This is a genomic window from Marinobacter excellens LAMA 842 (assembly GCF_001574445.1).
GTDB lineage: Bacteria > Pseudomonadota > Gammaproteobacteria > Pseudomonadales > Oleiphilaceae > Marinobacter > Marinobacter shengliensis.
Map to the genome: position 1 here is coordinate 57,672 of NZ_LOCO01000009.1, position 57,671 is coordinate 115,342.

General features: G+C 56.7%; 47 protein-coding genes and 2 tRNA genes (2 of these 49 cut by a window edge). 32 read left to right on the top strand and 17 right to left on the bottom strand.

Going from position 1 to position 57,671, the window contains the following annotated elements:
- The 3 genes in view from pta to J122_RS09895 are tightly spaced (at most 27 nt apart) and all read right to left on the bottom strand, a layout consistent with a single transcriptional unit that may run on beyond the window.
- A protein-coding gene (pta, locus tag J122_RS09885) for a phosphate acetyltransferase (protein WP_061332163.1) crosses the window boundary here: on the bottom strand, nt 1–538 show its 5' portion. The gene continues 1,616 nt to the left of window position 1, outside the view; 538 of the gene's 2,154 nt are visible here — the first part of the coding sequence; it begins with the start codon at nt 536–538; its stop codon lies off the left edge, out of view.
- A gap of 27 nt (nt 539–565) precedes the next feature.
- Complete coding sequence (locus J122_RS09890; protein WP_061332164.1) at nt 566–1,753, bottom strand: acetate/propionate family kinase; 1,188 nt, start codon at nt 1,751–1,753, stop codon at nt 566–568.
- Nucleotides 1,754–1,774: 21 nt separating this feature from the next.
- On the bottom strand, nt 1,775–4,195 hold the full coding sequence (locus J122_RS09895) for an EAL domain-containing protein (protein ID WP_061332227.1): 2,421 nt from the start codon (nt 4,193–4,195) through the stop codon (nt 1,775–1,777).
- A 255-nt stretch (nt 4,196–4,450) separates the two neighbouring features.
- Here J122_RS09895 and ccoM point away from each other — a divergent pair, with 255 nt between their 5' ends.
- Complete coding sequence (gene ccoM / locus J122_RS28045) at nt 4,451–4,603, top strand: cytochrome c oxidase subunit CcoM (protein WP_197463835.1); 153 nt, start codon at nt 4,451–4,453, stop codon at nt 4,601–4,603.
- 33 nt (nt 4,604–4,636) lie between these two features.
- Here ccoM and J122_RS09900 read toward each other — a convergent pair.
- The 3 genes from J122_RS09900 to J122_RS09910 all read right to left on the bottom strand — a co-directional run bounded on the left by J122_RS09900 (nt 4,637) and on the right by J122_RS09910 (nt 6,109).
- Nucleotides 4,637–4,712 (bottom strand) — tRNA-Glu (locus J122_RS09900).
- Between the two features lie 85 nt (nt 4,713–4,797).
- Nucleotides 4,798–5,703: a TIGR01777 family oxidoreductase gene (locus tag J122_RS09905; RefSeq protein WP_061332165.1), complete on the bottom strand. Its 906-nt coding sequence runs from the start codon at nt 5,701–5,703 to the stop codon at nt 4,798–4,800.
- Between the two features lie 28 nt (nt 5,704–5,731).
- Nucleotides 5,732–6,109: a sirohydrochlorin chelatase gene (locus tag J122_RS09910; RefSeq protein ID WP_061332166.1), complete on the bottom strand. Its 378-nt coding sequence runs from the start codon at nt 6,107–6,109 to the stop codon at nt 5,732–5,734.
- A 92-nt stretch (nt 6,110–6,201) separates the two neighbouring features.
- Here J122_RS09910 and J122_RS09915 point away from each other — a divergent pair, with 92 nt between their 5' ends.
- The 5 genes from J122_RS09915 to J122_RS09935 all read left to right on the top strand — a co-directional run bounded on the left by J122_RS09915 (nt 6,202) and on the right by J122_RS09935 (nt 10,526).
- The gene (locus tag J122_RS09915) at nt 6,202–6,804 is read left to right on the top strand and encodes a DUF924 family protein (protein ID WP_061332167.1); all 603 of its coding nucleotides are present in this window, start codon (nt 6,202–6,204) and stop codon (nt 6,802–6,804) included.
- A 107-nt stretch (nt 6,805–6,911) separates the two neighbouring features.
- Nucleotides 6,912–6,987 (top strand) — tRNA-Gly (locus tag J122_RS09920).
- Nucleotides 6,988–7,120: 133 nt separating this feature from the next.
- Nucleotides 7,121–7,918, top strand: a complete 798-nt coding sequence (locus J122_RS09925; protein WP_061332168.1) for an MOSC domain-containing protein — start codon at nt 7,121–7,123, stop codon at nt 7,916–7,918.
- A 5-nt stretch (nt 7,919–7,923) separates the two neighbouring features.
- A complete protein-coding gene (locus tag J122_RS09930; RefSeq protein ID WP_061332228.1) occupies nt 7,924–9,861 on the top strand; it encodes an ATP-binding cassette domain-containing protein in 1,938 nt (645 codons plus the stop codon).
- Entirely contained in the window at nt 9,858–10,526 is a 669-nt protein-coding gene (locus tag J122_RS09935; protein WP_061332169.1) for a DUF6901 family protein, read from the top strand. Before J122_RS09930 ends, J122_RS09935 begins: the two co-directional genes overlap by 4 nt.
- Nucleotides 10,527–10,572: 46 nt before the next feature.
- Here J122_RS09935 and J122_RS09940 read toward each other — a convergent pair whose 3' ends face one another.
- Both J122_RS09940 and J122_RS09945 read right to left on the bottom strand, forming a co-directional pair.
- Nucleotides 10,573–11,004, bottom strand: coding sequence for a universal stress protein (locus J122_RS09940; RefSeq protein WP_058091192.1), 432 nt, complete (start codon nt 11,002–11,004; stop codon nt 10,573–10,575).
- Between the two features lie 130 nt (nt 11,005–11,134).
- Nucleotides 11,135–11,953 carry a hypothetical protein gene (locus J122_RS09945; protein ID WP_061332170.1) on the bottom strand — a complete coding sequence of 273 codons (819 nt, stop codon included), beginning with the start codon at nt 11,951–11,953 and terminating at the stop codon, nt 11,135–11,137.
- Nucleotides 11,954–12,267: 314 nt separating this feature from the next.
- On the opposite strand from J122_RS09945, the gene fadB reads away from it, so the two are divergent.
- The 3 genes from fadB to topA all read left to right on the top strand — a co-directional run bounded on the left by fadB (nt 12,268) and on the right by topA (nt 18,553).
- On the top strand, nt 12,268–14,415 hold the full coding sequence (fadB, locus tag J122_RS09950; protein WP_061332171.1) for a fatty acid oxidation complex subunit alpha FadB: 2,148 nt from the start codon (nt 12,268–12,270) through the stop codon (nt 14,413–14,415).
- A 32-nt stretch (nt 14,416–14,447) separates the two neighbouring features.
- The gene (gene fadA / locus J122_RS09955) at nt 14,448–15,623 is read left to right on the top strand and encodes an acetyl-CoA C-acyltransferase FadA (RefSeq protein ID WP_061332172.1); all 1,176 of its coding nucleotides are present in this window, start codon (nt 14,448–14,450) and stop codon (nt 15,621–15,623) included.
- 290 nt (nt 15,624–15,913) lie between these two features.
- On the top strand, nt 15,914–18,553 hold the full coding sequence (topA, locus tag J122_RS09960; RefSeq protein ID WP_061332173.1) for a type I DNA topoisomerase: 2,640 nt from the start codon (nt 15,914–15,916) through the stop codon (nt 18,551–18,553).
- A gap of 95 nt (nt 18,554–18,648) precedes the next feature.
- On the opposite strand, the gene J122_RS09965 is transcribed toward topA, so the two are convergent.
- Nucleotides 18,649–19,590 (bottom strand): NAD(P)-dependent oxidoreductase, encoded by a 942-nt coding sequence (locus J122_RS09965; RefSeq protein ID WP_413772204.1) that lies wholly within the window; start codon nt 19,588–19,590, stop codon nt 18,649–18,651.
- A 33-nt stretch (nt 19,591–19,623) separates the two neighbouring features.
- Entirely contained in the window at nt 19,624–20,898 is a 1,275-nt protein-coding gene (gene gltA, locus J122_RS09970; RefSeq protein ID WP_061332175.1) for a citrate synthase, read from the bottom strand.
- A 477-nt stretch (nt 20,899–21,375) separates the two neighbouring features.
- Between gltA and sdhC the strand changes: the two genes are divergently transcribed.
- From sdhC to rluB, 13 genes are all read left to right on the top strand, one after another.
- Nucleotides 21,376–21,750: a succinate dehydrogenase, cytochrome b556 subunit gene (gene sdhC / locus J122_RS09975; protein WP_061332229.1), complete on the top strand. Its 375-nt coding sequence runs from the start codon at nt 21,376–21,378 to the stop codon at nt 21,748–21,750.
- Nucleotides 21,744–22,088, top strand: coding sequence for a succinate dehydrogenase, hydrophobic membrane anchor protein (gene sdhD / locus J122_RS09980; RefSeq protein ID WP_061332176.1), 345 nt, complete (start codon nt 21,744–21,746; stop codon nt 22,086–22,088). Before sdhC ends, sdhD begins: the two co-directional genes overlap by 7 nt.
- Nucleotides 22,089–22,091: 3 nt before the next feature.
- Nucleotides 22,092–23,864: a succinate dehydrogenase flavoprotein subunit gene (gene sdhA / locus J122_RS09985; protein WP_058091184.1), complete on the top strand. Its 1,773-nt coding sequence runs from the start codon at nt 22,092–22,094 to the stop codon at nt 23,862–23,864.
- A 15-nt stretch (nt 23,865–23,879) separates the two neighbouring features.
- Nucleotides 23,880–24,584, top strand: a complete 705-nt coding sequence (locus J122_RS09990; RefSeq protein ID WP_058091183.1) for a succinate dehydrogenase iron-sulfur subunit — start codon at nt 23,880–23,882, stop codon at nt 24,582–24,584.
- Between the two features lie 317 nt (nt 24,585–24,901).
- Nucleotides 24,902–27,739 carry a 2-oxoglutarate dehydrogenase E1 component gene (locus tag J122_RS09995; RefSeq protein WP_061332177.1) on the top strand — a complete coding sequence of 946 codons (2,838 nt, stop codon included), beginning with the start codon at nt 24,902–24,904 and terminating at the stop codon, nt 27,737–27,739.
- Between the two features lie 25 nt (nt 27,740–27,764).
- Nucleotides 27,765–28,982 carry a 2-oxoglutarate dehydrogenase complex dihydrolipoyllysine-residue succinyltransferase gene (odhB, locus tag J122_RS10000; RefSeq protein WP_061332178.1) on the top strand — a complete coding sequence of 406 codons (1,218 nt, stop codon included), beginning with the start codon at nt 27,765–27,767 and terminating at the stop codon, nt 28,980–28,982.
- Nucleotides 28,983–29,017: 35 nt separating this feature from the next.
- Entirely contained in the window at nt 29,018–30,460 is a 1,443-nt protein-coding gene (gene lpdA / locus J122_RS10005; protein WP_061332179.1) for a dihydrolipoyl dehydrogenase, read from the top strand.
- 195 nt (nt 30,461–30,655) lie between these two features.
- Nucleotides 30,656–31,822: an ADP-forming succinate--CoA ligase subunit beta gene (gene sucC, locus J122_RS10010; RefSeq protein WP_061332180.1), complete on the top strand. Its 1,167-nt coding sequence runs from the start codon at nt 30,656–30,658 to the stop codon at nt 31,820–31,822.
- A complete protein-coding gene (gene sucD / locus J122_RS10015) occupies nt 31,822–32,694 on the top strand; it encodes a succinate--CoA ligase subunit alpha (protein WP_011784666.1) in 873 nt (290 codons plus the stop codon). Before sucC ends, sucD begins: the two co-directional genes overlap by 1 nt.
- A gap of 195 nt (nt 32,695–32,889) precedes the next feature.
- Nucleotides 32,890–34,104 (top strand): tryptophan--tRNA ligase, encoded by a 1,215-nt coding sequence (locus J122_RS10020; RefSeq protein WP_082780552.1) that lies wholly within the window; start codon nt 32,890–32,892, stop codon nt 34,102–34,104.
- Nucleotides 34,105–34,141: 37 nt separating this feature from the next.
- Nucleotides 34,142–34,969, top strand: coding sequence for a segregation and condensation protein A (locus J122_RS10025; RefSeq protein ID WP_061332182.1), 828 nt, complete (start codon nt 34,142–34,144; stop codon nt 34,967–34,969).
- A 14-nt stretch (nt 34,970–34,983) separates the two neighbouring features.
- The gene (gene scpB / locus J122_RS10030; RefSeq protein WP_061332183.1) at nt 34,984–35,652 is read left to right on the top strand and encodes an SMC-Scp complex subunit ScpB; all 669 of its coding nucleotides are present in this window, start codon (nt 34,984–34,986) and stop codon (nt 35,650–35,652) included.
- A gap of 38 nt (nt 35,653–35,690) precedes the next feature.
- Nucleotides 35,691–36,713: a 23S rRNA pseudouridine(2605) synthase RluB gene (gene rluB, locus J122_RS10035; protein ID WP_061332184.1), complete on the top strand. Its 1,023-nt coding sequence runs from the start codon at nt 35,691–35,693 to the stop codon at nt 36,711–36,713.
- Nucleotides 36,714–36,729: 16 nt separating this feature from the next.
- On the opposite strand, the gene J122_RS10040 is transcribed toward rluB, so the two are convergent.
- Complete coding sequence (locus tag J122_RS10040; protein ID WP_061332185.1) at nt 36,730–37,656, bottom strand: GGDEF domain-containing protein; 927 nt, start codon at nt 37,654–37,656, stop codon at nt 36,730–36,732.
- A 284-nt stretch (nt 37,657–37,940) separates the two neighbouring features.
- On the opposite strand from J122_RS10040, the gene J122_RS10045 reads away from it, so the two are divergent.
- The 5 genes from J122_RS10045 to J122_RS10065 all read left to right on the top strand — a co-directional run bounded on the left by J122_RS10045 (nt 37,941) and on the right by J122_RS10065 (nt 48,203).
- A complete protein-coding gene (locus J122_RS10045) occupies nt 37,941–38,621 on the top strand; it encodes a GntR family transcriptional regulator (RefSeq protein WP_061332186.1) in 681 nt (226 codons plus the stop codon).
- 1 nt (nt 38,622) lies between these two features.
- Nucleotides 38,623–42,114 (top strand): chromosome segregation protein SMC, encoded by a 3,492-nt coding sequence (gene smc / locus J122_RS10050; protein ID WP_061332187.1) that lies wholly within the window; start codon nt 38,623–38,625, stop codon nt 42,112–42,114.
- Nucleotides 42,115–42,235: 121 nt separating this feature from the next.
- Entirely contained in the window at nt 42,236–43,303 is a 1,068-nt protein-coding gene (gene zipA / locus J122_RS10055; RefSeq protein ID WP_061332188.1) for a cell division protein ZipA, read from the top strand.
- Between the two features lie 24 nt (nt 43,304–43,327).
- Entirely contained in the window at nt 43,328–45,364 is a 2,037-nt protein-coding gene (ligA, locus tag J122_RS10060) for an NAD-dependent DNA ligase LigA (RefSeq protein ID WP_061332189.1), read from the top strand.
- A gap of 151 nt (nt 45,365–45,515) precedes the next feature.
- Nucleotides 45,516–48,203: a hypothetical protein gene (locus J122_RS10065; RefSeq protein WP_061332190.1), complete on the top strand. Its 2,688-nt coding sequence runs from the start codon at nt 45,516–45,518 to the stop codon at nt 48,201–48,203.
- 23 nt (nt 48,204–48,226) lie between these two features.
- Here the strand turns inward: J122_RS10065 and J122_RS10070 are convergent, their stop codons facing one another.
- The 3 genes from J122_RS10070 to J122_RS10080 all read right to left on the bottom strand — a co-directional run bounded on the left by J122_RS10070 (nt 48,227) and on the right by J122_RS10080 (nt 51,447).
- Nucleotides 48,227–48,859 (bottom strand): CBS domain-containing protein, encoded by a 633-nt coding sequence (locus J122_RS10070; protein WP_061332191.1) that lies wholly within the window; start codon nt 48,857–48,859, stop codon nt 48,227–48,229.
- A 114-nt stretch (nt 48,860–48,973) separates the two neighbouring features.
- On the bottom strand, nt 48,974–50,845 hold the full coding sequence (mnmC, locus tag J122_RS10075) for a bifunctional tRNA (5-methylaminomethyl-2-thiouridine)(34)-methyltransferase MnmD/FAD-dependent 5-carboxymethylaminomethyl-2-thiouridine(34) oxidoreductase MnmC (protein ID WP_061332192.1): 1,872 nt from the start codon (nt 50,843–50,845) through the stop codon (nt 48,974–48,976).
- A gap of 5 nt (nt 50,846–50,850) precedes the next feature.
- Nucleotides 50,851–51,447, bottom strand: a complete 597-nt coding sequence (locus J122_RS10080) for a peptidylprolyl isomerase (protein ID WP_061332193.1) — start codon at nt 51,445–51,447, stop codon at nt 50,851–50,853.
- Between the two features lie 202 nt (nt 51,448–51,649).
- Between J122_RS10080 and J122_RS10085 the strand changes: the two genes are divergently transcribed.
- Nucleotides 51,650–52,396 carry a hypothetical protein gene (locus tag J122_RS10085; protein ID WP_061332194.1) on the top strand — a complete coding sequence of 249 codons (747 nt, stop codon included), beginning with the start codon at nt 51,650–51,652 and terminating at the stop codon, nt 52,394–52,396.
- A gap of 71 nt (nt 52,397–52,467) precedes the next feature.
- Here the strand turns inward: J122_RS10085 and J122_RS10090 are convergent, their stop codons facing one another.
- The 3 genes from J122_RS10090 to flgA form a co-directional block, all read right to left on the bottom strand.
- Complete coding sequence (locus J122_RS10090; protein WP_061332195.1) at nt 52,468–52,938, bottom strand: flagella synthesis protein FlgN; 471 nt, start codon at nt 52,936–52,938, stop codon at nt 52,468–52,470.
- A 7-nt stretch (nt 52,939–52,945) separates the two neighbouring features.
- Complete coding sequence (flgM, locus tag J122_RS10095) at nt 52,946–53,272, bottom strand: flagellar biosynthesis anti-sigma factor FlgM (protein WP_061332196.1); 327 nt, start codon at nt 53,270–53,272, stop codon at nt 52,946–52,948.
- Between the two features lie 128 nt (nt 53,273–53,400).
- Nucleotides 53,401–54,102, bottom strand: a complete 702-nt coding sequence (gene flgA, locus J122_RS10100; RefSeq protein ID WP_197463836.1) for a flagellar basal body P-ring formation chaperone FlgA — start codon at nt 54,100–54,102, stop codon at nt 53,401–53,403.
- 192 nt (nt 54,103–54,294) lie between these two features.
- On the opposite strand from flgA, the gene J122_RS10105 reads away from it, so the two are divergent.
- The 4 genes in view from J122_RS10105 to J122_RS10120 are tightly spaced (at most 37 nt apart) and all read left to right on the top strand, a layout consistent with a single transcriptional unit that may run on beyond the window.
- A complete protein-coding gene (locus J122_RS10105; RefSeq protein ID WP_061332198.1) occupies nt 54,295–55,224 on the top strand; it encodes a chemotaxis protein CheV in 930 nt (309 codons plus the stop codon).
- Nucleotides 55,225–55,261: 37 nt separating this feature from the next.
- Nucleotides 55,262–56,089 carry a CheR family methyltransferase gene (locus tag J122_RS10110; RefSeq protein ID WP_061332199.1) on the top strand — a complete coding sequence of 276 codons (828 nt, stop codon included), beginning with the start codon at nt 55,262–55,264 and terminating at the stop codon, nt 56,087–56,089.
- Between the two features lie 3 nt (nt 56,090–56,092).
- The gene (locus J122_RS10115) at nt 56,093–57,274 is read left to right on the top strand and encodes an MFS transporter (RefSeq protein WP_061332200.1); all 1,182 of its coding nucleotides are present in this window, start codon (nt 56,093–56,095) and stop codon (nt 57,272–57,274) included.
- A gap of 9 nt (nt 57,275–57,283) precedes the next feature.
- Nucleotides 57,284–57,671, top strand: partial view of a LysR family transcriptional regulator gene (locus tag J122_RS10120; RefSeq protein ID WP_061332201.1) — the start only. Its footprint extends 509 nt past the window's final position; the window shows 388 of its 897 coding nt (coding positions 1–388); it begins with the start codon at nt 57,284–57,286; its stop codon lies off the right edge, out of view.

Below are 57,671 nucleotides of genomic sequence, written 5' to 3' on the forward strand. Positions count from 1 at the left end.
CAACCTTGTTCAGGATAACGCCGATCACGTCAGGGTCCGACGGGGCGGTAAAAATCCGGGCGGAGAAATCCAGTTCGTCGTCCAGTTCGGAAGCCGTGCAGGTTCTCGGGGCGCTGACGAGGATAACTTCGGAATTCAGGTTTCGAGCCACTTCCACATTCAGCCGGGCAATGTAGGCCTCGCTTCGGTCTGGCACTAGTCCCTCGATAATGACAACATCGAAGTCTTTGGCGACCTTCTGGTACTCCCCGACAATGGTTTCCAGCAGCAAGTCTGCCTTGCCGTGGTTCAGTAACTGTTGGGCTTGCTTGAGGGGCAGAGGGTCGGGTGTCTGCACGTGGCTGCGGGAGCGGACGAACTCTACCGAGGAGTCCTTGCCTTCGTTGTGCCGGGCCTCACCGTGATGCACCGATTGACTGAAAGGCTTGTAAAAACCGACGCTTACTCCTTCCCGTTCCAGGGCCCTCAGCAGGCCCAGGCATACGGAAGTGAGGCCCGAATCAAGGGATGTCGGGGCAATAAACAGACTCTTAGCCATAATGGTTCCTGGTTACGTCCTTGAATGTCAGTTTAGTTTAGCGAGCCGGCTGGCTTCTCTGGCAATCACCAGTTCCTCGTTGGTTGGGATGACCAGTACCGGAAAACGGGAATCCGCGTCACCAATATGGCCTTCACTGTACTGGCCGTGATGGTTGTTCAGGTCTGGATCGAGAGTAATGCCCAGTAATTTCAGGTGTTCGATCGTCTGGGCTCTGACTCTCGCACTGTTCTCTCCAATGCCACCGGTGAACACCAGGGCATCCAGATGGCTCAGGGACACCATCATGGCCCCGAAGTACTTCGCCAGGCGGAAGCAGAAGACATCGATGGCCAGTTGTGAAGGTTCGTGGCCATGGTCAGCCAGCTCGCACAGCGAGCGCATATCATTGGTCTGTCCAGACAGCCCGAGTAATCCACTGTCCTGGTTCAAAACCCTATGGGCTTCACTGGCACTGATACCGCGCCCGGCCAGGTAGTCAAACAGCCCCGGGTCGACGTCGCCACTTCGGGTGCCCATCACCAGCCCCTCCAGTGGTGTCAGCCCCATGCTGGTATCTTTGCTGATGCCGTTATCGATGGCAGTCATGCTGCAGCCGTTGCCAAGATGCGCTGAAATGATGGACGTCGTCGCCGGTGTCTTACCCAGGCGGCGCGATGCCTCATGGGCCATAAATTGATGGCTGGTGCCGTGAAACCCATAGCGCCGGATACCCCATTCCCGGTAATAGTGTTCAGGCAGGGCATACAGGAAGGCCCGCTTTGGCAGGCTCTGATGGAAAGCGGTGTCGAAAACCGCCACTTGCGGTACATCCGGAAACAGGCGCTGCATGGCGTTGATGCCAATCAGGTTGACCGGATTGTGAAGTGGCGCCAGTGAGGCACAATCCTCAATGGCCGTTATGGTCTTTTTGTCGATCAGTGCTGCCTCCCGAAAGGCCTCGCCACCATGAACCACCCGATGACCGATGGAGGCAGGCTCTCGGCTCATCAGGTTGCGATCGTAGAAAGCGTTCACCAGGGCCTGCAGGGCGTGGTCGTGTGAAGCGTTTGCGGGTAATGCAACCGGTACGCTGTCGCCGGAAATCTTTGCGATTGAGTCAGGGTTGTTCAACCGTTCAGCCAGTGCAGAAGCTTGTTTCTCGTGGTTGCTGTCGAACAGCGCGAGTTTGATAGAGGAACTGCCGCAGTTCACGACAAGTATTGTTTCGTCCATGCTTGGTGCCGTTTTGATGATTCAGAGATTGGCCCGATGATTGGTTTCCAGCCAGTGGATGAAATCCTGCTCGGGCATCGGGCGACTGTAGAAGTAGCCTTGGGAATAGTCGCAGTTTTCATTCTTGAGGAAGTGGGTTTGCCCCTCTTCTTCGACGCCCTCGGCGATGACTTTCAGTCCTAGACTGTGGGCCATGTTGATGATAGCGCGCACGAGTGAGGCGTCTCCACTTTCGTTCAACACATCCTGAATAAAGGACTTGTCGATCTTGAGTGTGTCGAACGGGTACGACTTCAGATAGCTGAGGGCCGAATAGCCGGTTCCGAAGTCGTCAACTGACAGCCGGATGCCGGTCCTGTCCAGTTGCCGAAGGATGTCGGCGGTTTCAATGGTGTTATCAAGAATGAGTCTTTCGGTAATCTCCAGCTCAAGGCATTCCGGTGGCAGCCCGCTGGCGTTGAGGGAGCGCATGACTGCATCGGTAAAGTCGGGGTCCCGGAACTGACGCGGCGACACATTGACAGCAATCGAAAGGGATTCGAGGCCGGTCATGGCTCGCCAGGCGACAGCGGCTTTGCAGGCCTCCTCGATAACCCATTCACCGATCGGGATGATCAGGCCGGTTTCTTCAGCCAGCGGAATGAAGCGGTCGGGCATGACCATACCCATAGTCGGGTTGTTCCAGCGCAGCAGCGCCTCGGCGCCGATCAATGAGCCGGAAGCGGTGTCCACTATCGGCTGGTAATACAGCTCGAGTTCTCCCAGCTCCAGCGCCTTGCGCATGTGCGACTCCATCTGAAGCCGCTCGTGGGACACTTCGGTCATTTCCGGCGTGAACTGGGCGTAGGAGCTCTTTCCTTTATGCTTGGCTTGATACATGGCGGCATCTGCATGCTGGAGCAATGTGCCACTGTTATCGGAGTCGGTTGGGAAGATGGCGATCCCGATACTGGTTGTCACAAAGACTTCCTGGCCATTGAGCATAAACGCGGGGGCAAAGGTTTTCAGAATCCTCTCCGCGACCTGGCATGAGGCCTCAGTTCCCGTGAGGCCCGGCAGAATAACCAGAAACTCATCCCCACCCAGGCGGGCAACGGTACTGGTGCCCCTGAGGCAGCTGGAGATACGACGGGCGGCCTCCACCAGCAGGGTATCGCCGGCATCGTGGCCCAGGGTGTCGTTTATGTGTTTGAAATTGTCGAGGTCCAGGAACATCACCCCCACCTGGGAATTGTCTCGGCGGGCCTGGGCCAGTGCCAGCTTGAGGCGATCCAGGGCCAACATCCGGTTTGGCAGGCCGGTCAGTATGTCATAATTGGCCTGGCGCAACAGTTGCTGTTCATAGCGCTTACGGATGCTGATGTCTTCACCGAGGATGAGGTAGCCGGTGGTGTCACCGTTATTATCGCGGATAGGGGTGACCACCAGCTGCTCCCAGTAGCGCTCACCATTGCGCCGGACGCTGTTGACTTCGCCTTGCCAAACACCAACCCGTTGTACCTGTAGCCGGATGGATTGCCAAAGATGGCGGGCGTCCTGAATGTCCATACTGTTTTCGATCAGGTGGGACGGATGTTTGCCAATGATGTCGTCTATAGTATGGCCGGTAAGTTGACTGAACTTTCGGTTAGCGTACTCGATTCGCCATTGCCGGTCACAGATCAGAACCGAAGAGGGGCTTTGATCAATGGCCTTGGAAAACTTCAGGATGTCGGCCGCATCGCGCTCGCGCCGGGCGACATCATCAATCAATCGCTCACGCATCTGGTTGATGGCATCCGTCACCATGCCCAGTTCATCCTTGCCATTGGCTGCACTGTCAGGACGGTCCAGCACCAGGGGCCTGGACAGGTTTTTCAGGGATAGATCCTTGGTGTAGTCGGCCATAGCGGTGAGGTGGCGGGTCACAAGGTGCTGGAATATCCACAGGATAAGCACGGAAACAAAAAAGACGATCAGAAACTGTGTGGCCAGAATTACACCGACTTTTCGCTGGAGTTCGCCATACACCCGTTCCAGGTTGGCGGTAATCTCAAGTTCTCCAAGCAGGAATTCATTTCCATCGCGCTGAATGAGTTTGAAACGATGGACAAGGGTATCGGCCTGCCTGGGAATTTCTCCCATGACGAGTTCGGAGTCAGGCTCGATTCGAAGCCGAAGGTGGGTAATATCCGGCAGGCTCAGGATGCCTTCCATCTGGGTTTGCAGCAATTTCTGATCGAGGGCCCAGAGGCTCCGGGCCAGGCTTGAGGCGTAGCCGGATTCAATCACTTCCATCCGTTCTTCGATCAGCGACAGGTCTCTACGGTAATCAGAATAGATCTGCACGCCCGCCGCCAGAAGCGTGAAGGCAGTACTGAACAATAGGATCCATGCCAGGAGCCTGAAAGAAAGCGGAGAGGCTGTGCGAATACGCCTCAATCGGGGCATGAATTCTGGCATGTTGTGAACTTCGCTATCACATTGGATATCAGGCATAAGATGCGCAGAGTAGGTGCTTATCCTGTTATCGACTATAGCAGTAGTTTATGTCGAATGCGCTGCAAATACAGGAAATAACGGAATAATTCGGGCGGTGTTTCGCAGTTTGTGAAATGAAAGAGGTGATAGTTGCCTTTGACACAGATCAATACGGGGTTGGTCGCCCGGGCGTAACCTGAGCTTAATCAAGTTTCAGATAGAGCAGGAGTTAACGCTATGTATATGGATGCAGTGGTTATCGCGGGTATTGCAACCGTGTTGCTGATGGTTGGCTTTTTTGTGGGGGTTGGGATTTTCGTAGTGAAAGACCAGAAAGCCCATGGAGGAAAAGGTCACAAAGGACACCATCGAGGGCAGGGTGGTGGCTAACCGGCAAGAAATCGCCTAACCGATTGAAAAAATTGGCGTCCCCTAGGGGGTTCGAACCCCTGTTGCCGCCGTGAAAGGGCGGAGTCCTAGGCCACTAGACGAAGGGGACGCAACGTTTTCAACAACTTGCCTCGTCGAGGTGGCGCGTATATTAAGTAAGGCCTTTTGCCCTGTCAACGGTTTTTTTGAAAAAATTACCCCGCCACGCTGTCCGCCAATGCTGGTTCCAATTCGGCGTATTTGAACCGGAAGCCCTCATGCTGCAGTTTCGCCGGAACTGCTTTCTGCCCGGTGAGTAACAGCCCTGCCATCTCACCCAGTGCCAGTTTGAGCACCGGCGCGGGGGCCGGGAATACCGTGGGCCGATGAACAACCTTGCCAAGGGTTTTGGTGAACTCCCGGTTAGTGGCCGGATTGGGGCTTACCATGTTGTAGGCTCCCTTCGCGTGGGGGTTCTCAAGCATCCAGATAAGCCCTGAAACCACATCATCCCTATGCACCCAAGGCATGTACTGTTGCCCGTTGCCAAGGCGACCGCCAAGGCCAAGCCGGAAAGGCAGGATCATTCTCTGCAGGAAGCCGCCACCTCTGCCAGTCACAATGCCGGTGCGACACAGGCAAACCCTGGTGCCCAGTTCTTCCATAGACAGTGCTGCCTGTTCCCAGTCACGGCACAATTCATGGGTGAACTCCGGATGTGGGTGGGTCTCCTCTGTTACCAGATGATTGCCCTGATTTCCGTAGTAGCCCACAGCAGAACCAGATACCAAAACTTCAGGCGGGCTTTGCCAGCTTCTGCATACATCAACCAAAGTCCGGGTTAGGCCAATACGACTGTCTCGCAGGGCCTGTTTTCGGGACGCCGTCCAGCGCTTATCGGCGATCCCTTCGCCGGCCAGATTGATGATGGCGTGGTACCCTTGATGCCCTTCAAGAAGCTTCAGGTCTGATGTCGCTTCTACCCGACCACACAGTGCCCGAACCGTATCTGCCGGTTGTCGACTGAGAACGGTCAGCCCGTACCCTTTGTTGGCCAGCTCGCGGCAGAGTATGGTGCCGATAAAACCGGTACCACCGGTAATCAGGATTTTTTTCTCCATGGTGATCTCCTCCTGTCGGCTGATGGTATCAGGAACCGCTATTCTCCAGCTCCTGGAGCACAACATCCCGGATGGCATCGCCCAGCTGAGGGTTCTGGCCGATGGGCGGCGCCAGTTTGATCTGGACACCATGCTGGCTTTCCAGGTCTGCGATCATTGCCGGTACATCTTTGCGCAGGTGCCGGCCTGCTGCCAGGAACAGGGGAACCACGGTAAAGTGCTCGGTACCATCGGCTTTGCCCTGGCTCACGATGGTTTCCAGCGAGGGTTCGGCCAGCTCCATGTAGGCGATGGCGGCGTTCTCAACCGACTTGAGTGTTGGTGCTGCCAGTTGTTCAAAGGTTTCACACCATCGTTGGTCACTGCTGCCGTGGGCCAGCAGAATGATTCGGTGAGGCTGGGTCATGGTTGCTCCTGGGTGGTCAAATGGAATGCTTCGGTCGTAATCAAATAAGATCCTGTACACCCGCTGATTTAAATGTAACAGGGAGTCGGTAAATGTTCGATTGGAAAGAGCTTCTGGATTTCTGGTTTGGAAAATTGGATGAGCATGGGCTGCCGGACGCCGATCACCGAAACCGTTGGTTTCGGTCCGATCGGAAGTTTGACCAGGAAATTCGAAGGCGCTTTCTTTCGCTGGTGCTGTTCGCCTCTGAGCAGGGTTTGGAGCATTGGCGAAATGAAGCGGGAGGCGCATTGGCTGAAATACTGCTGCTCGATCAGTTTACCCGTAACATCTTCCGTGGCGGTGCCCTGGCGTTCGAAAGTGATCGGCTGGCCCGCAATTTGAGCAGGCAGGCAATGGATAGGGGGCAGGATCTTGAGTTGCCGCTCATTCAACGGGCGTTTCTTTATATGCCCATGCAGCATTCTGAGCTCAAGAAGGACCAGGATTTGTCAGTGGCATGTTATGAGCAGTTGGTTGCCAGTGCCGACGGCTTACTCGCCGAATTTTTGGGTAGCTTCCTGCAGTCGGCCGTAGATCACCGGGATATCGTGCTGCAATTTGGCCGCTTCCCCCATCGGAACAAGGCGCTGGGGCGAACATCCACGGAGGCAGAGCAGGCCTATTTGGCGGGCGGTCGCCGATTTGGTCAGTAAAACGGCGCGGTTGAAGGTAATCACAAATTTTTAACAAAAATTGTTGACGGCCGAACGCTGATCAGTAGAATACGCAGCCGTTGAGAGGCAACGCCCTCTGACAGCAAGCGGGAATAGCTCAGTTGGTAGAGCACAACCTTGCCAAGGTTGGGGTCGCGAGTTCGAATCTCGTTTCCCGCTCCAGATTCAGGAAAAACCCGGCCCACAAGGCCGGGTTTTTTGTTTCCTGTTCCGCATTTCTCCCCCATGGACAAGGTTTCGTCGGTTATACTCGCTCACTTCCATCCCAAACCTGTTACTTGCAAGGGTGGTCATCATGCGCGTTCAATCCCTCTTTATATACCCGGTCAAGTCCCTGGCTGGCATCGAAGTGTCGTCATTCGAACTGGATGAATTCGGACCCGCCGGGGACCGGCGTTGGATGCTGGTGGGCGATCAGGGGCAGTTTATAACCCAGCGACAGCTACCTTTGTTGGCAAACGTTACGACCCATATAGGGCCTCAGGGTGTTGAGATCGGTGTTCCGGGGCAGGGTGACTTCGTCCTCAAGCCCGGCAATGGCAGGATGGCGGTCAAGGTCTGGCGCGATACCGTGGACGCCTTGACCGGCCCAGAGCCGGCCGATGCGGCGATCAGTCGTTACCTTGGCCAGTCCCTTCGTTTTGTGTACATGCCCGATGAGAGTGTTCGTCGTGTAGACCCGTTGCGGGTGCCAGAAAATCGCCGGGTTGGATTTGCCGATGGGTTCCCCTTGCTGATAACCAATCAGGCTTCCCTCGACGAGCTCAATAGCCGGCTGGCCAATGCCGTGGATATGCGCCGTTTCCGGCCGAACGTTGTCATTTCAGGGGCTGAGGCCTGGTCTGAAGATGGCTGGCAAAGTATTACCGTCGGTGAAACCCGGTTTGCGGTCGCAAAACCCTGTTCCCGGTGCGTAATGACCACGGTGGACCCGGATACTGGCCTGAAAGATCCGGATACCGAGCCCCTCAGAACGCTCTCCCGTTATCGCAAAACCGGGGATGGTGTGATTTTCGGCCAGAACGTCGTTCACCAGGGTAGCGGGCGCCTTTCGGTCGGCGATGCCGTAGACATTTCCCAACAGGAGTCTTGATCAAGGTGCCTTTGTTAACACTGGAAAAAATATCCCTGGCCTTCGGCATGCATCCATTGCTGGATGATGCAACCCTGATGATTGATCCCGGGGAGCGGGTGTGCCTTCTCGGGCGTAACGGCGAGGGCAAGTCAACGCTACTGAAAATCGTCAGTGGTGACGTCACTCCGGATGCGGGTGTTGTCCGGCTTGAGGAGGGCTCGGTGCTTGCGGTATTGCCTCAGAGCTTGCCGGCAGACGATGCCCGGACGGCTTACGATGTTGTTGCCTCGGCGTTTCCGGAAACCGGCGCACTCTTGGCGGAGTTTCATCGGCTGTCCCAAAGTGCTGATGAGGCTTCCATGGATAGTCTGATGAAGGTCCAGGAGCGCCTTGAGTCATTGGATGGCTGGCGCCTCGATCAAAAGGTGAACACCATTCTGGGGCAATATGGTATCGACCCGGACCGCCGCCTCAACACGCTCTCAGGTGGGTGGCAACGCCGGGTTTTACTGGCAAAGGCTTTGGTGGCAGAGCCAGATATACTGTTGCTGGACGAGCCAACTAACCACCTTGATGTGCCCGCTATTGCCTGGCTGGAGGAGGCCTTGACCCAGTTTCGTGGGGCGATGCTGTTTGTCAGCCATGATCGGGCGTTTATACGGCGCATGGCCACTCGGGTGGTCGAACTTGACCGTGGTCAGCTGATCAGTTTCGCTGCCAGTTATGACCGGTATCTCGAGCTCAAGGAGAAGGCGCTGGAAGATGAAGAGCGCCAAAACGCATTGTTCGATAAGCGCCTGAAACAGGAAGAGGCCTGGATTCGTCAGGGCATCAAGGCCCGCCGCACCAGGAACATGGGCCGTGTGCGGGCCTTGAAGGCCATGCGCGAGGAGCATCGACAGCGTAGGGTGCGGGGAGGCACGGCAAACTTCTCAGTGGAAGAGGCGGCGAAATCCGGCAAGCTGGTGGCAGAGTCGCGACAGGCAGGCTTCTCATACCCGGGCGGTCACCAGGTTGTGCGCGATATGGACCTGACGGTGATCCGGGGCGACAAGATTGGTCTGGTGGGAGAGAATGGCACCGGTAAAACCACTTTGGTCAGATTGCTGCTGGGAGAGCTTGAGCCTACCGAGGGTAGTATCCGCTTGGGGACCAACCTGCAGGTGGCGTACTTTGATCAGCTCCGGGGCGAGCTGGACCTTTCCCGTAACGCCCTTGATAACCTGGCTGAAGGTCGCGAGTTTATTGATATCAACGGCCAGAGCAAACATGTTCTGGGCTATCTTCAGGAATTCCTGTTTACGCCTGAACGTGCCCGTTCTCCGGTCAGGGTGTTCTCCGGTGGTGAGCGGGCGCGCCTGTTGTTGGCCAAGCTTTTCAGTAAGCCGGCCAATATACTGGTGTTGGATGAACCTACCAATGACCTGGATGTCGAAACCCTTGAACTGTTGGAAGAACAATTAGGGAACTTTAACGGCACAGTCATCGTCATCAGTCACGATCGGGAATTTCTCGATAACGTGGTGACGGATACCATCTTTCTGGATGGCTCCGGTTCGGTACGGGAGTACGTTGGAGGGTACACAGACTGGCGTCGACAGGGCGGCAGGTTTCCTTCGGAGACCTCCGGAAGTCGCCTCGACAAGCAGGACAAGCGTGATAAATCCGACAGTTCGGACAAAAATACGCAGCCGGTGCCAGAGACTGTGTCACAGTCGGCAAAACCAAAGGCCGCAAAGCTGAGTTACAAGCTTAAACTGGAGTTGGAACAGTTGCCTGGCAAGATTGAGGCACTGGAGCGTGAGGTGGCAGAACTTCAGGAATCCATTTCTGCCCCGGACTTTTATTCAGGCCCACCGGACGAAGTCTCAGCCACTCTTGAAAAGTTGTCGGAAACGGAAACCCGACTTGAGTCGGTCATCGAGCGGTGGATGGAGCTGGAAGAACAGGCGAGTCAATGAATATCAATTATAATTTCAAATTTCATGATGGACGAAACATCGAATTCAAGGTGACCGGTGAGCCGGCGAAGCCACCGGTCTCGGGATTCCCTTCCTGGGTCAGGCTTGAGCACTGCAAGTGCTCAAATTGTCCGCTGAAAGCGGGGGAGGTGGAATACTGCCCGGCGGCGGTTGAAATCCTGCCGGTGGTTGAGGCGTTTCAGGCCGAAGATGCCTACCAGAAAGTAGATGTAGAGGTCACCGACGACCGGCGCACTTACTCCAAGCAGACGACGCTTGAGGAAGCGCTGCGTTCGTTACTTGGGCTGAAGATGGCAACCAGTGGCTGCCCGGTACTGTCAGAACTCAAACCGATGGCGCTGCATCATCTTCCATTCGCTAACAGCGACGAATTCGTTATGCGGAGCGTCGGCTACTATCTGCTGCAGCAATTGTTTGCCCAGCGGAACCAGGAGCAGGCTGATTGGGAGCTAAAAGGGCTGGTAGAACGGAATCAGAGGCTTCAGTTAGTGAATCAGGCGCTTTGGCAACGGATTCATGCGGTCTGCAAAGGCGACAGCAACCTAAAGGCATTGCTGAATTTCTTCTCCATGGCATCGAGTGTCAGCGTGTCACTGGAGAGTCAACTCAGAAAACTGCAGGCGAGAATGAAAGGGGAGGCGTAAGCCTCCCTTTGTCATGGTGCCTCAACCGGCGTTTGGGCGGGGTGGCTTAGTGAATCCGGATGGCCAGAACGTCGCACTGGGTGCCGTGCAGTACGCCGTTGGCAGTTGAGCCCAGAAGCAACTGAAACCCCTTGCGGCCATGGCTGCCAACGATCACCAAATCAACGCCCTGGTCTTTTACCAGACGATGGATTTCGGATTCCGGACGGCCAACCGTGACGATCTGGTGGCTTTTCGGCACGCCATGCTGGTCACCGTACTTCGCCAGCTGCTCGCGGGCGGCTTTGTCCAACTGGTCCTGAAGTTCGGTGAGGTCCATCGGGATATCACCACCGTAAGCGTAACCCACCGGCTCAACAACATGGACGAGAAAAAGCTCGGCACCATAGGCGTCGCAGATCGCTTTTGCTTTGTTCAGAACCTGCGGGGCTTCTTCTGTCAGGTCAATGGCAACCAGCATCTTGTTGTAGGTCGACATTCAGTCACTCCTTTGCGAATTGGGGTAATAGTCAGTATCAACAGTTTATACGAGAAAGTGTAGCGGGATTCTGACGGGCATCAACAGGAAGGGAAACTTCGGGCGGATCGTTAATCCGCCCGAAGACACATCAGGCGTTACTTTCGAGGATTTCGATGGTGGTGGTCAGGCTGCGAATGATCCCTTTGGAATAGCGGTCAATGACGAAGCTGACGTTGTTTTCGTTGTAGTTGATGTAGGAGCTGCGGATGAACTGCCATTTGGAGCTGACATCATCAATGGCGGCCTTGAGCTCAGCACTGGCGGAGCCGGATTGTACCCGGGCCAGCAAGCTGTCAAACATCAGAGCCTGCTGGTCCAGCGACGCTTCGTCTGATGCGCCCTGGAACGTCTGGGCCACGGACGAGTGGGTGCGCGCGGAGTACCTTGCCATCATTTGTGCCATCACCACGGCCGCGGAGCGTGCAGACTCAATACGCGCGTCAGCCTGGGTGCCGCTGTTCTCCTGGGCAACACCATAAAGCTCTGTAGCACGCTCGTTCATGCTTGACGCCTTGTTTGCGAGATCGGCCATCAGGCGGAGGTCAGGGTAGCCGCGATCCCGGACTTCGTTGATGTTTCCGCGCATGAGATCCTTGAACTGATCGAAATCCTGATTGAGTCCTTCTACTTGTTGTGGCGACAGAACGCCACTGGTGCTGGCGATCACGGCGTTCATCGCATTATTGGAGGCATTGATACTGCCCACGATACGATTGAGGGCTTCCGTGTCGCCGTTGGCGCTGAATGCGTAGAACGAGTCCAGGGCCAGATAATTGTTGATGCGGAAATCGTGCAGATCTGACAGGAAGTCTGCGCCGGTGTCCTGTGCCTGGGCGCCAAACGCGGTCAGGGATAGTAGTAGCAGTGCGGCAAGCAGTGACTGAATGCGCAGGCGAGCGTCTTTCATCGGATGAGTCTCCGTAATACTGTTTTATTATTGTGGACTAAAGTCGCATCTCGAAGTTAAAGTAACTCTGCCGGCTAATCAAGTAGTTTCCGGCTCTTACAGGCTGTACTCCCTTTTTTCTTCAGGTTTCATCAAGAAACAAATTGACAAACGCGTCTTTTTTTTTCATCGTGTGTCCTCACGATTCAAACGACTGTATGAATTTTTTGGATCGAATGATCGGGCAGTGACCGAAATCTCGCTGCACAGGCAGTCGGCTCGGCGTTTCGCCAACCGGTTGTCAGCAGTTCCAAACACAGACTGGAGATCAGTTGATGATTTACGAAGGTAAAGCCATCACGGTTAAAGAGATCGAAGGCGGGATCGCTCAGTTGGACTTTGACTTGCAGGGCGAGTCAGTTAACAAGTTCAACCGTCTCACCATCGAAGAGCTGGGCGCCGCAGCTGAAGCACTCAAATCCCAGAAGAACCTCAAGGGCCTGGTAGTCACCAGCTCCAAGGACAGCTTTATTGTCGGTGCGGATATCACCGAGTTCACCGAGCTGTTTGCAGGTTCCGAGGAAGACCTCGTTGCTAACAACCTGAAGGCGAACGAAGTTTTCAACGCCATCGAAGATCTGCCGTTCCCGACGGTTACCGCTATCAACGGTATCGCTCTGGGCGGTGGTTTTGAGATGTGTCTGGCCACCGACTACCGTGTTATGGCTCCCAAGGCCAAGGTTGGTCTGCCGGAAGTGAAGCTGGGTATCTTCCCGGGCTTTGGCGGTACTGTACGTCTGTCCCGTCTGGTGGGTGTGGACAACGCCGTTGAGTGGATTGCCGGTGGTACTGAAAACCGTGCCGATGCCGCACTGAAGGTTGGTGCTGTTGATGCCGTGGTTGAAGCCGACAAGCTGGTAGCCGCTGCCGTTGCCATTATCAACCAGTGCAACGAAGGCAAGCTGGATAACCTGGCCCGTCGTGAAGAGAAGAAAGGCAAGATCAAGCTGAACGCCATGGAAAGCATGATGGCGTTCGAGATTTCCAAGGCGTTCGTGGCCGGCAAGGCTGGCAAGAACTACCCGGCGCCGGTGGAAGCCATCAAGACCATGCAGAAGCATGCCGGCATGACTCGTGACAAGGCGATCGAAGTGGAAGCCAAAGGCTTCGCCAAGATGGCCAAGACCAACGTTGCCGCGTGTCTGGTTGGTCTGTTCCTGAACGACCAGGCCCTGAAGAAGAAAGCCAGCGCTTGGGAAAAAGAAGCTTCCGACGTGAAACTGGCTGCGGTATTGGGCGCTGGTATCATGGGTGGCGGTGTAGCGTTCCAGTCTGCACTGAAAGGCACCCCGATTGTCATGAAGGACATCAATCAGGACGGCATCAAGCTGGGCCTGAATGAAGCCAAGAAGCTGCTGTCCAAGCGTGTTGCCAAGGGCAAGATGGACGCCGGCCAGATGGGCGACGTTCTGAACAACATCACGCCGACCCTGAACTACGGTGATTTCAAGAGCGTAGATCTGGTTGTTGAAGCGGTTGTTGAGAACCCGAAGGTTAAAGATGCGGTTCTGCGTGAAACTGAAGACGCGGTTCGCGAGGACACCATCCTGACGTCCAACACCTCTACCATCTCCATCAACCTTCTGGCCAAGAACCTGAAGCGTCCGGAGAACTTCTGTGGCATGCACTTCTTCAACCCGGTGCACATGATGCCGCTGGTTGAGGTTATCCGTGGCGAGAAGACCAGTGACCGCGCCATCGCGACCACTGTTGCTTACGCCAAGGCCATGGGCAAGACCCCGATCGTGGTCAACGATTGCCCGGGCTTCCTGGTTAACCGTGTTCTGTTCCCGTATTTCGGTGGATTTGCCGCGCTGCTGCGTGACGGTGCTGATTTCCAGAAGATCGACAAGGTGATGGAAAAGTTCGGCTGGCCCATGGGCCCGGCTTACTTGCTCGACGTTGTGGGTATGGACACTGCCAAGCACGCCAACGAGGTGATGGCAGAGGGCTTCCCGGATCGCATGAAGGCCGACTTCAAGTCTGGCATTGACGTGATGTTCGAGAACAACCGTTACGGTCAGAAGAACGACAAGGGCTTCTACAAGTACGAAGAGGACAAGAAGGGCAAGCCGAAGAAAGTTGTCGACGAAGAAACCTACAAGCTTATCGAGCCTGTGGTTAACGGCAGCAAGGACTTCGACGAAGAAGAAATCATCGCCCGCATGATGATTCCTCTGTGCCTGGAAACCGTTCGCTGCCTGGAAGACAACATTGTTGAAGACCCGGCCGATGCAGACATGGGCCTGATCTACGGTATCGGTTTCCCTCCGTTCCGTGGTGGTGCTCTGCGCTACATCGACGACATGGGCGTCGACAAGTTCGTCGAACTGGCAGACAAGTACGCAGATCTTGGCCCGCTGTACGCGCCGACCGAGAAGCTGCGTGAAATGGCCAAGACCGGCAAGAAGTTCTTTGGCTAACCCTAACGAGATTTCCGAACGGAGAAAGATCTATGAGCCTTAATCCGAGAGACGTTGTCGTCGTCGATTGCGTGCGGACTCCGATGGGTCGTGCCAAAAACGGCTGTTTCCGCAACGTTCGCGCCGAGACTCTGTCCGCTGCGCTGATTGAAGCACTGTTTGAGCGCAACCCGAAGCTCGACCCGAAAGAAGTAGAAGATGTGATCTGGGGCTGTGTAAACCAGACCAAGGAACAGGGCTTTAACGTGGCACGGCAGATTTCGTTGCTGACCCGTATCCCTCACGAGTCCGCTGCCCAGACCGTTAACCGTCTGTGTGGTTCCGCCATGAGCGCCATCCACACAGCTGCCCAGGCTATCCAGACTGGCAACGGTGATGTGTTCATGGTGGGTGGTGTCGAGCACATGGGCCACGTACCCATGACCGCTGGCTTTGACCACAACCCGGCTGCGTCCAAGTACACTGCCAAGGCCTCCAACATGATGGGCCTGACTGCAGAAATGCTGGCGAAAATGCACGGCATTACCCGTGAGCAACAGGATGAGTTCGGTGCCCGTTCCCATCGCCTGGCTCACGAAGCTACCGTTGAGGGCCGCTTCAAGAACGAAATCGTTCCGGTTGAAGGTCATGACGAAAATGGCTTTGTGAAGCTGATCGAAGAAGACGAGACCATTCGTCCGGAAACCACGGCTGAGTCCCTCGGCCAGCTGCGTCCGGCGTTTGATCCGAAGAACGGCACGGTCACTGCCGGTACTTCCTCCCAGCTGACCGACGGTGCCGCTGCGATGGTGCTGATGTCAGCCGAGCGGGCAGAAGCCCTGGGCCTGAAGCCGATCGCCAAGATTCGCAGCATGGCAGTTGCCGGCTGTGATCCCGCGATCATGGGCTACGGTCCGGTTCCGGCTACCAAGAAGGCGCTGAAGCGTGCAGGCCTGAAAGTCGAAGACATCGACTTCTGGGAACTGAACGAAGCCTTCGCTGGCCAATCCCTGCCGGTTCTGAAAGATCTGAAACTGCTGGGCGTCATGGAAGAGAAGGTCAACCTGAATGGCGGCGCGATTGCCCTGGGCCATCCGCTGGGCTGCTCTGGTGCCCGTATCTCCACCACACTGCTGAATGTTATGCAGGCCAAAGGCGGTAAGCTTGGTGTTTCCACCATGTGTATCGGTTTGGGCCAGGGTATTGCCACCGTGTGGGAGCGTATCTGACCGGTTAGTCCCGATCAGTAATGCTTAGTCAGAAAGGCCCGGCAAATCGCCGGGCCTTTCTGCTAGAGGGGATTGCAAATCTGCTAGAGGGGATTGCAAAACGAACGGCAAATCCCAAAAAAGGGTGACTGAAATCAAAGAATGGGTTGTCTTGCCATTCTTGACCCTGTAAAACAGTGTGCCTATACACAATGGCAGCCTTTGTGTTTTTCAGTTGCCTGATTTTTATGCGAGTTTACGGTTCCGTTCAGAACTTGACCGATTGATCGCCAAGGATACAGATCTCCGATATGGGTAAAAGTCTCGTAATTGTCGAGTCGCCAGCGAAAGCGAAGACCATCAACAAGTACCTGGGCTCCGATTTTATTGTTAAGTCCAGCGTTGGCCACATTCGTGACCTGCCGGTCAGCGGCAGTGGCAGCCAGTCTGACCCGAAAGAGCGGGCAAAGCAGGCTGCCGCCACCCGCAAGATGAGCCCGGAAGAAAAGGCCGAGCACAAAAAGCGCAAGGCCCGGGAACAGCTGGTGGCCCGCATGGGCGTCGATCCGGACCACGACTGGAGCGCCCGTTACGAGATCCTGCCCGGTAAGGAAAAGGTCGTCAGCGAGCTAAAGCGCCTGGCCAAGAATGCCGACCACATCTATCTGGCAACGGATTTGGACAGGGAAGGGGAAGCCATTGCCTGGCACCTTCAGGAGACCATTGGCGGCGAGCCGGAAAAGTATCGCCGCGTGGTGTTCAACGAAATTACCAAGCGGGCTATCCAGGAAGCGTTCAAGGACCCCGGGGAGCTGGATAACAACCGGGTAAATGCCCAGCAGGCGCGCCGATTCCTGGATCGCGTTGTGGGTTACATGGTTTCGCCGCTGCTCTGGGCCAAGATTGCCCGGGGCCTGTCTGCTGGCCGGGTTCAGTCGGTTGCCGTGCGCCTGATCGTTGAGCGTGAGCGGGAAATCCGCAAGTTCGTGCCGGAGGAATTCTGGCAGCTGCACGCAGACCTGACCGCAGAAGGTAGCAAGGACCCGGTTCGGTTCGAGGTTACCCGCTACAACGACAAGCCCTACCGTCCGGTTAATGATGTTCAGAGCAAGGAACATGTTGACCGTCTGAAAGCCGGTAGCTTCAAGGTGGCCAAGCGGGAAGACAAGCCAACCCGTTCACGGCCCTCTGCTCCCTTTATTACCTCGACACTGCAGCAGGCGGCGAGCAACCGCATGGGCTTCAGTGTCAAGAAAACCATGATGCTGGCTCAGCGCCTGTACGAGGCGGGCTACATCACCTACATGCGTACAGACTCGACCAACCTGAGCCAGGATGCGGTAACCGGCTGTCGCGAGTTTATTCAGAAACAGTTCGGTGATCGCTACCTGCCTGAGAAGCCCCGCGTGTACGGTAGCAAGGAAGGCGCCCAGGAGGCCCACGAGGCCATCCGGCCTACTGACGTATCCCGCAGGCCTACCGATATCAGTGGCCTGGAAAAGGATGCGGAGAAGCTTTACGACCTGATCTGGCGCCAGTTTATCGCCTGCCAGATGGCGGATGCCGAATTCCTCAGCACCTCCATCGTTGTGGCCAATGGTGACTACGAACTGCGTACCCGTGGTCGCATCGTCAAGTTCGAAGGTTTCCTGAAAGCTGCGCCCCAGTCAGCCAAGAAAGACGAAGACGTGGCGCTGCCAGACATCAAGGTAGATCAGCCCCTGGATCTCAAGAAGCTGGATCCGACCCAGCATTTCACCAAGCCTTCGCCGCGCTATACCGAAGCCAGCCTGGTCAAGGAACTGGAAAAGCAGGGCATTGGCCGTCCTTCTACCTACGCATCCATTATTTCCACCATCCAGGATCGTGGTTACGTGCGGCTTCAGAATCGCCGTTTTTACGCCGAGAAGATGGGGGAGATTGTCACCGAGCGTCTGGCAGAGTCTTTCCCGAACCTGATGGACTACGATTTCACCGCGCGCCTTGAGGGCGAGCTGGATGAGATCGCCGAGGGCGAGGTTCAGTGGAAGAAGGTACTGAACGATTTCTACGCCAGGTTCCGTAAGCAGCTGGAAAGCGCAGAAAAAACCGAAGGCGGCATGCGCGCCAATACCCCGACGGAAACGGATATTCCATGCCCGAGCTGTGGTCGGAACATGCAGATTCGCGTGGCCAGCACCGGGGTATTCCTGGGTTGTTCCGGCTATTCATTGCCGCCCAAGGAGCGTTGCAAGACCACCATTAACCTGGTGTCTGGCGACGAAGTGGTCAGTGCCGATGAAGATGTGGAAGGTGAAGGCGAAACCCGCCTGCTGCGTATGAAGCGCCGCTGTCCGAAATGCGGCACGGCCATGGACAGCTACCTGATTGATGAAAAGCGCAAGCTGCACGTGTGCGGTAACAACCCCGACTGCTCCGGCTACGAAGTGGAAGAGGGCAGTTTCCGCATCAAGGGCTACGACGGCCCTACGCTTGAATGCGATAAGTGTGGTTCCGAAATGCAGCTGAAAACCGGCCGCTTCGGCAAGTACTTCGGCTGCACCAACAGCGAGTGCAAGAACACCCGCAAACTGCTGAAGAACGGCGAGCCTGCGCCCCCCAAAATGGACCCGGTGCCCATGCCGGAGCTGCAGTGCCAGAAGGTAGACGACACCTACGTGCTACGTGACGGTGCCTCCGGCCTGTTCCTGGCGGCCAGCAAATTCCCGAAAAACCGGGAAACCCGGCCACCGCTGGTGATGGAAATCAAGCCACACCGGAAGGAAATTGATCCGAAATACGATTACCTGATGGACGCCCCGGAGAAGGATCCCGAGGGTAACCCGACGGTGATCCGTTATAGCCGGAAGTCCAAAGAGCAGTACGTGATGTCGGAACAGGATGGCAAAGCCACCGGTTGGTCCGCCTGGTACGAAAACGGCCGCTGGGTGCCGAGAGACAAGAAGAAATGATTTTTAGCCACGGACACGCACGGACTTACACAGACATTACTGGGGTAGTTTTTATCTTTTGTCGGTGAGCGTCCGTGTGTGTCCGTGGCTAATCATTACTTCTTACGAAGCCGCTGAATCAGCGAAGAGGTGTCCCAGCGGTTGCCGCCCATCTCCTGCACATCTCCGTAAAACTGGTCCACCAACGCCGTTACCGGTAATCTGGAGCCGTTTTTGCGGGCTTCTTCCAGGCAGATGGCCAGGTCCTTGCGCATCCAGTCCACCGCAAAACCGTGCTCAAATTCGCCGTCAATCATGGTGCCGGAGCGGTTTTCCATCTGCCATGACTGCGCCGCCCCCTTGGAAATCACGTCAACCACTTTGCGTACATCGAGTTCTGCCTGTTCGGCAAAGTGCAGGGCTTCTGACAGGCCCTGAACCAGACCGGCAATGGCAATCTGATTGACCATCTTCGTTTTCTGGCCACTACCCACCGGGCCCATCAGATTGAGTGCCCGGGCATAACATTTCAGTACCGGTTCAACCTTTTGGAAGTCTTCGTTGCTGCCGCCGCACATGATCGTTAACTGGCCGTTTTCCGCCCCTTGCTGGCCGCCGGATACGGGGGCATCAACAAAGCCCTGGCCTTTAGCCTTTGCGGCTTGAGCCAGTGCCTCGGCAATGCCTGCCGAGGCTGTGGTGTGATCAACCAGAATGGCCGTGGCCGGTGCGTTGTTGATGATACCCTCTGGGGCCGTGTAGACCTCCTCCAGGTCTTTATCGGCACCAACGCAAGTGAGCACGACATCGACATTCCTTACTGCATCTGCGATGCTCCTGCAGGCGTTCCCGGAGTTCTGTGCTGCCCATTGCTGAGCCTTTGCACCGGTGCGGTTCCACACAGATACCTTGTGACCTGCTCGGGCCAGGTGACCGGCCATCGGATAGCCCATTACGCCAAGCCCGATAAAAGCGATGGTTGCCATGGTCTGCTCCTTGTCATCGTTGGATTGGGAGAGTTTTGTATTGCCATGATACGAAAAAAGCCGCTGGGTCAGCGGCTTTTTTCATTTCCGGGCAATCCGAACGGATTACTTCTTCGGATAGTCGCGCTTTGGCGAGCCGGTATACAGCTGGCGCGGGCGGCCGATGCGGTAGTTGCCGCTGACCATCTCGTTCCAGTGGGAGAACCAGCCAATGGTGCGGGACATTGCGAAGATAACGGTAAACATGGACGTTGGAATACCGATGGCCTTCAGGATGATGCCGGAGTAGAAGTCGACGTTCGGGTAAAGCTGGCGCTTTACGAAGTACTCGTCTTCCAGGGCGATCTTTTCCAGGCGCTGGGCGATCTTCAGCAGTGGGTCGTTCTCCAGGCCCAGTTCGCTCAGCACTTCGTGAGCGGTTTGTGCCATAACCTTGGCGCGTGGGTCGAAGTTCTTGTACACCCGGTGGCCAAAGCCCATCAGGCGGAAAGGATCATCTTTATCCTTGGCCTTGGCGATGAACGTCTCAATGTTGGACTCGTCACCGATTTCAGCCAGCATGTCCAGAACCGCCTCGTTTGCGCCACCGTGTGCGGGCCCCCAGAGTGCTGCGATACCGGAAGCGATACAGGCATAGGGGTTAGCACCGGTAGAGCCGGCCAGGCGGACGGTGGAGGTAGAGGCATTCTGCTCGTGATCGGCGTGCAGAATGAAGATCTTGTCCATGGCGTTGGCAAGAACCGGGTTCGGCTTGTACTCTTCACACGGTGTGCCAAACATCATGTGCAGGAAATTTTCAGCGTAAGAGAGATCGTTACGCGGATACATGAATGGTTGGCCAACGGAGTACTTGTAACACCACGCCGCGATGGTTGGCATCTTGGCAATCAGGCGATGAGCTGTTACTTCACGCTGTTTGGGGTCGGTTACGTCCATCTGGTCGTGGTAGAACGCAGACAGGGCGCCAACAACGCCACACATGATAGCCATCGGATGCGCGTCACGGCGGAAGCCGTTGAAGAAGTTGCGCATCTGGTCGTGCAGCATGGTGTGGTTTTTGATTGTGTCGTGGAAGCGCTTGTTTTCGTCTTCGCTGGGCAGCTCGCCGTTCAGGAGCAGGTAGCACACTTCAAGGAAGTCAGACTGCTCGGCCAGCTGGTCAATCGGGTAACCTCGGTGCAGCAACACACCTTTGGCGCCATCAATGTAGGTGATGGCGGATTCGCAGGCTGCAGTGGATACAAAACCCGGATCGTAGGTAAAAACGCCTTCCTGGACTAGGCCGCGTACGTCGATAACGTCAGGGCCGACGGTGCCGGAATAAACCGGTAGCTCAATGGACTTATCTCCCACCGAGAGCGTGGCTTTCCTGTCGGTCATGGTGCTCTCCTGTTTGATTAGCTGTAACAGCTCTTCTGCATATGTAGATGCGCCAGAAAGCGCGTATTATCGCAAAACTGGCGGCAAAATATAGGGCGTCAGCCTTTTTTGTCAATGCACAAGTCTCGAAAAGCGACAATTTAAATTTCCCGTGTAAATGAGGGATATCCGGAATAACGGTGCCAGACGGGTGAAATTGAATTTGTCAATAATGCTTATAGAGGGTGTGGAGCGCCTGAGGCCAAGGCTTTGGGCGTTGTTGCAAGTTTGTAATTACCGGGGTGTCTCCTTATAATCCGTAGCCCGGAATCGGGGATGAACCTCAATGCACGCTTCAGCATAGCAAGCTACCGGGTTACCATCCGCCCTCCTGAACCAATCGGTTATCGGTCTCGTATCGATCCTCCGATCCCAACATACCAACCATCCGCAGCCGGTTTTCGGTCCTGCGGAACCAAGAGAGAGTGTGAGAGCGCTGTGAATAGCAAACGACCAGTAAATCTCGATCTCGGCAAGTTCCATTTCCCGCTGCCTGCCATCATGTCGATCCTGCATCGCATCAGCGGCATCATCATTTTTGTTGGTGTTGCCTTCCTGTTGTACGGCCTGGATCTCTCCCTGTCCGGAGAAGATGGTTTCGCCCGGGTGAGCGAACTGCTGGACAGCTTCCTGGCGAAGCTGATTATCTGGGGCATCCTGTCTGCTCTGTTGTACCACCTGGTTGCGGGCATTAAGCACCTGCTGATGGATATGGGTATTGCAGAAGAGCTTGAGAGCGGTCGCCTCGCCGCGAAGATCACTGTTGTGGTTTCCATTGTTCTCATCATTCTGGCAGGAGTCTGGGTATGGTAAGCAGCGTAACTAACCTCGGCCGCAGTGGCGTTTTTGATTGGCTGATCCAGCGTGTCACTGCCTACGTACTGGCTATTTACACAGTGTTTCTTCTGGGCTTCATGGTGATGACAGACATCAACTATGAAACCTGGAGCGCGCTGTTCGACCAGACCTGGTTCCGTATTTTTACCCTGTTGGCACTGCTTTCCCTGGGTGCCCATGCATGGGTTGGTCTCTGGACTGTGACGACTGATTATCTCAAATCCATGGCGCCCCGTTTCCTTGTGCAGGCGCTGTGCGGTCTGACCATGTTTGTGTACCTGATCTGGGGCATTCAGATTCTTTGGGGGCTTTAATCGATGGCTAACATCAAGACCATGTCTTACGACGCGATTGTTATCGGTGGCGGCGGTGCCGGTATGCGAGCCGCCCTGCAGTTGACCGAGACCGGCGTCAAAACTGCGTGTATTACGAAAGTATTCCCGACTCGCTCGCACACTGTATCCGCCCAGGGTGGGATTACCTGTGCGATCGCAAGTGCCGATCCCAACGATGACTGGCGCTGGCACATGTACGATACCGTCAAGGGTTCCGACTATATCGGTGACCAGGACGCCATCGAATACATGTGTTCTGTGGGCCCCCAGGCAGTATTCGAGCTGGAGCACATGGGCCTTCCGTTCTCTCGTACCGAGCAGGGCCGTATCTACCAGCGTCCGTTCGGTGGACAGTCCAAGGGTCCGGATAACCCCACCCAGGCCGCTCGTACCTGTGCTGCTGCGGACCGTACCGGTCACGCCTTGCTGCACACTCTTTATCAGGCCAACCTGAAGGGCGGTACCACCTTCCTTAATGAGTGGTATGCGGTTGATCTGGTCAAGAACAGCAAGGATGAAGTGGTTGGTGTCGTAGCCATCGAGATCGAAACCGGTGAAGTGGCGTACATCAAATCCAAGGCTACTGTCCTTGCTACTGGCGGTGCTGGTCGCATTTATGCCTCCACCACCAATGCGATGATCAATACCGGTGACGGCATTGGCATGGCGCTGCGAGCCGGCTTCCCGGTGCAGGATATGGAAATGTGGCAGTTCCACCCAACCGGTATCCACGGTGCTGGCACCCTGGTTACTGAAGGTTGTCGGGGTGAGGGCGGTTACCTGATCAACTCCGAGGGTGAGCGTTTCATGGAGCGTTATGCTCCGAACGCAAAGGATCTTGCTGGCCGTGACGTGGTCGCGCGTTCCATGGTTCTGGAAATCTTGGAAGGCCGTGGTTGTGGTCCCGAGAAGGATCACGTATTGCTGAAGCTGGATCACCTGGGCGAAGAAACCCTGAACCTGCGCCTGCCGGGCATTTGCGAACTGTCCCGTACCTTTGCGCACGTTGATCCGGTGAAAGAGCCGATCCCGGTCGTTCCGACCTGTCACTACATGATGGGTGGTGTTCCCACCAACGTGGGTGGTCAGGCACTGACTCAAGACGAAAACGGCAACGATAAACCGATTCCCGGCCTGTTTGCCTGCGGTGAGGCTGCCTGTGTATCGGTACACGGCGCCAACCGTCTGGGTGGTAACTCCCTGCTGGATCTGGTGGTCTTCGGTCGTGCGGCCGGCCTGCACATTGAAGAGCAGCTGCGCGGCGGTTTCGAGGTTGATGGTGCCAGCGAAGAAGACATCAAACGCGCCATGGCCCGTCTGGAGCGTCTGGATAGTGCTTCTGAAGGCGAAGATGTGGCTAAGGTCCGTAAGGATCTGCAGAACTGCATGCAGCTCTACTTCGGCGTGTTCCGCGATGGCGACAGCATGGAGAAGGGTATCAAGCTGTTGGAAGAAATCGGCGAGCGTGTACGCAAAACCAAGTTGGCCGATACCAGCAAGGCGTTCAACACCGCGCGTATTGAAGCGCTCGAGCTGGATAACCTGTACGAAGTTGCATACGCCACCGCCAAGTCTGCGATCGAGCGTAAGGAAAGTCGCGGTGCCCACGCCCGTAACGACTTCACTGAGCGTGACGACGAGAACTGGCTCAAGCACTCCATGTACTTCCCGCTGGACAAGCGTGTTGGCAAGCGTGACGTGAACTTTGCACCGAAAACGGTTCCGACTTTCCAGCCGAAAGTCCGGACTTACTAAGGGGGTATCCTGAAAATGTTGGTAAGCCTGTATCGCTACAATCCGGAAACCGATAATGCCCCTTACATGCAGGATGTAGAGGTTGAGATTCCGGAAGGTAAAGACCTGATGGTCCTTGATGTTCTGAACCTGGTGAAGGAGAGGGATCCTTCCATGAGCTATCGCCGTTCCTGTCGGGAAGGTGTCTGTGGCTCTGATGGTATGAACATGAATGGCAAGAACGGCCTGGCTTGTATCACTCCGGTGTCGGATGTGGTCAAGAATAACAAGCTGGTTCTGCGCCCGCTGCCTGGTTTGCCGGTGATCCGGGACCTGGTGGTCGACATGAGCCTGTTCTACAAGCAATATGAAAAGGTGATGCCGTACCTGGTGAATGACACCCCGGCACCCGCCATTGAACGCCTGCAGTCTCCGGAAGATCGTGAGAAGCTGGACGGCCTGTACGAGTGTATTCTCTGTGCCTGCTGTTCCACGTCCTGCCCATCGTTCTGGTGGAATCCGGACAAGTTCATCGGCCCGGCTGGCCTGCTGCAGGCCTACCGCTTCCTCGCGGATAGTCGTGATACCGCACAGGCGGAGCGCCTGGCCAATCTGGATGACCCGTTCAGCGTCTTCCGCTGTCGGGGTATCATGAACTGTGTCAGTGTTTGTCCGAAAGGCCTGAACCCCACGAAGGCAATTGGCCACATTCGGAACCTGTTGCTGCAGCGCGCTACCTGAGCGCAAATTCTGTAGCACCAGCTATACTGGTGTTTCGGCACCAGTTTAGTAACCCGAAGGCCTCGCATTACGCGGGGCCTTCAACCAAAGGCTTATAGTCAAAGGTCTTAATGGAGTGCAAACTTAGGCCCGCTGCTTCGGTTGACTTATCCAGGATGCCGGGCAGCGTTGCCGAGTATAAAAAATCACTGGGGACGGAAAACATCCTTGCTGGGTGTGGTGGCCAAAGTCATGCCGTAATAACCCGTATTGACTGTGAATTACCCCTGGCCGACCATACCGGCTCCCCCGCACCAGCCCAAGGTGAGCTATTCAAAATGCACGAAAGCATCATGGAGCAGTTATGGCAGACTTCCCACCTGCAAGGTGGCAATCTGGCCTATGTTGAACAGCTTTTTGAAACCTACCTGACAGACCCCAACGCCGTTCCTGAAGAGTGGCGAAGCTACTTCGACAAGCTTCCCAGTGTTGATGGCTATCATGGCCGCGACATTGTCCACTCAACCATCCGCGAACAGTTTGAGCATATCTCCCGCAATCAGCGTTTCCTGGCCAGCAGTGGCGTACCCGCCAGTGCCACCTCAGATGCCGATAAAAAGCAGATTCGTGTTCTTCAGCTGATCAATGCGTTCCGTTTCCGCGGACACCAGGAATCCAAGCTTGACCCTCTGGGTGTCTGGCAGCGTGAGTCTGTTGAAGATCTCGAGCCGTCTTTCCACGAGTTGGGCGAGTCGGATCTTGATCTGGAATTCCAGACCGGTTCACTGAACTTCGGTTCCGAAACGATGAAGCTCGGCGACATCGTGCAGGGCCTGCGCCAGACGTATTGCGAGAGCATCGGTGCTGAGTACATGCACGTGGTAGATACTCGCATCAAGCGTTGGTTTCAGCAGCGTATGGAGCCGGTGCGCTCGCGCCCTGAGTACGAAGCTCAGACCCGCAAGCATATCCTGGAGCGTCTGACAGCTGCCGAGGGCCTGGAAAAGTACCTTGGCTCCCGCTATCCGGGCGTAAAACGCTTTGGTCTGGAAGGTGGCGAAAGCCTGATTCCATGCCTGGATGAACTGATCCAGCGTGCAGGCTCATACGGCGCCAAGGAAATTGTTCTGGGGATGGCCCATCGTGGCCGCCTCAACGTGCTGGTTAATACTCTCGGCAAAAACCCGAAAGAACTGTTTGATGAATTTGAGGGCAAGAAGCTCGCGGATTCAGGCTCCGGTGACGTGAAATATCACCAGGGTTTCTCTTCCAACGTGATGACACCCGGTGGCGAAGTGCATCTGGCCATGGCGTTTAACCCGTCGCACCTGGAAATTGTATCTCCGGTAGTGGTGGGCTCTGTACGCGCCCGTCAGGATCGCCGTGGCGATACCGACGGCAGCAAGGTTGTGCCGATCGTCATGCACGGTGACGCAGCGTTTGCGGGTCAGGGTGTTGTGATGGAAACCTTCCAGATGTCCCAGACCCGGGGCTTCGGTGTGGGTGGTACCATTCACATCGTGATCAACAACCAGGTGGGTTTTACCACCAGCCGGCAGGAAGATGCGCGCTCGACTGAATACTGCACAGACGTCGCCAAAATGGTTCAGGCGCCGATTCTGCACGTAAACGCAGACGATCCTGAAGCGGTGATGTTTGTTACCCAGATGGCCATGGATTACCGCAACGAATTCAAGCGGGATGTGGTTATTGATCTGGTGTGCTACCGCCGCCGCGGTCACAACGAAGCCGATGAGCCGGCTGCTACCCAGCCGCTCATGTATGAAAAGATCCGTAAGCTCAAGACCACCCGCAATCTGTACGCAGACCATCTGGTTGAAGCTGGCGTGATTACTGAAGAAGAAGCCAAGCAGATGGAAACCGACTACCGCGATGCGCTCGATAAGGGCGATCACGTGGTCAAATCGCTGGTGAAAGAGCCCAACAAAGAACTGTACGTGGATTGGGCTCCGTACCTTGGTCATGAGTGGACCGCCAAGTGCAAGACCAGTGTGGCTCTGAAGACCATCCAGAAACTGGGCAAGAAGATTACCGAGGTGCCTGAAGGCTTCAGCATTCAGCGTCAGGTTTCCAAGATCGTCAATGATCGCGAGAAGATGACGGCCGGCGCACTCTCACTGAACTGGGGCTACGGTGAGATGATGGCTTATGCCACCTTGCTGAATGAAGGTCACCCGATCCGCCTGACCGGTCAGGACGTGGGGCGGGGCACTTTCTCCCACCGCCACGCTGTTCTGCATAACCAGAAAGACGGGTCTACCCATATTTCCCTGCAGAACCTGAAAGACGAACAGCCCAAGTTCGATATCTATGACTCGCTACTTTCCGAAGAAGCGGTTATGGCATTCGAATATGGCTATTCCACCACCACGCCGGACGCACTGATTGTCTGGGAAGCCCAGTTCGGTGATTTTGCCAACGGCGCCCAGGTGGTCATTGATCAGTTCCTGACCAGTGGTGAGCACAAGTGGGGCCGTCTGTGTGGCCTGACGCTGCTGCTGCCCCATGGTTATGAAGGCCAGGGACCGGAGCACAGTTCGGCGCGTCTGGAGCGCTTCCTGCAGCTGTGTGCGGAGCACAACATCCAGGTTTGCGTGCCCACCACGCCATCCCAGGTATTCCATATGCTTCGTCGGCAGGTCAAGCGCCCGCTGCGTAAGCCGCTTGTGGCTATCACCCCCAAGAGCCTGTTGCGTCATAAAGAAGCCATTTCCGGCCTCGATGATCTGACCTCCGGTACCTTCCAGACCGTTCTGCCCGAGAAGGAGCCTTCTGATCCCAAGAAGGTGTCCCGACTGATTATGTGCAGCGGCAAGGTCTATTATGACCTTCTGGAGAAGAAAAAGGCGGATGAACGAGACGACGTCGCCATTGTCCGGATTGAGCAGCTGTACCCGTTCCCCGGTGATGATCTGGACGAGCTCCTGGCCCAGTACCCCAAGCTCAAGCATGTGGTGTGGTGTCAGGAAGAGCCGATGAACCAGGGTGCCTGGTACTGCAGTCAGCATCATATGCGTAACGCGCTGCAGCGCCTGAACCCCAAGTTATACCTTCAGTATGCCGGTCGTGAGGCTTCTGCTGCTCCTGCCTGTGGACACATGTCTGTTCACATCGAAGAGCAAAAGAAACTGGTTAACGACGCGTTTGAAATCTGACGAGCTACCGAACTAAGGATCCGTAATGTCAACAGAGATTAAAGCCCCCGTTTTCCCTGAGTCGGTCGCCGAAGGCACCGTCGCGACCTGGCACAAGCAGCCCGGTGAGGCATGCTCCCGTGACGAGCTGATTGTCGATATCGAGACCGACAAGGTTGTGCTCGAAGTGGTTGCGCCTGCTGATGGTGTGATCGAAGAAATTCTCAAGGGCGAAGGCGACACCTGCGAAAGCGGTGAGGTGATCGGCAAATTCAAGGAAGGCGCTGCGGGTGAATCCAAGCCGGCAGAGAGCAAGCCTGAAGCCAAGGCTGAGGCGCCGAAAGAAGAAGCCCCGGCTGCAACTTCCGGCGACGCCATCCTGAGCCCGGCTGCCCGTAAGCTGGCCGAAGAAAATAACGTTGACCCGGCCTCCGTCAAGGGCACTGGCAAAGACGGCCGTGTGACGAAAGAAGACGTGCAGAACTTTGTGGACAGCAGCAAGTCCTCCGGTGGTGCCGCTGCCAAGCCGGCAGCCATGCCTGAGGTAAATGTTGCCCAGGGTGATCGCCCGGAGAAGCGTGTTCCGATGACTCGCCTGCGCGCCAGTATTGCCAAGCGTCTGGTGGATGCCCAGCAGACAGCGGCCATGCTGACCACGTTCAACGAAGTGAACATGGCGCCCATCATGGAGCTGCGTAAGCAGTACCAGGACAGCTTTGTGAAGCGCCACGGCATCAAGCTGGGCTTCATGTCGTTCTTCACCAAGGCGGCCACCGAAGCCCTCAAGCGCTTCCCGGCGGTCAATGCCTCGATCGACGGCAATGACATGGTGTACCACGGTTATCAGGATATCGGTGTTGCCGTATCCACGGATCGTGGACTGGTGGTTCCGGTACTTCGCGATTCCGACGCCATGGGCCTGGCTGATATCGAGAAGAAGATTGTCGAGTACGGTACCAAGGCGAAGGAAGGCAAGCTGGCCATCGAAGACATGACTGGCGGCACCTTCACCATCACCAACGGCGGTATCTTCGGTTCACTGATCTCCACGCCGATCCTGAACCCGCCGCAGACCGCTATTCTGGGTATGCACAAGATCCAGGAGCGCCCGATGGCGGTGAACGGCAAGGTTGAGATCCTGCCGATGATGTACCTGGCGCTGTCATACGATCACCGTATGATCGACGGTAAGGAAGCGGTGCAGTTCCTGGTTGCGATCAAGGAAATGCTGGAAGACCCGGCCCGTATCCTGCTGGACGTGTAAGCTGACACTCAACGAATTCGATAACAGGAAAGATTATGTCCGATAAGTTCGATGTTATTGTCATTGGTGCCGGCCCCGGCGGTTACGTTGCAGCTATCAAGGCGGCCCAGCTTGGCCTGAAAACGGCCTGTGTGGAGTCCTGGACAAGCAAAGACGGTAAAAGCCAGGTTCTGGGCGGCACCTGCCTGAACGTGGGCTGTATTCCGTCCAAAGCACTGCTTGAGGTGACTCACAAATTTGAGGAAGCCAGCCACGATTATGAGTCCATGGGTATCATGACCAAGGGTGTTGATATCGATGTGGCGAAGATGATGGAACGCAAGTCCGGCATCGTGCAGCAGCTGACTGGCGGTATTGCCGGCCTGTTCAAGGCTAATGGTGTGACTTCCATTCACGGTCACGGCAAGCTTCTGGCTGGTCGTAAGGTGGAAGTTACCGATAAAGACGGCAAGACCAAGACCTACGAAGCCGACAACGTCATTCTGGCGACGGGTTCCAAGCCGATCGAGATTCCGCCTGCGCCGTTTGATGGCGAGTATATCGTCGATTCCGAGGGCGCGCTGGAGTTCACCGAAGTACCCAAGCGCCTTGGCGTTATTGGTGCCGGTGTGATTGGTCTTGAGCTTGGCAGCGTTTGGGCCCGCCTGGGTTCAGAGGTGACTGTCCTTGAAGCTCAGGACAGCTTCCTCCCGGCGGTGGACCAGCAGGTCGCCAAGGATGCGCTCAAGCAGTTCAAGAAGCAGGGGCTTAACATCATCACCGGTGCCCGCATGACCGGTGCTGAGGTCAAGCGCAAGCTGGTGAACGTCAGCTACGAAGATTCCAAAGGCAAGCAGGAAGCGAAGTTCGACAAGCTGATCGTGGCCGTTGGCCGTCGCCCGTACACCGACGGCGCCCTGGCCGAGGATTCCGGCGTGACCATGGACGAGCGCGGCTTCATTTTTGTGGACGACAACTGCAAAACCGAAGCGCCGGGTGTCTGGGCGGTAGGTGACATCGTTCGTGGTCCGATGCTGGCACACAAAGCGTCTGAAGAGGGCGTGATGGCTGCCGAACGCATTGCCGGTCATAAGCCGCAGGTCAACTACGATTGCATCCCTAACGTGATCTACACCTTCCCGGAAGTGGCTTGGGTCGGCAAGACCGAAGAGCAACTGAAGGCCGAAGGTGAAGAATACAACGTAGGCAGCTTCCCGTTTGCCGCCAACGGCCGAGCCATGGCGGCGAATGCGGCCGCCGGTATGGTCAAGATCATCGCAGACGCGAAGACGGATCGTATCCTGGGCTTTCACGTTGTCGGTCCTCAGGCGTCTGAAATCGTTGCCCAGGGCGTCATTGCCATGGAATTCGGTTCCAGTGCAGAAGATCTGGCCCTGACCTGCTTTGCGCATCCGACTCTGTCAGAGTCAGTGCACGAGGCGGCCCTGGCTGTTGCTGGCGGTGCGATTCACGTCGCCAACCGTCGCAAGAAGAAGTAACGCAACACCGGAATCGGGGCGCCAATGTCGGCGCCCCGCTGCCATCATAAAGGCAGCTTTCTGTGTGCGTAACCGGCGGGTTCAGGCGATCCCTTGCCCGCCAGAACGAATTCGCGATTGGTATGCCAAGGGCGGTGTGCCAGCGGGTTCATTTCCGTACGTGGTTATCCTCCATCAATAGACGGGACATTAACTATGAATTTGCATGAATATCAGGGCAAGCAGCTTTTCGCTGAGTATGGCCTGCCAGTATCTCAGGGCATTGCCTGCGATACGCCTCAAGAAGCTGTCGACGCTGCGACTGAAATCGGCGGTGACGCATGGGTTGTCAAGGCTCAGGTTCACGCCGGTGGCCGCGGTAAGGCCGGCGGTGTAAAGCTGGTCAAGAACAAGGAAGACATCCGTGAGTTTGCCCAGAAGTGGTTGGGCCAGAACCTGGTAACCTACCAGACTGACGAGAATGGCCAGCCGGTAAGCAAGATTCTGGTTGAATCCCTGACTGACATCGATCAGGAACTGTATCTGGGTGCGGTCGTTGACCGTGGCACCCGCCGTATCGTTTTCATGGCCTCCACCGAGGGTGGCGTTGAAATCGAGAAGGTTGCTGAAGAGACTCCCGAGAAGATCCTGAAAGCCGAAATCGATCCTCTGGTAGGCGCTCAGCCGTACCAGGGTCGGGAACTGGCTTTCAAACTGGGTCTTGAAGGCAAGCAGATTGGTCAGTTCACCAAGATCTTCCTGGGCCTCGCCAAGCTGTTTGAAGAGCGCGATCTGGCACTGGTAGAGATCAACCCGCTGGTGATCACACCGGCCGGCGACCTGCACTGTCTGGACGCCAAGATCGGCATCGACGGCAACGCGCTTTACCGTCAGAAGAAAATCCACGAAATGCGTGATCCCTCCCAGGAAGACGCTCGCGAGGCGGAAGCGGCCAAGTGGGAACTGAACTACGTAGCGCTGGAAGGCAACATTGGTTGTATGGTTAACGGTGCGGGCCTGGCCATGGGCACCATGGACATCATCAAGCTGTCCGGCGGCCAGCCCGCTAACTTCCTGGACGTGGGCGGCGGCGCTACCAAAGAGCGCGTTTCCGAAGCGTTCAAGATCATCCTGTCTGACGACGCTGTGCAGGCCGTTCTGGTCAACATCTTCGGTGGCATTGTGCGTTGCGACATGATTGCTGAAGGCATCATCGGTGCGGTCAAGGAAGTGGGCGTTAAAGTGCCGGTTGTGGTTCGTCTCGAAGGCAACAATGCCGAACTGGGCACCAAGGTGCTCAAGGACAGCGGCCTGAACATCATCGCCGCTACCAGTCTGGCGGACGCCGCAGAGCAAGTCGTTAAAGCCGCAGGGGGTAAATAATGAGCATCCTGATCAACAAAGACACCAAGGTTATCTGTCAGGGCTTTACCGGCGCACAGGGTACTTTCCACTCTGAGCAGGCTATTGCCTACGGTACCAAGATGGTTGGTGGTGTTAGCCCCGGTAAAGGCGGCACTGAGCACCTGGGCCTGCCGGTGTTTAACACCGTGCGTGAAGCAGTAGAGAAAACCGGCGCAGAAGCCACGGTTATCTACGTTCCGGCTCCGTTCTGTAAAGACGCTATCATTGAAGCGGCCGATGCCGGCATTCAGCTGATCGTTTGTATCACTGAAGGTATCCCGACCATCGACATGCTCTACGCCAAAGAGTACGTTGACCGTAAAGGCGTTCGCATGATCGGACCGAACTGCCCGGGTGTGATCACTCCGGACGAGTGCAAGATCGGTATTATGCCTGGCCATATCCACAAGAAGGGTAAGGTGGGTATCGTCTCCCGTTCTGGCACGCTGACCTACGAAGCGGTCAAGCAGACCACTGACTTCGGCTACGGCCAGTCAACCTGTATCGGTATTGGTGGCGACCCGATTCCTGGCTCCAACTTCATCGACATTCTGAAGCTGCTGCAGGAAGATCCGGAAACCGAAGCCATCGTGATGATCGGCGAAATCGGCGGTACCGCTGAGGAAGAAGCGGCTGCGTTCATCAAAGAGAACGTCACCAAGCCTGTGGTTTCCTACATTGCCGGTGTCACTGCACCTCCCGGCAAGCGTATGGGCCATGCTGGCGCCATCATTTCTGGTGGTAAGGGTACCGCAGACGAGAAGTTTGCCGCCCTGGAAGATGCCGGTGTCAAAACCGTGCGCAGCCTGGCCGAAATCGGCAAGGCCCTGAAGGAAGTGACTGGCTGGTAAGCCCGCCATAACCTTCACCAAAACCCCCGGGTTCGCGAGAATTCCGGGGGTTTTGCGTTATGGCGCCGGTGTTTTATATCGCTTTGCTTAACGCAGCGAGGTGTAAAGACTATAATGCCCGGTCAGCCTGATTTCCTGAGCCACCTCCGGTGGTGAAACCAGGCGCCTAATAAACAGAAATAAGGAGTTCGTGCTTTGAGTTCTGTAGATTCCCAGCAAAGGGTTTTGTCCGGTATGCGACCGACCGGCAAGCTTCACCTCGGCCACTATCACGGTGTGCTGAAAAACTGGGTGAAACTCCAGCACGAGTATGAGTGCTTCTTCTTCGTGGCAGACTGGCATGCCCTGACCACGCAATACGATGACACCTCCGGCATTCAGCAAAGCGTATGGGACATGGTTATCGACTGGTTGGCCGCGGGTGTTAACCCCGGCTCCTCAACCATGTTTATCCAGTCTCAGGTGCCGGAGCATGCAGAACTGCACCTGTTGCTCTCGATGATTACGCCGCTGGGCTGGCTGGAGCGCATTCCCACCTACAAGGATCAGCAGGAAAAGCTGCGAGAGAAAGACCTGGCAACTTACGGTTTCCTGGGTTATCCGCTGCTTCAGACCGCGGATATCCTGATGTACCGGGCCGGCAAGGTGCCGGTGGGTGCCGATCAGGTGTCCCATGTGGAAATTACCCGGGAGATCGCTCGCCGCTTCAATCACATCTATGGCCGCGAGCCCGGTTTTGAGGAGCAGGCCGAGGCGGCTATCGTCAAAATGGGTAAGAAAAACGCCAAACTCTACCGCAACCTGAAGAAACGCTATCAGGAAGAGGGCAACATGGAGGCCCTGGAAACCGCACGGGCACTGTTGAAAGAGCAGCAGAACATTTCCCTGGGTGACCGGGAGCGGTTGTACGGCTATATCGAAGGCGGCGGCAAGGTAATCCTGCCAGAGCCCCAGCCGTTGTTGACGCCGGAATCGAAAATGCCGGGCCTGGATGGACAGAAGATGTCCAAATCCTACAACAACTACATCGGCCTGCGGGAAGAGCCAGACAGCGTTTCCCAGAAAATCCGCACCATGCAGACAGACCCGCAGCGGGTGCGCCGGACCGACCCGGGTGACCCGGAGAAATGTCCGGTCTGGAGTATGCACAAAGTGTACTCAGATGCCGAGACCTGCGAATGGGTGCAACAAGGCTGTCGCAGCGCAGGCATTGGTTGCCTGGATTGCAAAAAGCCGTTGATCGATGCGGTGATTGAAGAGCAGCGGCCGCTTCACGAACGGGCCCGGGATTATGAGAAAAACCCGGATGTGGTTCGCTCCATTCTGGAAGAAGGCCGCGAACACGCGCGGGATGCGGCTCGCGATACCCTGGAAGAAGTACGCACTGCAATGGGCCTCAGCTACCGCTGAGTTTACCCTGTCGCCACTGCCAACGGCTGGAGAGGCCATGACCGACGAGACTGACGAGTTGACACACGCCGCGGCTGAGGCCGGCGCGCAGGTGCCTCTGGCTCTGGTTTCCGGCAAGCCGTTGGTGGATATCCCCAAGGATCTCTACATTCCTCCCGATGCCCTGGCGGTGTTTCTGGAGGCTTTTGAGGGTCCCCTTGATTTGCTGTTGTATCTGATACGCCGGCAAAACATGAACATCCTTGATATTGATGTGAGTGAAATCACCCGCCAGTACATGGACTACATCGGCGCTGTTGAAGCCATGCGCTTTGAGCTAGCGGCTGAATACCTGGTGATGGCGGCCACGCTGGCAGAGATAAAATCCCGAATGCTGCTTCCCCGCCATGAAACCGACGATGACGAGGAACTGGACCCCAGGGCGGAGCTGATTCGCCGGTTGCAGCAGTACGAGCGGTTCAAGAAGGCTGCCGAAGATATCGATGAAATGCCGCGTATGGAGCGTGACATTTTTGCAGCGTCAGCCGCCTTGCCGAAGCTGCCTTCGTCTCAGCCCCACCCGGAAGTGGATATGCGGGAGCTTTTGTTGGCTTTGCATGGCGTGCTGAAACGGGCGGATCTATTCACCAGTCACCATGTTGAGAAAGAGCGGCTGTCGACCCGCGAGCGAATGTCTCACATTCTCTCAGTGCTTCAGGGCGACCGGTTTGTCACGTTTGAAAGCCTGTTTACCATTGAGGAAGGGCGGCTGGGTGTGGTGGTGACGTTCCTCGCAACGCTCGAACTGGTGAAAGAGCAGCTGATTGAAATTGTACAGGCAGAGGTGCTGGGCCCGATTCACGTACGTGCCCGGGCTGCCAGCTAGGTGAAGGCCAGATTATGAACGAAGAACATCTTGCGCGTGTTCAGGCGATTGCCGAAGCGGCCCTGCTGGCGGCTGGAAAGCCCTTGTCGCTGGAACAGCTCAGAGAATTGTTTGTGGAAGATGAGCGGCCATCCCGCCAGGTGATGGAGCACGTGCTGGTGCAGCTGGACAAAGCTTGCGAGGGACGAGGCTTTGAGCTGAAAAAGGTGGCCAGCGGTTATCGACTGCAGGTGAGGGAAGAGCTGGCACCCTGGGTTGGTCGCTTGTTCGAGGAAAAACCCCAACGGTATTCCCGGGCACTGCTCGAAACCCTGGCCCTGATTGCCTATCGGCAGCCAATCACCCGGGGTGAAATTGAAGATATTCGCGGTGTTACGGTAAGCAGCAATATCATTCGTACCCTGCTTGAGCGAGAGTGGGTAAGGGTTGTTGGCCATCGTGATGTGCCGGGTCGCCCTGCAATGTACGCCACCACCCGACAGTTTCTGGATTATTTTAACCTGACAGGGCTGGATGAGCTGCCACCGCTGTCTGAGGTTCGTGATCTCGAGGAAATTGGCCGGGAGATCGAACGAAACATACAGGGGGAGATTCAGTTTGAATCATCCCAAAATGACAGCAGTGACGACCCCGGACAACCCGGAGACAGCCAGGCTGCTGAATCGGAACAGACACTTCACTGATGTCAAAAGACATCGGTTAATCGCTAAGGACGTATTACATGGCGGCATCTAGCCCCGGAAAACAAGGCCCTGGAAAACCAGGTTCCAGAACCCGAGCATCTCAGGGCGATAAGGCTCTGACGGCGGGCCCTGAACGCATTCAGAAACTGCTCGCAAGAGCGGGTGTTGGGTCTCGCCGGGAGATTGAAGGGTGGATGGAATCCGGGCGGTTACAGGTTAACGGCCAGCCGGCGGAGCCAGGCCAGAAAGCCACTACGGACGACCGTTTTGAGCTGGATGGAAAGCAGCTGGATGTGTCAGCCGCCGCCCAGGTGGTTCGCAGGGTGCTGATTTACAACAAGCCCGAGGGCGAAGTCACCACCCGGAAAGATCCGGAAGGCAGGCCAACGGTATTTGACCGCTTGCCACGCCTGAAAGACCAGCGCTGGATCGCCATCGGGCGGCTGGATATCAATACCACCGGGCTGGTGTTGTTCACAACCGACGGTGAGCTTGCCAACCGGTTGATGCACCCGTCGAGCCAGATTGACCGGGAATATGCCGTGCGGGTATTTGGTGAGGTAGACGACGCCATGCAGCAGCGTTTGCTGGAAGGTGTGTTACTGGATGATGGCACGGCCAAGTTCTCCGACCTGGCTTCCGCTGGTGGCAGCGGCATCAACCAGTGGTTCCACGTGACCCTGATGGAAGGGCGGAACCGCGAAGTCAGGCGCCTGTGGGAGTCCCAGGGGGTTAGGGTCAGCAGGCTCAAGCGGGTGCGCTATGGGCCAATTTTCCTGCCAAGCCGTCTTACCCTGGGCAAATGGGAAGAGCTGGATCAGAAAGGTGTGGATGCCCTGAGCAAGGCCGTCGGGCTGTCTGCGGTGGATATTCCGCAAAAGACCCCCGGTGAGCAGGCGGCTCACGATCGCAGGCGACGAAAAAGTCCCGGAAAGTCTCTGCAGCGTGCCCGCAAGGGAACCTGGCAGGTCAGCGACTCTGCGCCCGCCAAGCCAAAGCGTGATGACCGCAAAGCAAGGTCAGGCGCAAAGAAGCCGGCTCGTAACAATCGGGGCGAATAAGCCCCCCAACTGTCGCTCAGGAAATACTGGCGAAAACGCGGGTGCAGTTGCGGCCCTGTGCTTTCGCCCGATATAACGCTTCGTCTGCCCGGGCCAGCCACTGCTCCGGCGCCTCGTCTGCAAGGTGGGTTGCCACACCGCAGCTGCCGGTAACCGTCAGTGGCGTCTCACCACCATCCACCCGAATACTTTCGATCGCCAGGCGAATGCGCTCGGCAACCTCCCGGGCCTCCTGCTCACTGGTGTGAGGCAGTAATACGGCAAATTCTTCCCCGCCAAATCGATACACGGTGTCTGAATTTCGAATGGCTTGTTCCAGCTTTTCTGCGGTTCTGGACAGGATATGATCCCCAACCACGTGCCCGTGGTTGTCATTGATCAGTTTGAAGTGGTCCAGGTCGCACAGGATGAGACTCCAGGGCGCGCCATGCCGGTCGGCCAGAGCGCTTGCCCGCAGCAGAGCTTCGTCAAGGGCACGTTTGTTACCAATGCCGGTCAGGGCGTCGGTCAACGCGGCTTGCTCAATGGCAATGTACTGGCAGGCGTTGCGCATTGGGCAGATGGCTGCCGAGAGCATCATCTCCAGGCCAGTAAGTTCTTCGTCTGTAAACTTTTGCCGGCGATGAAAGGCGAGCGTGCCATAGTAACTACCTTCCAGCGTGAGGCGGTATTCGCAGCGATGGGGCCCGCCCATACCGGTTGAGAACACAAAATCCTGCCGGGCAATCCGATGCCGGTAATTGAGGGCATCAAACGGGATGGTTTGTGCAATTTCCTCTGCGATGATGCCTAGTTGGGTTTCCAGTGACAGGGTGGTAGACAGCCGTTTTGCCATCTTGGCAAGAACATCAGGGGACTGGTTCCAGTCATGAAACGACTGCTTCAGGGCGGCCAGCCTGGCCGGCTGCGTCTTTGACGGCTGAATCGAAGTCAGGTTTTTCACAATGGCTCGCTCTGCTTCTGGAAACGGGTGTAGTTACAGTCTCATCAGCATGAACTGTGCCATTGAAAATAAAGGTATTATAAACAATGGAATATGATGCTTTCTTTATTTTATTTTGAGGTTTTGACAGGGTGATTGTCCGAAAGCGCCATTTTTCCGGCAGGGCATTGCCGCTGGTGCAAAACCTGCAATCAAAATGTCAGACAAGGGGTGGGGCTGGCCGGAGGCTGTGATAAACTTCTGCGCTTGACCATGTCCTGTCATAATAAGAGAGCATCAGGTTTATGAGATTTCAGGCACCGGAGAGCCTTTCAGAGCAAATCGCGCAGCATATCGGCCAACGGATCATCATTCGTGATCTCAAGCCGGGGGAGCGGATTCAGGAACTGAAGGTGGCCGGTGAGCTGAATGTCAGCCGTGGCTCGGTGCGCGAAGCGCTGCTGATACTTGAGCGCCGCCACCTGGTGGAAATCTTTCCGCGCCGGGGGGCGGTGGTGTCTGACCTGACCCCGGGTTCGGTCAACGCCCTGTACGATATCTACATCGATCTGCTATGCATGCTCGGGCGCAAAGTGCTGGAGCGGTGGTCCGGTTCCGAGCTTGGTGGCGTGATGAGCCAGGTCAAGGAGCTTCAGGCGGTCATTGATGCACTCAATTCCAATGCCACTGATGCCGCGGAACAGGTCATAGACGCCGGCTTCGGCGTCATGCGTTACGCCTACCGATTGGTCGAAAACCCGTTTCTTGAAGAAACCCTTGAGAATTTCCGGCCCGCCATCAGCCGCACCTATTACGTAGCCCTTGAGCATTTCAGAAGTGAGATCGCCGAAACCGGCACTTTCTTCCGTCATCTGGCAGATGCGGCGGTTAAGGGCGATTCAGCTCTCCTGGAGCGGGTTATCCAGGATTTCGGCGAACACCAGAGAGCACAGGTTTTGAGCATTCTCACGGAGGAGAACGCCTGATATGAGGCTCAAGTCCATCAAGCTGGCTGGCTTCAAGTCGTTTGTTGATCCCACTACGGTGCCATTCCCGTCCAACATGACGGCGGTGGTGGGGCCAAACGGTTGTGGCAAGTCCAACATCATCGACGCCGTGCGCTGGGTGATGGGTGAAAGCTCCGCCAAGTATCTGCGCGGCGAGTCCATGACGGACGTCATCTTTAACGGCTCAAGTGCCCGTAAGCCTGTCGGCCAGGCGTCTATCGAACTGGTGTTCGATAACGGTGATGGCACCGCGCCTGGTGAATTCGTCAAGTTCAACGAAATTTCGGTCAAGCGCCGTGTGTCCCGTGAGGGGCAATCGGAATACTTCCTGAATGGCGCCAAATGTCGCCGCCGGGACATCACCGATCTGTTCCTGGGCACCGGCCTTGGCCCTCGTAGCTACGCAATCATCGAGCAGGGCATGATTTCCCGGTTGATTGAGGCGAAGCCTGAAGAGCTGCGCGTATACATCGAGGAAGCCGCGGGAATCTCCAAATACAAGGAACGAAGGCGCGAGACAGAGAACCGGATCAAGCGCACCCAGGAGAACCTGGAACGGCTTACCGACCTCCGCGAGGAGCTAGGGCGCCAGTTGCAGCATCTGGAGCGGCAGGCGGCCGCGGCCGAGAAGTATAAGGCCTACAAGCAGGAAGAACGGCAGAAAAAGGCCGAGCTTACGGTGCTGCGCTGGCAGGCGCTGGATAATGACTTACAGTCCTGGCGTGGAAAGATTCGGGATACCGAACTCGAGCTGGAAAAACTGCTGACCGAACGGGTTAATCTCGAAACCTCCCTGGAATCGCTTCGGGAAGACCACCACGAACGCACCGAACTTTTCAATCGGGCCCAGGCACGCTACTACGAAGCCGGCGCCGATATTGCCCGGATCGAACAAAGCCTGGAGCACCAGAGGGAGCGTAGCCGCCAGACCGCCGCAGAGCTGGATCAGGCCATGGCTAACCAGCGTGAGCTCGGGCGCGAGCTTGAGCAGGATGAAGAAAAGCTGGCAGGTATTCAGCAAGAGCTCGATATGATTGAGCCGGAGCAGGAAGATCTGGCTATGCGTTCTGAAGAGTCTGGAGAAAAACTCCAGCTGGCCGAAGACGCCATGAGTGACTGGCAGCACCGGTGGGAGGAGTTCAGCACCCGGTCATCCGACGCTCGGCGCCAGGCGGAACTCGCCCAATCCCGAATCCGGTCGCTGGAAGACGCTATTGCCCAACTACAGAACCGTCACGGCAAACTGCTGGACGAACAGGTGTTATTGGAAGAGCAGCTGGACCGGGCGGAACTTGATGAGCTGCTCGAACAGCAGGAAACCCTCGAGCTACAGCGTGAAGAGGCAGCGGAGCGCATTCAGACACTGCAGGATGACGTATACCAGAGCCGGCAGAAGCTGCGGGAAGCAGAGCAGGCTGTGGCCGAACGCCGGCAACAGGTGCATAGCCTGAAAGCGGCCCTGGACTCCCAAACGGCCTTGCTGGATGAACAGATGGGCGGCCATGACGACACCTTGCAGGGCTGGTTGCGGGATAACGGTTTGTCGGATGCGCCCAGGGTCGCCGCCGCATTGCGTATTGAAGATGGCTGGGAATTTGCGGTAGAGCAGGTGATTGGCCGGTTCAGCCAGGGGCTTGCATTGCCGGGCTTTGACCACCTTGTTGACGCCCTGGACAGCGCGCCAAAAGGCCTTGCGCTGGTGTCTTCGGGCACTGAACCAAGGCCTGCTGGAGGGTTGGCGGCGAAGGTGGATGGCGTGGGTGCCATCAGTCATCTGCTTGCCGGTATTGATACAGCAGACTCCACCAGTGACGCACTGGCGCGCCGGTCCCAACTTTCCGCCGGTGACAGCTTGATTACCCCTGAAGGCGTCTGGGTTGCTCGCGATTGGGTCTTGATGCCCGACTCCGAAGCCGGGCAAATCGGTGTCATTGAGCGCCAGAAGAAAGTGAGCGAGCTTGAGGCACGTCTGCAAGAGGCGGAAGAGCTGCTTGAGCAGGCGGTCGAGGCACTGGAGTTGCTCCAGGAACAGGGCGAGCGTGCTGAGTCGGCCAGGGAAGAAGCCCAGGCCCGTTTGAGTGACGCTGAGCGGGAACTCGGTGCGTTGTCCTCAAAAGTTAGTGGTCTGAAAGCCCGGGCTGAACAGATTGATGCCCGCCTTGCCCGTATCCGGGATGATATAGAAGATGTGGCCGGAAACCTGGAACAGCAGAAGGAAGATCTCGAATCCGCGAGGGAAGAATGGAACCTGGCGCTGGCTTCCACCGAGGACAGTGACGAAGAGAAAGAACGGCTGCTGGAGCAGCGTGATACCTTGCGGGAGAATCTCGACAGGCTCCGCCAGGAAGCCCGCCACGACCGGGACCATGCCCACCAGTTGCAGTTGCAACTGCAGTCATTGCAAAGCCAGCGCGATGGTTTGAAGCAGACCATAGAACGCATGCAAATGCAGAAAGAACGGCTGGAAGAGCGTCTTGATATGCTCCGGGAAAGCCGAGAGAGCGCTGAAGAGCCACTGGAAGACCTGCAACTTCAACTCGAGGGGCTTTTGGAGCGCCGGTTGGCGGAGGAGGAGAAGCTTTCGGCCGCCAGGGACGCCCTGGAAGACATTGACCGCGAGGTACGGGAGCGGGAGCAGGGCAGAAGCCGCACCGAGCATGTGGTGGGTGAGGTACGTGCGCGGCTCGAAAAGCTCAATTTGGAATCCCAGGCGCTCGAAATCCGGTCTGGTAACCACATCGAGCAGCTCAAGGAGCTGGATGTAAAGCTCCAGGAAGTGCTGGGCCAGTTGCCGGAAGATGCCGATGAGAAAATCTGGGCCGAAGAACTGGAGAAGGTTGGTAACCGTATCCAGCGGTTGGGGGCTATTAATCTGGCAGCCATCGAGGAATATCAGGTACAGAGTGAGCGAAAGACCTACCTGGATGAGCAGCACAACGACCTGATGGAAGCCCTGGAAACCCTGGATACCGCCATTCGCAAAATAGACCGGGAAACCCGCCAGCGCTTCAAGGAAACCTTCGATCAGGTTAACGGTGGCCTGCAGGCGTTGTTCCCGAAGGTGTTTGGTGGCGGCAATGCCTATCTGGAGCTGACCGGCGAAGACCTTCTGGAGACCGGCGTGGCGATCATGGCGCGGCCACCGGGCAAGAAGAACAGTACCATCCACCTGCTGTCCGGTGGCGAGAAAGCCTTGACTGCGATTGCCCTGGTATTCTCTATCTTCCAGCTCAATCCGGCGCCTTTCTGTATGCTGGATGAGGTAGATGCCCCGCTGGACGATGCCAACGTTGGCCGTTACGCCAATATGGTGAAAGAGATGTCCAAACAGGTACAGTTCATCTACATTACCCACAACAAGATCGCCATGGAAATGGCGGACCAGTTGATGGGCGTCACCATGCACGAACCGGGTTGCTCCCGGCTGGTTTCGGTGGATGTCGACGAGGCGGCAGCCTTGGCGGAGGCTTGAGGGTTGGCGAAAAAGCCGTCAACCATGACAATAACGCCATCTCGGCCCGGAGTGCGTTGTATTCATTACGGGCTTTTCTTAGAGTAGCAACGTTCCGAACTGCAAACAGGACAGCAGCACTATGTCACTTAGGGAATGGTTAATTGCCATAGGTACCCTGGTTATTCTTGGAATCGTCATTGATGGTGTTCGGCGGATGCGCCGGGCCCGTAAGGAATCCATGGCGATTTCCTCCGGAATGGGCGCGGATGATCTGAAGGATTCCCCGCTCGATGATGATTACAATCCAGAACTTCCCAATGGTGGAGCCCGAACCGTATCCAGGGGAACCCTCGAAGAGCGGGGCTACCTCAAGCGAGACACGTCAGAGGATTTCGGCAGTTCGGACGATGACGACGTTATGCTGGAATCGGGGTGGGGCGCGACCGACGACAACATCGACGATGGTGTCCTGGGTGAGCCAAGAGTCGTGAATAGCCGTTCCGAGCGTTCAGTAGAACCACCGGCGGGTGAGGCTGAGGAGGTCTACGACGACGAAGTCTCCGCCCGGCCGGTATCAGAGCCCGAACTGCCGCCAGAACCGGAGCCGGCACCGGAGTCAGCACCAGAACCAGAACCGAAATCTCGTCCCGCAGCAAAAACCCGAGCGAAAGAACCTCCTGTGTTGACCACAGAGGTTGAGGAAGATACCGCTCGCCGGGAAGCGGCACCGGGCCCACGCAAAAATCAGCCGTTGGCGGGAGCCAATCGCCCGGAAGCCAGGGAAGTGCTGGTGATTAACGTATTGGCGCGTAACGGTGAGGAGTTCCAGGGAACGATACTGAAAAAGCTGTTTGAGGCCTGCGGTCTTGAACATGGCGACATGGACATCTACCACCGGCATGAAGGTGCTGACACCACCACGCCAGTGCAGTTCAGCGTTGCCAACGCGGTGGAGCCGGGAACCTTCCGGCCCCAGGATATGCCAACGTTGAACACTCCCGGAATCAGTTTCTTCATGAGCCTGCCCGGGCCATCCAATGCCATGCAGGCCTTCGAATTCATGCTCGAAACCGCTCAGTGCGTTGTGCGCAATATGGGCGGTGAACTGAAAGACGAGCGCCGCAGCGTAATGACTCCGCAGACGATCGAGCACTGCCGGCAGCGCATCCGTGAATTCGAACGTAAACAGCGTTCCCATCGGGTATAACACTTAATCAGGACATTCGATCCGATGAGCCAGGTTTCTGCCGATATCCAGCAGCGCGTGGAACAGTTGCGCGCCGCCCTGGACGATCACAATTACTACTATTACGTTCTGGATGACCCCAGGATACCCGATGCTGAATACGATCGGCTGTTCCGTGAACTCCAGACACTGGAAGCGGACTACCCGGAACTTGCCACAGATAACTCGCCTACCCGGCGGGTCGGCAGTGCCGCGGAAACCAGCTTTGAAGAAATCACCCATCGATTGCCCATGCTGTCATTGGACAATGCGTTCAGTGACGACGAGCTCCGTGATTTCGACCGCCGAGTGCGTGATCGCCTGGCAACCGAGGATCCGGTGGAATATGTCTGTGAGCCCAAGCTGGATGGCCTTGCGGTCAGCCTGCACTATGAGCAGGGTGTATTAACTCGGGCCGCCACCCGAGGCGACGGTTATACCGGTGAGGATATCACGGCCAATATACGCACCATTCCGTCAGTCCCCTTGACCTTGCGGGGCGACGACTATCCGGATCTGGTGGAAGTTCGGGGTGAAGTCTATATGCCCAAGGCGGGGTTTGAGCAACTGAACCGGCGCCTCGCTGAGCAAGGCGAAAAGCCCTTTGTAAACCCCAGAAATGCCGCTGCCGGTAGCCTGCGCCAGAAGAAATCAACAGTCACCGCCAAGCGCCCCCTGGAGCTGTGTGCCTACAGCATGGCGGTCACCGACGAAAGCCTGCTGCCTGAAACCCACTGGGAAAGCTTGCAGCGGGTTCGGGGCTGGGGGTTTCGTATTAACCCGGAAATGCGCAAAGCCAAGGGGGTTGAAGCGTGCCTCGAGGCGTACCAGGAGCTGATGGCCAAGCGCGACACGCTGCCATACGAAATAGACGGTATCGTGTTCAAGGTGAATCGCCTGGATTTGCAGCAGCAGCTGGGCTTTGTGTCCAGGGCGCCCCGGTGGGCCATTGCCCACAAATTCCCCGCCCAGGAAGAACTGACCGTTATTGAAGATGTGGAGTTCCAGGTGGGTAGGACCGGGGCTGTCACGCCTGTTGCCCGGCTCAAACCGGTGTTTGTGGGTGGCGTGACCGTTTCCAACGCAACACTCCACAACATGGACGAGATTCGCCGGCTGGATGTGCACATCGGTGATACGGTGTTCATACGCCGCGCTGGAGATGTCATTCCGCAAGTGGTGAAGGTGGTTCCGGAGAAACGCCCGAAGGGCGCGGCGGAAGTGGTCATGCCGAGCCAATGCCCGGTCTGTGACTCGGACATCGTCCAGATAGAAGGGGAGGCTGTCGCCCGTTGTTCCGGGGGGCTGTACTGCCCCGCCCAGCGCAAGGAAGCCATTCGCCATTACGCCTCCCGCAAGGCCATGGATATCGAAGGTCTGGGTGACCGGCTGATTGAAGTGCTGGTGGATGAAGGCATGGTGAACACCGTCGCGGACCTGTACCGACTAACCAAATTCCAGTTATCCAGCCTTGACCGTATGGGGGATAAATCAGCAGGCAACCTTGTGGCGGCCATTGACCGGGCCCGTAAGCCGGTGCTGTGGCGGTTCCTCTACGCCCTGGGTATTCGTGAGGTGGGTGAGGCGACCGCGAAGTCCCTGGCATCGCATTTCGGTACCCTTGAGGCAATTTCAGCCGCCGATGACGAGGCGCTGCAGGCGGTACCGGACGTTGGTCCCATCGTGGCCGGCCATATTCGCAGTTTCTTCGACCAGCCCCACAACCAGGAAACCCTGCAGGCTTTGAAAGACACCGGGGTAAGCTGGCAGGAAGAACAGGTTGTCCCTGCCGAGGCCAAACCCCTGGCCGGCGAAACCTGGGTGCTGACCGGCACCCTGTCACAGATGACCCGGGACCAGGCGAAGGAAAAACTGGAGAAACTGGGAGCCAAGGTCGCGGGCAGCGTTTCCAAGAAAACCGCGTGCGTGGTGGCGGGTGAGGCTGCTGGCTCCAAACTGACCAAGGCAGAACAGCTGGGAGTGCCTGTCCTGGATGAAGAGGGGCTTCTCGCCCTCTTAGAGGAGCATGGCGTAGCAGGCTGATGCTGGCCCGGCCGGTGAATCTGAGAACTCGCGCAGATCCGGCAGGGCGCAAATTGGCTAACATGGCGTTGATCTGTAACGGTGTGTAAACCGGGAGCGTTATGCCCCGCTGGCACCGCCATAACAACAACGTCATGAAACGGATTTTTGCATGCGCGCCGATCTGCTCCCCCGCACCTCCTCCTCTGGCCGTCTTCTTGGCCTGGCCCTGATCGCACTGATGTCTGCCGGCTGTAAAACCGAAAAAGACCCCGACCAGCCCACGCTGCTTGGCGCGCCGCCGACCACGGCCTACCTGGGGGTTGAGTATTACTACAACTGGGGAGCCTATGGCGGCGAGAGCATTCTGGATTACTCGCTGACGAACGCCCCCTCCTGGCTCGCGCTGGAAGACACCAGCAATAAAGCCCGCCAGGGCATCATCATGCGCGGCGTTCCTGGACTGTCCGGGGGCGCGAGAGGTGAGGCGGACCTGGGCAGAAACGACAACATCGACATTGTCACCACCGATGGCCGCATGGCCGGGTTCCAGCCTTTTGATATTGAAGTCAAACGGAATGTAGTGACGCTGGAGGCGCCGTCGTTCACCGAGGGCGAGAGCCCGGACATTCCCGACAGCTCCCGAACCCGTTGTGAACTGCCTGCACTGGATGTGGTCGGCGAGCATGACTATGAGATTGACCTGTACAACGAGGATGGCTCGTTTAAGGAGTCCAAGGCAGTTACTTCGCCAACCAATCGCGTGTTTGCAAAGGTCCTTTTAGACCAACCCTCCGTGACAAGGGTTTCCATCGCGTTCGAGCTGCGCTCGGAATTCGATGAGAATAAGTGTGACGACGAGGAAAGCCCACCGCACCAGCGGTGCGAATACAGCAGTGACAACCTCGGCCGTGCCATTATCGGTAACGACATTGTCGCGCAGGGCAGCAACACCGCGTTCCCGGTGGATGAACAGGGCGAGGAGCTGACCTACATCGAGTACTACGAGAACGACGCTGGCATCAAGGATCGGGGGCTGATTACCCTCGAGCCAGGTATCACCGAGTGCTACATTCCATTGGAAGTCATTGACGACACCATCCCCGAACCTTCCGAACTGGCGCAGCTTCATTTAACCGAGGTGCGCACGGGCATTGCCTCCCTGGGCGCATCGGACACCGGTGTGCGAACCAACCTGACCATTCGTGACAATGAACCGACGGTTGCCATCGAAACCCTGAAGGGCGGCCCGCGAGATACGTTGAACACCGGTACAACCGGGCAATATCGGGCCACGCTGTCCGGTGATAGGGAGGACGTCATCAAAGTCCGTTTGACGCACGCCCAAGGCTCCACGGCACGGCTGGGAACCGAGTTTGTCATTGAGCAGGAAGGCGTGGAGAACGATACCTTAAGCTTTCCCGTTGGCCAGAATGAATTGCTTTTCGAGGTCCGTGCCAGTGAGAGCTATTCAACGCCGGAGGACCTGCACGACCGATTTGCGAACCTGGCGGTAGACAGCCGGTTCCAGGCGGGCCGGGAAGGTTTTGCCAGAGGTGCCAGCGATAACCTGTTGAGGCTCAGCTTCAATCGTCTGAAAGAGTCTATTGTCTGGAATGACGGGTTTGTTGCGACGGACTTTACCGTTGGTCATGGCGGTCGCTACTTTGTCGCCGGGAGCAACAACGGCCAGGTTCAGGTGCGCATTCATGATCAGACTGGCGCCCTGCTGGGCGACCCCGTAGTTGTTGCCGATCTCGCAGATGCCTCAGCCCGCCCCGATGTGTTCGTGGATGTGGCGGAGCGGCGGGTCACCGAAGACACGGTCCGGGTCACCCGATATGAAATGGCCGTGGCATTCACTACTGACGAGCCGGTTGGCTCAGGCGATGCCGGGGCCGGAGATAATGTGATTGTAGGCGTTTATCGACTAAGTGATGGAGAGTATCAGCTGCGCTGGGATGACCTGTTCCGGATGGGCACCTCCGGGCATGACCGTGTTCGATGGATAGGGCTCAACCCTGGCAGTGGCTATGTTGCGATCGCGGGTGAAACCGACGGCGTATGGGATGGAGAGTCGTCGGCCGGCGGTATCGACGCATTCCTGACCCGAATCGATACGATACCCGATGGCGATGCCCTGGTACCAACGATCGCCTGGACGCGCCAGGTGGGTTCTGAGGGTGATGACTATGTGGTGGGCGGCAGTGTGGCCGCTCTCAGCCCCCTGCTGTTTGGTTTTGCGCCATCATCGATCGACGGCACGGCGGTTACCGGCCCCTTTTTCTTCGGTGGCAGCGCCTCGGGGACAGTGTCGGTTTACCAGGTTGGAGAAGAATCCGCCGAGGTTCTGCGGCACGGGTTTTATGGCGATGGTAGCGCCTGGCTGATTGGTGACGGCCCCTTTGAGTATCGAATGGAAGTTAACGAAGATGATGCTGACGAACTTATTCGCACACGCGTGAACAGCCGGGCCGGGTTTGCTCTCGGTTACAGTACCTCGGGTGCCATAGGCAGTGCATTGTCGGCCAATGATCAGAATGACACTGCCATTGTAGAGCTGAGCCAGGGCCTGCTGTTTAACGGCGATATGGTCATTGCGGGTTCCACCGACGGGGTCTTCGCTGAAGGCGCTGGAAATCCCTCCACCCGCCATGCAATCCTGGCAAGGCTGAATCGTGGTGATGACGAAGCGGCTTATCGGAGCTGGCGCATTCAGCCTGATGTTGAGGGGTTGAATGTGTTAAGGCTGAAAAACTATCGGGATGATGAAATTACTGCGTTGGTAGACCTCGGTGGTGAGCTGGCAATTAGACTGTTCAGCCCGGAGGGCGATGCACTGACCTCCGAGAACCCTTAATGGCGTTGAAGGGGGGGGAGGCCTTAGACGGTCCCCTCCTGCCGGCTGGCGCTGGCATACAGCTTCAGGTAGTCGGTACTGGTCACAATGCCTGATGGCTGGCCTTTTGCGTCAACGATCAGTGCCGCGTTCAATTGGTGTGCAAGCATAAGCCGCGCGAGCTGGTGTGCGTCGGTTTCCGGAGAGGCGGTCAGGAAAGCTGGCAGTTCAACCTGAGACAGGCTCTGACTTACTGCTTGTGACGGGTTTTCGTGGAGCCAGGCGAGTAGCCAGCGCAGGTCAATCAGGCCTGCAACGTTGTGGTCGGCCAGGATGACCAGATGGTGCACATTGTTGTCTTCCATGCTGGACATGGCCTCACCCATGGAAGCCGTAGCGGGTACAGAGTACAGCGCCGGTGAGCAAATGGCGGAAACAGGCAGGTACACACGCTCCTCGCGCCGTTCTCCGGCGGCTGCGGCGCCATACTCCTGGAGTGCACGGTGGCGGCCGCTGTTAGCGGCTTGCTGAAACTCCGCGTCGGTTGCCTCGCTGTGGCCCGGTGAAATCGCGCCGGATTCCGTCAGCTCGGTGACGTCGCCAACGCGACGGCTTCGCAAGGCTTCCGGCAATCGGGTGCCGATTGGTCGCCCCGGCTCACTTACGTGAATAGACATTCCACTAACTCTCCCATGTGACTGCTGCAACATCCCAATGCAGAGCAGCTCCTCTAATGGTAACGGCTGAATGTCACAAAACTGTAGGCCGGCCTCATTACGCCTGGGTAAGTGTCAGGTTCGGTATAGCCGCCCCGTTTCCAGTCGCTTTGAGAGCGGCGCAGGCAAGCAGTGGGGCTGGCCGCTGATAACATCTGCCAGATATTCTGCCAGCAAGGGTGCCCAGACCAACCCTTTGCTGCCCAGGCCGGTCAGCAGATACAGGTCGTTAAGGTGGTTCCCCTCTGTGTCCCGCATGTGGCCGGCCACAGGCTGGTAATCGTGCGTGGTACAGCGAAAGGCCACTCGCCCTTGCAGCTGATCGGGATCTGGCACCGATTCTTTGGTTACAGACGGCAGAATCCGTTTTAGCTCGTCAAGGTTTTCCTGGTGGCCTGCGGGGGTTGGGTAGGGGGTCTCGTCCTTAAGGTCAAATGTCGCCCCGGTGACTGCACTGCCGCCTTGAACAGGGTTGAGATACTTTGTCCCGCAGATCACCGTTTGGGGTAGGTTGAAGTTTGCCTCCGGTAGTTCAGTAACCTGACCGCGGATCGCTTTCAAACGGAGCTGCCCGGCTACGGGCACCAAGGCGGGGCTTTCGTGGCCTCCGGCAATGATCACCGCGTCTGCGCGGCAGTCTTCGCCAGAGTGATTGCGGATACACCATTGATTGTTACATGGCAGAAGGTTGACGACCTGGTAACTGAATCGTGTTTCGATCAGCGGGTGCTCAGCCAGCTGCTGACAGGCCTTTGCAGGCTCAAGCCAGCCAGAACCGGGAAACCAGAGACCGCCAGTATCGACGGGAATCCCTGCCAGTTCGCTCGCCCTGATTGCATCCACGGGTTCCAGCAGATTATCCGGGTATTCATTGCGCTCGCAGAACCGCCGTTGGCGGTCAGCTTCCTGATCATCGGTCGCCAATTGCAGCAGCCCCGTTGGGTGCCAGAAGCGGTTTTGCCAGGGCCGATAGAAACGTTGGCTGAAACTGAGGGCAGTTGCGGCAAGCTCAGTCTGTGCGTTGTACTCCACACCAAGTTTTACATAGAGCGCGCCCTGGGGATTGCCAGATGCCGCAGAACCGGCGTGGGGCGCCTTGTCCAGCAGCAGCACCTGTACACCCCGTTCCGCCAGATTGCGGGCGAGCAGGGTGCCGGCAATTCCTGCACCGATAACGGCAACCGTGCCAGTTCTCGCCTCTTGATTAGTGGTATTCCCTGGCGCGTATATACCTGCAAGCATTTCCCGCTTGCGGCCAAAGCCGGGGACTTTTGCGATCTCGAAGCCGGCCTCTGCAAGGCTGCGCCGCACACGGCCAACGGCGGTAAACGTGGCCAGGGTCGTTCCGGGCTTGCTATGGCTGGTGATCAGACCAATGGCATCGTCCAGCCACATGTCCGGGTTTAACGACGGGGCGAAGCCGTCAAGGAACCAGGCATCGGCGAAAAAAGTGAGATCCTTCCAGGCATCCAGGACATCGCCAAAATACAGGGTCAGCCGAACCCGACCTCCGGCCAGCACCAGCCGGTGAGTGCCCTTGATCAGTGGAGGGTAATGTTCGATAAGCTCCGTTGCCAGGGGGCTTAGCTCGGGCCAGTACGACAGCGCCTTTTCGAGGTCTTGACGGCGCAGGGGAAATCGTTCTACCGACACAAAGTGCAGAATGGCGTTGTCATCGGCCGGGCGCTGCTTTAACCATTCCGCCCAGGCGGCGAGAAAATTCAGGCCCGTGCCAAAACCGGTTTCAGCGATCACAAAGTGGCCGGTGTCTGGCACCTGCTGGAACCGCTCCGGCAACTGGTTATGCCCGATAAAAACATACCGGGTTTCTGCCAGGCCGTTGTCCCTGCTGAAATATACGTCTCCAAACCGGGTGGATTCGGGTACGCCGTCGCGCCAGATAAGATCTGCCGGCTCCATGGCCGGTGGCAGGCAGGGGGAGTGCATAGGGCTCAGTCTTCAATATTAACCAGAGTCACTTTCTCGATCACGACGGCCTGAACCGGAACATCCGCCATGCCCTGGCGATGTCCGGTTTGTACGCCGGCAATCTTGTCGATCACGCCCATGCCCTCGGTGACTTTGCCAAAGACCGCGTAGCCCGCACCACGCACACCAGCATTCAGGAAATCGTTTCTGGCGACGTTAACAAAGAACTGAGAGGTTGCTGAGTTTGGGGAGCTGGTTCGGGCCATGGCCACGGTGCCCCGAAGATTAGGCAGGGTTGCTGAGGCTTCGTTAACGATGGGGTTTTTGGTCTGTTTGCGGGCCATGGTTTCGGTTAATCCGCCGCCCTGAATCATAAAGCCGGGAATCACCCGGTGAAAGATCGTACCGTCGTAGAATCCGTCTTCGACATAGGAGAGGAAATTCTCCACGGTTTTGGGGGCTACGTCAGGGCGCAACTCAAGCTCAAAGGCCCCTTCAGAGGTAACAAAGCGAACCTTCGGCAGTTCTTCGGCCTGAATAGGAGTGGCCAGCATCAGGGCAGCGATGGCGGCAAACAGGACGGACATCACAGTTAATACGGGTTTTACGGTATTTGTCATTTCAGAGGCTCTCACAGTTTCAGTTGTTATCAGGAATCCTGAGACAATCCGGATAGAACAAAATTAGCGAAGATCTTAACAGATCCTTACCTGAATAAGTGCAAATCAGAACAGCGTAGGCCAGGGGATTGGGCTACGCTTTAATCATTATCAATACCGGGCCTGGTTGTACGGTGATCACTCTGAATGCGGGAGGAGCCTAGTGAGAATCCGTAAGGGGTTTGAAGAAAAGTCCCGGCTTGGCCGGTTGTTGATCAATCGTGGCTATTTGTCGGAAGGTCAGCTGGACGAGGCGTTGTTGTTGCAGCGGGAAACCGGGCAGCGCCTGGGCGAAGTGTTGATCGCCGCTGGCTGGGTGACTGACAAGGAACTGCATCGCGTTCTCAAACACCAGGCCCGTTATCGTAATGCGGCAGCGCTGGTTACCATGGTGACGTTGCCGTTTCAGCCGTTGGTGTCGCTGGCGGCCGGCAATACCAGCGCGGCATCCATGCCTGCGCAGGCCGGTCAGTTATATGAAAAGGGGGGCTTTGCGCCTCTGTCTGACAGCGATATGGCCGGCGTAACGGCTCAAAGCAGTGTGGGCTTGCTGGAGCGTATTGAAACGGTTGCCGCAATGCCGGGAAATGCTGGCGGCGCGGTTGATGACCCGGAACTCGCCGGACTCGATTCAGTAGAGGGAATCAAGCTGGCCGCCAACATTTTTGTGCCAGTGCTCAGTTTCCTCGATTCCGACCTGACCATCTCTGGTGTTCACTACAGGGAGGGTGAGCCCCGCTATTCCATTCGAGAGGATGGCGCCTTGAGGCTGGCGTTTCCCGAACGGATTGAGGAGATCCGGATGGACAATATCCGCGTGAGTGGCAATCAGAGTCCATCCATGGGGAACGTCAGCATTCACAACATACGGTTTCATCCGGATTCCCAGATGACGATCTACACCCGTTAATGAACGGGTAAGGTGAATCTAACGAAAAACGCCCGGATAGCTCATCCGGGCGTTTTTGTTTGCCGGGTCGGTCAGGCGCTGGCCAGAATGTTGCCGCTGGATACACTGGTTTGTTCGCCCTTGGCGCCATAAAGCTTCTGTTGGGCAGAGGCGCCACGGAAGATGTCCGTGAGCCTCGTCAGGCGTTTTTGAAGGTGTCCGACAACACGACCGTTGTTCTGGTTCAGTTCCTGGCAGGCACGAAGGCGCCCATCGGCGGTTTTCCAGAGTTGGTAAAGGTCTTCCATACCACCGGCACGGATAAACCTCGAGGGCTCGCCGGCATCCGGTCGGTACCCCATGTTCACCAGCAGGCGGATCTTTTGTTTCGCACGCTCACGGATATCCGTCAGGATGTTGTTTTTCTGAGTGGTGATTTCCTGGAGCGGAGCGATGTCGGAGGACGCCAGGAGTTGTTTTTCCTGGTTGAGAAGATCCGCCAGGGTTTCAAGCTGGCGGATGTCTTCTGAGAGAAGGGTCTTCAATTCAATGATTGCAGCCATGTTTTACTCACCCGAAAATGCTTTTATCCATCTCAAGCATTTTCTGGGCCAGTTTCTCTGCATCAATTTTGTAGGTGCCATCTTCCAGTGCTGCGCGAATCTGCGCAATGCGGTCGTCGTCCATTTCCGGGTAATCGCCCAGTTTCTGTTCCAGGTGCTTCAGGTTTTTGGCCTGATTGCTGAGACTGACGTTGTCGCCGCGGGCAGCCGTGCTTTGAGCCTTTGCCTGCTCTCCAGCCGTGGAGGGCGTACTCTGGCTACCTGTTGCTTTGTCGGCCGTGGTTCTGGTGGTGTTGACCTGGCCGGGGCCAATTCCATTTAAGTCAACTGACATAGGGATACCTGCTTGCCTGTGGCCACCTTCAGAGGCGGCGGAATCGAGTTTATATCTGCTTATCGGCAGCGTTTAGCCGACCTTTAGAAAAAAACGGAAAAAATTTGCCGCTGGGCACGGATTTTCCGTTACATGGCAATTTCCACCCGGCCAGGAGCCGTGACCGTTGCCCGAACCGTGCGTGCTGATTGCAGATTCTCAACCATCACTTGCTCGCCGACACTGGCACTGGCCAGCGCCTTGCCTCGGGAACTGACCGAGAACACCGCGGATTTGGCGGTGATGATAACATGATCGCCCCGCTCAACGGCATTGGGAGCTTCGAGCAGATCTGGCGTCAGCAGCGACCCTGCATTAACTGGTCGCCTCACCAGCATGCCGGATACCTGTTCAATATCTGTGAGAATGCCCCGGCGGCTGGCGTTGATCTGCACCTGTTTTTCCTGCAAAAGTTCACCGCTGATGCGCTCACCGCGGGCCAGAGGCCGAGCCGCCACAAGGGCAGGGCCGTGTACTTCGACACTGGCTGTGACGAACATCCGCCATGGCCGCTCCCCGGCACAGGACACCATCACCGATGGCGATGTGGTACGTAGGGGATCGTTGGTAAACGCGGTTTCGAGTGCCTGTTCGCAAGCAGCCAGGCTAAGCCGGCTGTCGATGCTGCCGACGGTGAAGTTCACCTCGTACTGTTGCTGGCGCTGCTCGTCGGCCCAGGTTTCGATAAATTGACCGGCGGCATCGCGTATCTCGCTTGCAGTGGTGGCCGCAGCCGCGGCATTCAGGCCCAGGGTCGATAGGCAAAAGGTCGCTAAAAAGATGGTTCGCATCTGCACTGCTTTGTCCTATGCTGTCAGTTAGGCATATTTACGCGAGTTCCGTTAAGGAAAATGGCGCTGGGGCCGTTAACCCTGATTGGACACCCGGCGTCAATGTTTTGGTCCGGGTTCGCGTAAGCAAGTTGTTTAATAATAACTGAGCAAATTCTGTGCCGATCGTTGGCATGCCGGGAGTAGAAAGTTATGGCAGGGGTGTTGGACAGCGTTAACCAGCGTACGCAGCTGGTTGGTCAGAACCGGCTTGAGCTGTTGTTGTTCCGTTTGCGGGGGCGGCAGCTATACGGGATCAACGTTTTTAAGGTGAAGGAGGTCCTTCAATGCCCGAAATTGTCATCGATTCCTAACAGCCGCCAGGTGGTTCGGGGCGTGTCCCATATCCGTGGCGAGACCATCCCCATCATCGACCTGAGCATGGCCATTGGCATGGCAGGCATTCCACAGGAAGAGCTGGCAACAAGCTTTGTCATCATTACCGAGTACAACCGTAAAACTCAGGGCTTTCTGGTGACTGGTGTCGACCGGATCATGAATATGAACTGGGAAGATATCCTCCCGCCACCCAAGGGGGCTGGCAAGGATGTGTACTTGACGGCGGTCACCAAAATTGAAGACAAACTTGTAGAAATCATAGATGTAGAAAAGATTCTTGCAGAAGTTTCTCCGCTCAGGGAAGATGTCACCGAAGAGCTGAAAACTCGCAGCGCCGAGCGTGTGCCCGGGCATTTGCCGGTACTGGTTGTTGATGATTCGTCTGTGGCGAGGCGCCAGATCGAGCGCTGCCTGACCGCGATCGGAATGGAAGTGGTCACCAAGAATGACGGTAAACAGGCGTTGAACTACCTCAAGGAGATTACGGGGGATGGTTCCACTGCCCGAGACCACTTATCGTTGATCATTTCCGATGTGGAAATGCCGGAGATGGACGGTTACACCCTCGTTACCAGAATCAAAGAGAATCCGGCGCTCAGCGGCATGTATGTGATGCTCCATACATCCCTGAGTGGCGTCTTTAACCGGGCGATGGTTCAGAAGGTCGGTGCCGATGATTTTATGGCGAAATTCAGCCCGGATGAGCTTGCCGAGCGCGTGATGGAAATTATTGACCAGAATTGATGCCTCGGCTCATGGACTTACCCACGATAGAGATCCAATGAAAGCGGAAATTACGCCTCAGGAATACGAAGCCTTCAAGACATTCCTGCAGGACGCTTGTGGCATTCTGTTGGGTGACAACAAGCAGTACCTGGTGAAGAGCCGTCTACGCAGGATTCTTGAGGAGAACAACCTGAATTCACTGGGTGAGCTTCTCGATCGCTTGAAGCGGGTGGGGCGCAGCGGCCTGCGTGAGCTGGTTATCGATGCCATGACCACCAACGAGACCCTCTGGTTTCGGGACAACCACCCATTCCGTATTCTTCAGGACAAGCTGTTGCCGGAGTTCGCCGAGCGCAATTCGCTCCAACCGCTTCGTGTCTGGTCTGCCGCCTGCTCAACCGGGCAGGAGCCCTACTCGGTAGGCATGGTGGTGGACGAATTCCGGCGCATTCGCCCCGGCAAGCTGCGTGACGTAAAGATCACCGCGACCGATATTTCCAAAAGCGTGCTGGAAGTGGCCCGGCGGGGTGAATATGAGATGATTGCGATAGGTCGCGGGCTTTCCCCGGAGCGGCAGAAGCAGTTTTTTACGCCATCACCTAACGGCGGGTGGCAGATCAAACCGCAGATCAAGGCCATGGTTGAGTTCAAAGAACTCAACTTGCTTGAGCGGTATATGCTCGGCAAATTCGATATCATCATGTGCCGGAACGTGCTGATCTATTTTTCCGCAGACCTCAAAAAGGACATTCTTACCCGCATGCACGGGGCGCTGAATCCGGGCGGCTACCTGATTCTGGGTGCCTCTGAATCCCTGAACGGCCTGCCTGATCTGTACGAAATGGTTCAATGCCATCCCGGCATTATCTACAGGAAGAAATAATTCATGCCGTTGAATGTCTGGGTGCTGGTGGCGGCCCAGGCGCTGGCCATGTGCACCGCGCCTTTTATCGTATTTATTGGCTCTATTCAGGGACGACTGCTGGCGCCTGCGCCAGAGTTGGCAACCTTGCCGGTCGGGCTGGTAGTGGTCGGCACGGTTCTGGCCATAAAGCCGGCGACATGGTTGATGGAGCGGATAGGGCGCAAACAGGTGATGCTTTTCGGCGCACTTGCAGGCATTCTCGCCGGTTTGCTGGGTGCGTACGCTTCCTGGCAATCGCACTTTACCCTGATGTGCCTTGCTGCCGTTCTGGGCGGTTCGGGCCTGGCCGTGGTGCACCAGTATCGCTTTGCGGCGATGGAGTCGGTAGCGCCGGACATAGCCGGCTCGGCAGCTGCAAGAGTGCTGCTGGGAGGCCTGGTTGCGGCCTGGTTGGGGCCTGAAGTAGCTAGCCTGGGCAGTGGGAAATCTGAATCCTTCCCGTTCCTTTACAGTTGGGTCGGGTTGGCCGTTGTTCAGGCCCTGGCGTTTATCATTCTTGCGTTTGGGTATCGCGCCAAGGCAGAGCGGGTCCCGGAAACCGTGGTTGGCGGGGGTCGCCCGCTCAGGGAGATACTGGCAAATCCGCTGGTGTGGACGGCTATCAGCGGCGCCGCCATCGGCTATGCGGTGATGAGCTTTATCATGACTGCAACCCCCTTGAGCATGACCGAAATGGCCGGGCATGATCTGGATGATGCCAAGCGGGTTATTCAGTTACACATTATGGCCATGTATCTTCCGTCTCTTATTTCTGGTTGGCTGACCCGTGTTGTCGGCATCCCCTTGATGATGGCGGCGGGATTATTGGCCTACCTGGCGTGCATTCTGCTGGCGGCCAGCGGTATCAGCTTTCATCATTATTTGTGGGCGTTACTGCTGCTGGGCGTGGGTTGGAATTTCCTGTTCGTTGGCGGGACAACCCTATTGCCCCAGGGTTACCAGCAGTCTGAGCGTTTCCGTGTGCAGGGCCTGAATGACATGATGGTGTTCACGGCTCAGGCGACAGCGGCCTTGAGTGCTGGCGCTGTACTGGCTTCGGTTGGCTGGGCAAGCCTGCTACTGGTGGCGGTACCATTATTGGTGCTGCACAGTGTGTTGATGTCGGTTTGGTTGCTGCGGTCACGAAGAGCCACCACAAACTAGGTTTACGCCATGGATCAGCTCAATCTCAGGCACCTCTATTATTTCTGGGTCATCAGCCGTGAGGGCTCGATTGCCAAAGCCAGCGAGCTGCTCGATCTTGCGCCGCAAACCCTGAGTGGCCAGCTTGCCACGTTCGAGGAATCAGTCGGAGGGCAGTTGTTCAGCCGGGAAAGGCGGCGTCTGGTCCTGACTGAACTGGGGCAATTGGTTCAGTCCTACGCCAACGACATTTTTGCACTGACTGGGGAGCTGTCTGAAACCTTGCGCCTGGCCCCCGCTGATCGCCCTCTGAGATTAGCGGCCGGCGTTTCGGCGTCAATTCATAAGCTGATTGCTTTTCAGTTGTTGCAGCCGGCTCTGAAGCTGAACAGGCGAGTCAACCTGGATTGCCGGACAG

Coding starts and splice junctions, on each gene's coding strand:
- J122_RS09890 (WP_061332164.1), bottom strand. CDS start 1,753: ATGGACGAAACAATACTTGTCGTGAACTGCGGCAGTTCCTCTATCAAA.
- J122_RS09895 (WP_061332227.1), bottom strand. CDS start 4,195: ATGCCAGAATTCATGCCCCGATTGAGGCGTATTCGCACAGCCTCTCCG.
- ccoM (WP_197463835.1), top strand. CDS start 4,451: ATGTATATGGATGCAGTGGTTATCGCGGGTATTGCAACCGTGTTGCTG.
- J122_RS09905 (WP_061332165.1), bottom strand. CDS start 5,703: ATGGAGAAAAAAATCCTGATTACCGGTGGTACCGGTTTTATCGGCACC.
- J122_RS09910 (WP_061332166.1), bottom strand. CDS start 6,109: ATGACCCAGCCTCACCGAATCATTCTGCTGGCCCACGGCAGCAGTGAC.
- J122_RS09915 (WP_061332167.1), top strand. CDS start 6,202: ATGTTCGATTGGAAAGAGCTTCTGGATTTCTGGTTTGGAAAATTGGAT.
- J122_RS09925 (WP_061332168.1), top strand. CDS start 7,121: ATGCGCGTTCAATCCCTCTTTATATACCCGGTCAAGTCCCTGGCTGGC.
- J122_RS09935 (WP_061332169.1), top strand. CDS start 9,858: ATGAATATCAATTATAATTTCAAATTTCATGATGGACGAAACATCGAA.
- J122_RS09940 (WP_058091192.1), bottom strand. CDS start 11,004: ATGTCGACCTACAACAAGATGCTGGTTGCCATTGACCTGACAGAAGAA.
- J122_RS09945 (WP_061332170.1), bottom strand. CDS start 11,953: ATGAAAGACGCTCGCCTGCGCATTCAGTCACTGCTTGCCGCACTGCTA.
- fadB (WP_061332171.1), top strand. CDS start 12,268: ATGATTTACGAAGGTAAAGCCATCACGGTTAAAGAGATCGAAGGCGGG.
- fadA (WP_061332172.1), top strand. CDS start 14,448: ATGAGCCTTAATCCGAGAGACGTTGTCGTCGTCGATTGCGTGCGGACT.
- topA (WP_061332173.1), top strand. CDS start 15,914: ATGGGTAAAAGTCTCGTAATTGTCGAGTCGCCAGCGAAAGCGAAGACC.
- gltA (WP_061332175.1), bottom strand. CDS start 20,898: ATGACCGACAGGAAAGCCACGCTCTCGGTGGGAGATAAGTCCATTGAG.
- sdhD (WP_061332176.1), top strand. CDS start 21,744: ATGGTAAGCAGCGTAACTAACCTCGGCCGCAGTGGCGTTTTTGATTGG.
- sdhA (WP_058091184.1), top strand. CDS start 22,092: ATGGCTAACATCAAGACCATGTCTTACGACGCGATTGTTATCGGTGGC.
- J122_RS09990 (WP_058091183.1), top strand. CDS start 23,880: ATGTTGGTAAGCCTGTATCGCTACAATCCGGAAACCGATAATGCCCCT.
- J122_RS09995 (WP_061332177.1), top strand. CDS start 24,902: ATGCACGAAAGCATCATGGAGCAGTTATGGCAGACTTCCCACCTGCAA.
- odhB (WP_061332178.1), top strand. CDS start 27,765: ATGTCAACAGAGATTAAAGCCCCCGTTTTCCCTGAGTCGGTCGCCGAA.
- lpdA (WP_061332179.1), top strand. CDS start 29,018: ATGTCCGATAAGTTCGATGTTATTGTCATTGGTGCCGGCCCCGGCGGT.
- sucC (WP_061332180.1), top strand. CDS start 30,656: ATGAATTTGCATGAATATCAGGGCAAGCAGCTTTTCGCTGAGTATGGC.
- sucD (WP_011784666.1), top strand. CDS start 31,822: ATGAGCATCCTGATCAACAAAGACACCAAGGTTATCTGTCAGGGCTTT.
- J122_RS10025 (WP_061332182.1), top strand. CDS start 34,142: ATGACCGACGAGACTGACGAGTTGACACACGCCGCGGCTGAGGCCGGC.
- scpB (WP_061332183.1), top strand. CDS start 34,984: ATGAACGAAGAACATCTTGCGCGTGTTCAGGCGATTGCCGAAGCGGCC.
- rluB (WP_061332184.1), top strand. CDS start 35,691: ATGGCGGCATCTAGCCCCGGAAAACAAGGCCCTGGAAAACCAGGTTCC.
- J122_RS10045 (WP_061332186.1), top strand. CDS start 37,941: ATGAGATTTCAGGCACCGGAGAGCCTTTCAGAGCAAATCGCGCAGCAT.
- smc (WP_061332187.1), top strand. CDS start 38,623: ATGAGGCTCAAGTCCATCAAGCTGGCTGGCTTCAAGTCGTTTGTTGAT.
- zipA (WP_061332188.1), top strand. CDS start 42,236: ATGTCACTTAGGGAATGGTTAATTGCCATAGGTACCCTGGTTATTCTT.
- ligA (WP_061332189.1), top strand. CDS start 43,328: ATGAGCCAGGTTTCTGCCGATATCCAGCAGCGCGTGGAACAGTTGCGC.
- J122_RS10065 (WP_061332190.1), top strand. CDS start 45,516: ATGCGCGCCGATCTGCTCCCCCGCACCTCCTCCTCTGGCCGTCTTCTT.
- J122_RS10070 (WP_061332191.1), bottom strand. CDS start 48,859: ATGTCTATTCACGTAAGTGAGCCGGGGCGACCAATCGGCACCCGATTG.
- mnmC (WP_061332192.1), bottom strand. CDS start 50,845: ATGCACTCCCCCTGCCTGCCACCGGCCATGGAGCCGGCAGATCTTATC.
- J122_RS10080 (WP_061332193.1), bottom strand. CDS start 51,447: ATGACAAATACCGTAAAACCCGTATTAACTGTGATGTCCGTCCTGTTT.
- J122_RS10090 (WP_061332195.1), bottom strand. CDS start 52,938: ATGGCTGCAATCATTGAATTGAAGACCCTTCTCTCAGAAGACATCCGC.
- flgM (WP_061332196.1), bottom strand. CDS start 53,272: ATGTCAGTTGACTTAAATGGAATTGGCCCCGGCCAGGTCAACACCACC.
- flgA (WP_197463836.1), bottom strand. CDS start 54,102: ATGCGAACCATCTTTTTAGCGACCTTTTGCCTATCGACCCTGGGCCTG.
- J122_RS10105 (WP_061332198.1), top strand. CDS start 54,295: ATGGCAGGGGTGTTGGACAGCGTTAACCAGCGTACGCAGCTGGTTGGT.
- J122_RS10110 (WP_061332199.1), top strand. CDS start 55,262: ATGAAAGCGGAAATTACGCCTCAGGAATACGAAGCCTTCAAGACATTC.
- J122_RS10115 (WP_061332200.1), top strand. CDS start 56,093: ATGCCGTTGAATGTCTGGGTGCTGGTGGCGGCCCAGGCGCTGGCCATG.